At 65.1% G+C, this 56,662-nt stretch carries 51 protein-coding genes, 1 tRNA gene and 1 pseudogene (1 of these 53 cut by a window edge); 18 read left to right on the top strand and 35 right to left on the bottom strand.

Going from position 1 to position 56,662, the window contains the following annotated elements:
- The 4 genes in view from JWQ90_RS19450 to JWQ90_RS19435 are tightly spaced (at most 52 nt apart) and all read left to right on the top strand, a layout consistent with a single transcriptional unit that may run on beyond the window.
- Positions 1–644, top strand: the 3' portion of a protein-coding gene (locus JWQ90_RS19450) for an SDR family oxidoreductase (protein ID WP_299696677.1). Its footprint begins 124 nt before the window's first position; 644 of the gene's 768 nt are visible here — the last part of the coding sequence; its start codon lies off the left edge, out of view; it ends in the stop codon at positions 642–644.
- Positions 645–672: 28 nt separating this feature from the next.
- Positions 673–1,815, top strand: coding sequence for a sulfotransferase (locus tag JWQ90_RS19445; protein WP_299696676.1), 1,143 nt, complete (start codon positions 673–675; stop codon positions 1,813–1,815).
- Between the two features lie 32 nt (positions 1,816–1,847).
- Positions 1,848–2,711, top strand: coding sequence for an SDR family oxidoreductase (locus JWQ90_RS19440; RefSeq protein ID WP_299696675.1), 864 nt, complete (start codon positions 1,848–1,850; stop codon positions 2,709–2,711).
- A 52-nt stretch (positions 2,712–2,763) separates the two neighbouring features.
- Positions 2,764–3,969, top strand: a complete 1,206-nt coding sequence (locus JWQ90_RS19435) for a hypothetical protein (protein ID WP_299696674.1) — start codon at positions 2,764–2,766, stop codon at positions 3,967–3,969.
- Positions 3,970–4,016: 47 nt separating this feature from the next.
- Here JWQ90_RS19435 and JWQ90_RS19430 read toward each other — a convergent pair whose 3' ends face one another.
- From JWQ90_RS19430 to JWQ90_RS19410, 5 genes are all read right to left on the bottom strand, one after another.
- Positions 4,017–4,190 carry a hypothetical protein gene (locus JWQ90_RS19430; RefSeq protein ID WP_299696673.1) on the bottom strand — a complete coding sequence of 58 codons (174 nt, stop codon included), beginning with the start codon at positions 4,188–4,190 and terminating at the stop codon, positions 4,017–4,019.
- Positions 4,191–4,323: 133 nt separating this feature from the next.
- Positions 4,324–5,220, bottom strand: a complete 897-nt coding sequence (locus tag JWQ90_RS19425; protein ID WP_299696672.1) for an SDR family oxidoreductase — start codon at positions 5,218–5,220, stop codon at positions 4,324–4,326.
- Between the two features lie 130 nt (positions 5,221–5,350).
- Complete coding sequence (locus tag JWQ90_RS19420; protein WP_299696671.1) at positions 5,351–6,988, bottom strand: GMC family oxidoreductase N-terminal domain-containing protein; 1,638 nt, start codon at positions 6,986–6,988, stop codon at positions 5,351–5,353.
- Positions 6,989–7,035: 47 nt separating this feature from the next.
- Positions 7,036–7,842 (bottom strand): SDR family oxidoreductase, encoded by an 807-nt coding sequence (locus JWQ90_RS19415; protein WP_299696670.1) that lies wholly within the window; start codon positions 7,840–7,842, stop codon positions 7,036–7,038.
- A gap of 43 nt (positions 7,843–7,885) precedes the next feature.
- Positions 7,886–8,494: a glutathione S-transferase N-terminal domain-containing protein gene (locus JWQ90_RS19410; RefSeq protein ID WP_299696669.1), complete on the bottom strand. Its 609-nt coding sequence runs from the start codon at positions 8,492–8,494 to the stop codon at positions 7,886–7,888.
- Positions 8,495–8,859: 365 nt separating this feature from the next.
- On the opposite strand from JWQ90_RS19410, the gene JWQ90_RS19405 reads away from it, so the two are divergent.
- Complete coding sequence (locus JWQ90_RS19405; RefSeq protein ID WP_299696668.1) at positions 8,860–11,091, top strand: molybdopterin-dependent oxidoreductase; 2,232 nt, start codon at positions 8,860–8,862, stop codon at positions 11,089–11,091.
- Positions 11,092–11,412: 321 nt separating this feature from the next.
- Positions 11,413–12,792 (top strand): phosphotransferase, encoded by a 1,380-nt coding sequence (locus tag JWQ90_RS19400; RefSeq protein ID WP_299696667.1) that lies wholly within the window; start codon positions 11,413–11,415, stop codon positions 12,790–12,792.
- 32 nt (positions 12,793–12,824) lie between these two features.
- Here JWQ90_RS19400 and JWQ90_RS19395 read toward each other — a convergent pair whose 3' ends face one another.
- From JWQ90_RS19395 to JWQ90_RS19350, 10 genes are all read right to left on the bottom strand, one after another.
- Complete coding sequence (locus JWQ90_RS19395) at positions 12,825–13,640, bottom strand: SDR family NAD(P)-dependent oxidoreductase (RefSeq protein WP_299696666.1); 816 nt, start codon at positions 13,638–13,640, stop codon at positions 12,825–12,827.
- A gap of 25 nt (positions 13,641–13,665) precedes the next feature.
- Positions 13,666–14,373 carry a hypothetical protein gene (locus JWQ90_RS19390; protein WP_299696665.1) on the bottom strand — a complete coding sequence of 236 codons (708 nt, stop codon included), beginning with the start codon at positions 14,371–14,373 and terminating at the stop codon, positions 13,666–13,668.
- 75 nt (positions 14,374–14,448) lie between these two features.
- On the bottom strand, positions 14,449–15,609 hold the full coding sequence (locus tag JWQ90_RS19385) for a 12-oxophytodienoate reductase (protein WP_299696664.1): 1,161 nt from the start codon (positions 15,607–15,609) through the stop codon (positions 14,449–14,451).
- A 12-nt stretch (positions 15,610–15,621) separates the two neighbouring features.
- Positions 15,622–16,824 (bottom strand): DUF1214 domain-containing protein, encoded by a 1,203-nt coding sequence (locus tag JWQ90_RS19380; protein WP_299696663.1) that lies wholly within the window; start codon positions 16,822–16,824, stop codon positions 15,622–15,624.
- Positions 16,825–16,837: 13 nt separating this feature from the next.
- Positions 16,838–18,085 carry a sulfotransferase gene (locus tag JWQ90_RS19375; RefSeq protein WP_299696662.1) on the bottom strand — a complete coding sequence of 416 codons (1,248 nt, stop codon included), beginning with the start codon at positions 18,083–18,085 and terminating at the stop codon, positions 16,838–16,840.
- Positions 18,086–18,093: 8 nt separating this feature from the next.
- Positions 18,094–18,897 (bottom strand): SDR family oxidoreductase, encoded by an 804-nt coding sequence (locus tag JWQ90_RS19370; protein WP_299696661.1) that lies wholly within the window; start codon positions 18,895–18,897, stop codon positions 18,094–18,096.
- A gap of 19 nt (positions 18,898–18,916) precedes the next feature.
- A complete protein-coding gene (locus tag JWQ90_RS19365) occupies positions 18,917–21,334 on the bottom strand; it encodes an MMPL family transporter (RefSeq protein ID WP_299696660.1) in 2,418 nt (805 codons plus the stop codon).
- Between the two features lie 13 nt (positions 21,335–21,347).
- Entirely contained in the window at positions 21,348–22,424 is a 1,077-nt protein-coding gene (locus JWQ90_RS19360; RefSeq protein ID WP_299696659.1) for a YCF48-related protein, read from the bottom strand.
- A 116-nt stretch (positions 22,425–22,540) separates the two neighbouring features.
- On the bottom strand, positions 22,541–23,899 hold the full coding sequence (locus tag JWQ90_RS19355; protein ID WP_299696658.1) for a DUF1329 domain-containing protein: 1,359 nt from the start codon (positions 23,897–23,899) through the stop codon (positions 22,541–22,543).
- A gap of 27 nt (positions 23,900–23,926) precedes the next feature.
- Entirely contained in the window at positions 23,927–25,702 is a 1,776-nt protein-coding gene (locus tag JWQ90_RS19350; RefSeq protein ID WP_299696657.1) for a DUF1302 family protein, read from the bottom strand.
- A gap of 589 nt (positions 25,703–26,291) precedes the next feature.
- Between JWQ90_RS19350 and JWQ90_RS19345 the strand changes: the two genes are divergently transcribed.
- Positions 26,292–27,041, top strand: coding sequence for a TetR/AcrR family transcriptional regulator (locus tag JWQ90_RS19345; RefSeq protein WP_299696656.1), 750 nt, complete (start codon positions 26,292–26,294; stop codon positions 27,039–27,041).
- Positions 27,042–27,160: 119 nt separating this feature from the next.
- The gene (locus tag JWQ90_RS19340; protein WP_299696655.1) at positions 27,161–27,376 is read left to right on the top strand and encodes a hypothetical protein; all 216 of its coding nucleotides are present in this window, start codon (positions 27,161–27,163) and stop codon (positions 27,374–27,376) included.
- A gap of 124 nt (positions 27,377–27,500) precedes the next feature.
- Here JWQ90_RS19340 and JWQ90_RS19335 read toward each other — a convergent pair.
- Positions 27,501–27,588: transfer RNA gene (locus JWQ90_RS19335), tRNA-Ser, on the bottom strand.
- Between the two features lie 347 nt (positions 27,589–27,935).
- Between JWQ90_RS19335 and JWQ90_RS19330 the strand changes: the two genes are divergently transcribed.
- On the top strand, positions 27,936–29,201 hold the full coding sequence (locus tag JWQ90_RS19330; protein ID WP_299696654.1) for an efflux RND transporter periplasmic adaptor subunit: 1,266 nt from the start codon (positions 27,936–27,938) through the stop codon (positions 29,199–29,201).
- Positions 29,202–29,481: 280 nt separating this feature from the next.
- Positions 29,482–32,589, top strand: coding sequence for an efflux RND transporter permease subunit (locus JWQ90_RS19325; RefSeq protein ID WP_299696653.1), 3,108 nt, complete (start codon positions 29,482–29,484; stop codon positions 32,587–32,589).
- Between the two features lie 478 nt (positions 32,590–33,067).
- Here JWQ90_RS19325 and JWQ90_RS29250 read toward each other — a convergent pair whose 3' ends face one another.
- The 17 genes from JWQ90_RS29250 to ccoN all read right to left on the bottom strand — a co-directional run bounded on the left by JWQ90_RS29250 (position 33,068) and on the right by ccoN (position 45,749).
- Positions 33,068–33,442 (bottom strand): GFA family protein, encoded by a 375-nt coding sequence (locus tag JWQ90_RS29250; RefSeq protein ID WP_366919550.1) that lies wholly within the window; start codon positions 33,440–33,442, stop codon positions 33,068–33,070.
- Between the two features lie 308 nt (positions 33,443–33,750).
- A complete protein-coding gene (locus tag JWQ90_RS19320; RefSeq protein ID WP_366919548.1) occupies positions 33,751–34,221 on the bottom strand; it encodes a group II truncated hemoglobin in 471 nt (156 codons plus the stop codon).
- Between the two features lie 8 nt (positions 34,222–34,229).
- Positions 34,230–34,562 (bottom strand): antibiotic biosynthesis monooxygenase, encoded by a 333-nt coding sequence (locus JWQ90_RS19315; RefSeq protein WP_299696651.1) that lies wholly within the window; start codon positions 34,560–34,562, stop codon positions 34,230–34,232.
- Positions 34,563–34,674: 112 nt separating this feature from the next.
- Positions 34,675–35,031, bottom strand: coding sequence for a DUF2513 domain-containing protein (locus JWQ90_RS19310; RefSeq protein WP_299696650.1), 357 nt, complete (start codon positions 35,029–35,031; stop codon positions 34,675–34,677).
- A gap of 140 nt (positions 35,032–35,171) precedes the next feature.
- Positions 35,172–35,930 (bottom strand): hypothetical protein, encoded by a 759-nt coding sequence (locus JWQ90_RS19305; protein ID WP_299696649.1) that lies wholly within the window; start codon positions 35,928–35,930, stop codon positions 35,172–35,174.
- Between the two features lie 846 nt (positions 35,931–36,776).
- Complete coding sequence (locus JWQ90_RS29245; RefSeq protein WP_366919547.1) at positions 36,777–36,962, bottom strand: type II toxin-antitoxin system HicA family toxin; 186 nt, start codon at positions 36,960–36,962, stop codon at positions 36,777–36,779.
- A complete protein-coding gene (locus tag JWQ90_RS19300; RefSeq protein WP_299696648.1) occupies positions 36,959–37,171 on the bottom strand; it encodes a hypothetical protein in 213 nt (70 codons plus the stop codon). Before JWQ90_RS19300 ends, JWQ90_RS29245 begins: the two co-directional genes overlap by 4 nt.
- 278 nt (positions 37,172–37,449) lie before the next feature.
- Entirely contained in the window at positions 37,450–38,124 is a 675-nt protein-coding gene (locus JWQ90_RS19295) for a sulfite exporter TauE/SafE family protein (RefSeq protein WP_299696647.1), read from the bottom strand.
- Positions 38,121–38,261 (bottom strand): cbb3-type cytochrome oxidase assembly protein CcoS, encoded by a 141-nt coding sequence (ccoS, locus tag JWQ90_RS19290; protein ID WP_299696646.1) that lies wholly within the window; start codon positions 38,259–38,261, stop codon positions 38,121–38,123. Before ccoS ends, JWQ90_RS19295 begins: the two co-directional genes overlap by 4 nt.
- Entirely contained in the window at positions 38,258–40,483 is a 2,226-nt protein-coding gene (locus JWQ90_RS19285; RefSeq protein WP_299696645.1) for a heavy metal translocating P-type ATPase, read from the bottom strand. The genes ccoS and JWQ90_RS19285 overlap by 4 nt, the downstream gene beginning before the upstream one ends.
- Before the next feature lie 6 nt (positions 40,484–40,489).
- A complete protein-coding gene (locus JWQ90_RS19280; protein ID WP_299696644.1) occupies positions 40,490–40,675 on the bottom strand; it encodes a hypothetical protein in 186 nt (61 codons plus the stop codon).
- 63 nt (positions 40,676–40,738) lie between these two features.
- Positions 40,739–42,337 (bottom strand): 4Fe-4S dicluster domain-containing protein, encoded by a 1,599-nt coding sequence (locus JWQ90_RS19275; protein ID WP_299696643.1) that lies wholly within the window; start codon positions 42,335–42,337, stop codon positions 40,739–40,741.
- Positions 42,334–42,585, bottom strand: coding sequence for a hypothetical protein (locus JWQ90_RS19270; protein ID WP_299696642.1), 252 nt, complete (start codon positions 42,583–42,585; stop codon positions 42,334–42,336). The genes JWQ90_RS19275 and JWQ90_RS19270 overlap by 4 nt, the downstream gene beginning before the upstream one ends.
- The gene (ccoP, locus tag JWQ90_RS19265; protein WP_299696640.1) at positions 42,582–43,478 is read right to left on the bottom strand and encodes a cytochrome-c oxidase, cbb3-type subunit III; all 897 of its coding nucleotides are present in this window, start codon (positions 43,476–43,478) and stop codon (positions 42,582–42,584) included. Before ccoP ends, JWQ90_RS19270 begins: the two co-directional genes overlap by 4 nt.
- Complete coding sequence (locus JWQ90_RS19260) at positions 43,475–43,654, bottom strand: cbb3-type cytochrome c oxidase subunit 3 (protein WP_299696638.1); 180 nt, start codon at positions 43,652–43,654, stop codon at positions 43,475–43,477. Before JWQ90_RS19260 ends, ccoP begins: the two co-directional genes overlap by 4 nt.
- The gene (gene ccoO, locus JWQ90_RS19255; protein ID WP_299696637.1) at positions 43,651–44,304 is read right to left on the bottom strand and encodes a cytochrome-c oxidase, cbb3-type subunit II; all 654 of its coding nucleotides are present in this window, start codon (positions 44,302–44,304) and stop codon (positions 43,651–43,653) included. Before ccoO ends, JWQ90_RS19260 begins: the two co-directional genes overlap by 4 nt.
- The gene (gene ccoN / locus JWQ90_RS19250) at positions 44,301–45,749 is read right to left on the bottom strand and encodes a cytochrome-c oxidase, cbb3-type subunit I (protein ID WP_299696636.1); all 1,449 of its coding nucleotides are present in this window, start codon (positions 45,747–45,749) and stop codon (positions 44,301–44,303) included. Before ccoN ends, ccoO begins: the two co-directional genes overlap by 4 nt.
- Positions 45,750–46,081: 332 nt before the next feature.
- Here ccoN and hemN point away from each other — a divergent pair, with 332 nt between their 5' ends.
- The 6 genes from hemN (at position 46,082) to JWQ90_RS19220 (ending at position 52,047) form a co-directional block, all read left to right on the top strand.
- Entirely contained in the window at positions 46,082–47,467 is a 1,386-nt protein-coding gene (hemN, locus tag JWQ90_RS19245) for an oxygen-independent coproporphyrinogen III oxidase (protein WP_299696635.1), read from the top strand.
- Between the two features lie 418 nt (positions 47,468–47,885).
- Complete coding sequence (locus JWQ90_RS19240) at positions 47,886–49,088, top strand: nitrogen regulation protein NR(II) (protein WP_299696634.1); 1,203 nt, start codon at positions 47,886–47,888, stop codon at positions 49,086–49,088.
- Positions 49,085–49,705, top strand: coding sequence for a response regulator (locus JWQ90_RS19235; protein ID WP_299696633.1), 621 nt, complete (start codon positions 49,085–49,087; stop codon positions 49,703–49,705). The genes JWQ90_RS19240 and JWQ90_RS19235 overlap by 4 nt, the downstream gene beginning before the upstream one ends.
- Positions 49,706–49,748: 43 nt before the next feature.
- Positions 49,749–50,186 carry a response regulator gene (locus tag JWQ90_RS19230; RefSeq protein WP_299696632.1) on the top strand — a complete coding sequence of 146 codons (438 nt, stop codon included), beginning with the start codon at positions 49,749–49,751 and terminating at the stop codon, positions 50,184–50,186.
- Between the two features lie 198 nt (positions 50,187–50,384).
- A complete protein-coding gene (locus JWQ90_RS19225; protein WP_299696631.1) occupies positions 50,385–51,086 on the top strand; it encodes a Crp/Fnr family transcriptional regulator in 702 nt (233 codons plus the stop codon).
- Between the two features lie 55 nt (positions 51,087–51,141).
- Positions 51,142–52,047, top strand: a complete 906-nt coding sequence (locus tag JWQ90_RS19220) for a universal stress protein (protein ID WP_299696630.1) — start codon at positions 51,142–51,144, stop codon at positions 52,045–52,047.
- A gap of 32 nt (positions 52,048–52,079) precedes the next feature.
- On the opposite strand, the gene JWQ90_RS19215 is transcribed toward JWQ90_RS19220, so the two are convergent.
- Together JWQ90_RS19215 and JWQ90_RS19210 are read right to left on the bottom strand one after the other, a co-directional pair.
- Positions 52,080–52,349: a hypothetical protein gene (locus tag JWQ90_RS19215; RefSeq protein WP_299696629.1), complete on the bottom strand. Its 270-nt coding sequence runs from the start codon at positions 52,347–52,349 to the stop codon at positions 52,080–52,082.
- Positions 52,350–52,454: 105 nt separating this feature from the next.
- Positions 52,455–53,519, bottom strand: coding sequence for a fatty acid desaturase (locus JWQ90_RS19210; protein ID WP_299696628.1), 1,065 nt, complete (start codon positions 53,517–53,519; stop codon positions 52,455–52,457).
- 228 nt (positions 53,520–53,747) lie between these two features.
- Here JWQ90_RS19210 and JWQ90_RS29240 point away from each other — a divergent pair.
- Positions 53,748–54,374: pseudogene (locus JWQ90_RS29240) on the top strand (adenylate kinase); the annotation flags it as partial.
- A gap of 39 nt (positions 54,375–54,413) precedes the next feature.
- Positions 54,414–56,339 carry an acetate--CoA ligase gene (gene acs, locus JWQ90_RS19205; RefSeq protein ID WP_366919549.1) on the top strand — a complete coding sequence of 642 codons (1,926 nt, stop codon included), beginning with the start codon at positions 54,414–54,416 and terminating at the stop codon, positions 56,337–56,339.
- Positions 56,340–56,662: the final 323 nt, after the last annotated feature.

Here is a 56,662-nt window from a genome sequence, read left to right as displayed (position 1 = left end):
CCGGCCTCGCCGACACTGCGAACCGCATCGAACACGCAGGTGGACGCTGCCTGCCGCAGCGCTGCGACATCACGCGGCGAGACCAGGTCGATGCCGCCATCGCGCTTGCGGCCGGCACGTTCGGCAGCGTCGACATCCTGTTCAACAGCGCGATGCTGATCCGCGCCAAGCCGCTGGAGGAGCAGACCGAGGCCGACCTGCTCGACGTGCTCAAGGTGAACCTGTTCGGGCCCTTCAACGCCATGCAGGCCTGCTTTCCTTACCTGAAGCAGCGCGGCGGCAAGATCATCAACTGCGGCTCGGCCTCCGGCACCATGGGCGTGGTCCTGCATTCCACTTACGCCGCCGCCAAGGAAGGCGTACGCGGGCTGACCAAGTCCGCCGCCAACGAATGGGGCCAGTACGGCATCAACGTCAACGCCATCATGCCGCTGGCGCTGACGCCCTCGGCGCGCGCCGATCTCGGCCGCGCCGGCGATCTCGACGCGCAGGTGCGCCAGATTGCTTCGCACATCCCGATGCGCCGCTTCGGCGATCCGGCGCGCGACATCGCGCCTGTGGTGGTGTTCCTGGCGAGCCCCGCATCCGACTACATCTCCGGCCGCTCGCTGTTCGTCGACGGCGGCGGCGGCAGCTTTCTCTGATCCGGACCACGTAGAAGGAGGATTCGACATGATTGAAGCAGTTGCATTGCTGGACCAAGCGCGCATCCGCACCGGACTGAAGGATTTCGGCGAGGAGAGCTTCCTCGTTCCCTTGCATCGCCTGGTCGATTCGATCAACCGCGATACCCTCCTCACCGAATTCGGCCGCCTGTCGGTGCCGGAGATGCTGATCGGCTATCTGAGCAACCGGCTCGAGGTCGAGAGCTGGTACGCGAAGCATCCCGAGATCGACGACGAGCAGATCGTGGCGCCGGTCTTCGGCATCGGCCTGCCACGCACCGGCAGCACCGCGCTGGGCTTCATCATGGCGCTGGATCGCGACACCCGCGTGCTGCGCGACTGGGAGAGCCGTCACCCGTGTCCGCCGCCGGAGAAAGCCACCGAGTTCAGCGATCCGCGCATCGCCCAGGCCGAAGCGGAGTCCGACGTTTTCGAAACCATGGTGCCGGAACTGCGCAACATGGTGCCGCGCGACGTTCGCGGCCCGCAGGAGTGCGCGCTGCTGCTGTGCATGTCTTTCCTGCCGCATACGGCGTTCGAGACCTACTACAACACCACCTCGTACTCGCAATGGGTGATGTCGGCCCAGCCCGACATGGTGCAGGCCTACCGCTATCACCGCCGCGTGATCAAGCTGCTGCAGTGGCGCTGCCCGCCGAAGCGCTGGTTTCTGCGCACGCCGATGCACATGTTCGCGATGGACGCCATCGATACGGTCTACCCGGATGCGCGCTACGTGATGACGCATCGCGATGCGGTGAAAACCCTGCCGTCGGTGTGCTCGATCATGCATCACTGCCGCGTGGCCTGGGACGATCGTTCCGACCCGGTGAACCTGGGGCCCGCACAGGAAGAGTATTGGCTCACTGCGCTGAAGCGCACCATGGCGTTCCGCCGGCGCATCGGCGAACACCGCTTCTTCGACGTCTCCCACAAGCGCCAAGCGGCCGATCCCGCCGCGCAGATTCCGGCGCTATACGACTTTCTCGGCTGGCCCTACGACCCCGGTCTCGCCGCCGTCATCCGCCGCTGGCAGAGCATTCATCCCAAGGGCGAGCACAAGGTGGAGCCGGCATTTTTCGGGCTCGATCCGGCACGGCTCGCCGAGCGCTACCGGTTCTATTCGGACGCCTACGCGGCGTGGCTGTAGGCCGCCACTTCCTTATCGAAAGCGAGAGAACAATGACGGCCCAATCCCATGCGCTGCCGCTGGCTGGCAAGTCCGCCCTGGTCACCGGCGGCGCCGGCGGCATCGGCTCCGCGAGCGCCGAGGCGCTGCTGCGCGACGGCTGTTCGGTGGTGCTCATGGGCCGCCGCCGCGACACACTGGAGCAGGCGCGCAGCCGCCTGCTGCCCGCGGCGAACGGCGGCGCGCGCATCGCGCTGAGCGTCGGCGACGCGATGCAATCCGATGACGTGAGGCACGCGGTCGCGCTGGCCGCGGAGTTCAACGGCCGGTTCGACATCTGCGTCTCGACGGTCGGCATCGGCAGCCTCACGCCGCTGATCATGCATGACGAGCACAGCGTGATGCAGCAGATCGCCAACAACGTTCAACCGACGTTTCTTGCGATCCGCCACAGCATTCCGCTGATGGCCGCCAACGGCGGCGGCAGCATCGTCTGCATTTCGTCGGAAGCCGCGTCACGGCCATCGGCATGGCTCTCGATCTACACCACGGCCAAGGCCGCGGTCGAAGGCCTGGTGAAAGCAGCCGCCAACGAATTGGGGCGCCACAAAATCCGCGTCAACGCCGTGCGTCCGGGGCCCACCCGCACCGACGCCACCACCGACATGTTCCTGCAGCAGAACATTCTCGATCACTACTTTTCACGCGCGCTGGGCCGGCTCGGCGAACCCGCGGACATCGGCGCCGCCGTGCGCTACCTGGCCGGCCCGGAATCGTCGTGGGTCACCGGCGAGAGCCTCGCGGTCAACGGTGGCGGCGATCTGCACTTTCCGGTCGACGCCACACTCTGGGTCACCGGCTATCTGGGGCAAGAGGTCATGGACAAGGTGCTGGCCGGAATCGACCCGGCGGCATGAACCCAACAGTCGCCTGAGGGCGGCAACCGTCAACGCTTCAAGGAGATCAAACGTGAACGACAGCGAACTTCAGAACACCAAGGCCCGGATGCTGGCCAGCTTCGACGAATTTCTGGCGGCGATGCGCCGCTCCGCGGTGGCGGCGATGGACCGCACGTCCGGACGCAGCGCGCTGGATCTGGCGGCGGGTCTGCGGCATGTGATGAGCGGCACCTCGATGTCGCTGTCCATGCGCCTGCACGACAACGATCCCCTGCATCCCGAGATCGTCCACATCATGGACCCGCACCGCAAGTTCGGCGGCGACAACATGGACGCGCTCTACACCACCGCAGCGGTCAGCGCCCGGCAGCGCTATCGCCTGCACGGCCATCGCGGCAGCGCCAGGTACATCTCGTTCGTGATCCAGGACAAGAGCGTGCACTTCAGCGGCAACATCTCCAGCATGCTGCTGGGACGCGATCTGAAGACCGACGCCAACGGTGACTTCGAACTGTTCATCGGCGGCCCCGAGCGGTCCGGCAACTGGATCGAACTCAAGCCCAATGCCGATCGCGTGATCATCCGCCAGTTCTTCGCCGACTGGGCCAGCGAGCGGCCGATGCGCGTGACCATCGAGCGCCTGGGTGCGGCGGTCGAACCGCCGCGCCCGACGGCGGAGTCGATCCTCACCGGCCTGAGCGAGTCCGCCGCGATGCTCGAAGGGCTGGTGGTGTTCTGGCAGGACATGATGGACATCTATCGGCAGCGGCCGAACGAGTTCCTGAACTTCCGCAAGGCAGCCGCTCAAGTCGACATGAAGGACATCAACGCCACGCCCGGCGGAACGCCCTACGTCTGCTATTGGTCGGTGCCGGAGGACTCGGCGCTGATCATCCGTGTCAGGCCGCCGCAGTCCGAATTCTGGAATCTGGAATTCTGCAATCCCTGGTGGGAGACCAACGACTACCGCTATCGCCTGAGCGGCACCAACATGCATCACGCCGTGCTCGAAGACGACGGCGAACTGATCGCGGTGGTGTCGCACGACGACCCGGGCCTGCCCAACTGGTTCGACACCAGCGGTTTCGACGAAGGCCTGATGGACCTGCGCTGGATCGGCGGCGACGAGTCGGTGGTCCCGAAGTGCACGCTGATCAGGCGCTCGGAACTGGCCGCTCACCTGCCGGCAAAGGTCAAGACGATCACCGCCGAGAAACGCCGCGCGCAGCTGGCCGACCGCCATCAGGGCATCTACAACCGGTTCAACTGGATGTGAGCTACGCGGCATCGCACCGGGATCGGCCGCGATGTCACCCGAGACGTTCATCCAGCGGTCGAAGGCCTGCGCCACGTTCTCGATGCCGCGGTGGCCAGCGGCATCGCCCGCTTCGTCTTCACCATCACCATCACCATCACCATCACCATCACCATCACCATCACCATCGGCACCATAGCGCGCAAACCCGGCGGCGTGGTGACGGAAGAAGATCCTTTCAACTGGACGGAACTCGGCGGCGACTACGTCCGCTCGCGCAGGGAAGCCGGGCAGCTGGTGCTGCGCTACGGCCGCGAAAAGAATTTGCCTGCGGTGGCGATGTGCGTGGCCAATACCGACGGCGGGCGCCGCCGACTACTTGGCGGCTGCCGCCACGAGCTGCTCGCTGATGTCCCACAAACGCCGCGCACCCTCGTCGCTGCGCGCGGCGGCAGTGGGCTGCAGCAGCTTGCGGCGGGCATAGTAGCCGCCGCTGCGACCGCTCATCGCCGCATCAGTGGCAAGCCAGACGATGGTGTCGGCACCACGTTCCGGAGTCAGCATGAAGTGCCGGGTGACGTGGTCGACCGCGCGCATCCAGGCGCTGCCATGCGTACCGAAGCGCGAATGCACTGCGCCCGGATGTGCCGCATTGGCGGTGACGCGATCCGGCGGCAGGCGCCGCGCCAGTTCGCGCACATGCAGGATGTTGGCGAGCTTGGCCTGGCCATAAGCGCGCAGCACCATGAAGTGCCGGCGCATCTGCAGATCGTCCCAGCTGATGTCCTTGACGAAGCTGTGCGCCACCGACGAGACATTGACGATGCGCGCCGGCGCGGCGCGCTCCAGCAGCGGCATCAGCCGCTGCGTCAGCAGGAAGTGGCCCAGATGATTCGCGGCAAACGTCGACTCGAAACCCTCGTCCGTCAGGTGATAGCCGTCGGCAAGCCCGCCGGCATTGTTCACCAGCACATCGACGCGATCGGTCAGCGCTGCGACCGCATCCGTCGCACGGCGCACCTGCACCAGCGAACTCAGGTCGCACAGCACCAGGTCGAGCGCGGCCTGGCCGCCGGCAGCGGCGCGGATCTCGGCCAGCGCCGCCTCGCCGCGAGCGCGGTCGCGCACGATCACGATGACGCGATAAGCCTGTTTCGCCAGCGCCGTCGCCGTCACCTGGCCAAGCCCGGAACTGCCGCCGGTGACCACCGCAACGCGCGACGCTCCGCCCTCGATTCCGGGACTTGCTTCGGCTCTCGATTGCACTGACATCGTTGACTCCTATCGTGCCGCTACCACTACGCCAAGTCTTCGTAGGGCGGGAGCATCCCGCCTTTCGCGTGCCGGATATACGCGGAAGGCGGGATGCTCCCGCCCTACGGTTTGCAGACACACGGGCCGCTTATCCACGCGCATCCGCCAGGATCAGATCGGCGGCGCGCCAGGCCAGCGCCATCACCGGGCCGCAGGGATTGGCCGACAGCTGCTCGGGCAATACCGACACGTCCATTACGCGCAGGCCATCGACGCCGCGCACGCGCAGGCGCTCGTCGAGCACCGCCATCGGGTCGTCGGCCGCACCCATCCTGCAGGTGCCGCAGGCGTGGAAGCTGGTGGAACCGAAGCGGCGGCCGTAGTCGATGATCTCGTCGTCGGTGTGCACGCCGACGGTCGCGCCCACCTCGCCTGCGACGTACGGCGCCAGCACCGGCTGCGACATCAGCCTGCGGATGAAATGCACCAGGCCGATGGTCACCTGGCGGTCGTAGTCGGTGAGCAGATAGCCCGGCGAAATCTTCGGCATCCGTGCGATGTCGGCAGACTGCGCCATGACGCTGCCCTGGCTGGTACCGCGCAGCGGGTAGCCGAACATGTGCATGCCGGGCGGCTTCTCCATCGCCGCGCCGCCCTTGGCCATGGCCGCGAAATCCAGGCTGTAGGGCGCGAACATCAGCTGCGCGTCGGGGCGATCCAGTTCGGCGCGCGTGCGGATGAAGGCCGACATCTGCGTCGAACCCCAGGACATCAGGCCGCGATGCGATACCAGGTAATGCAGCACGTGCCTGAGCAGACGCAGGCCGGAGTAGTCGCGATTTTCGCTGTCCTGCGCATGGCGCAATCGGAACTGGAACCAGAAGTTCCAGTGCTCGCGCAGGTTGGCGCCCACGCCGGGCAAATCCTGCAGCAGCGGAATGCCCAGCGACTGCAGCAGCGGCGCGGGACCGATGCCGGAAACCTGCAGCAGCTGCGGCGAATGGATGGCTCCGGCGCTGAGGATCACTTCGCGCTGCGCGTGGTACTGCTCGATGCTGCCGTCGCCGAGCGTACAGGCGACACCGACGGCGCGACGGCCTTCGAACAGGATGCGATCCACGCGCGTGCCCGTCCGGATCTTCAGATTCGGCCTTGCGCGCACCGCAGGTGTAAGAAAAGCCTTGCCAGCACTGACACGCTCGCGCGTCTTCGGATTGATGTTGTAGGCGATGTAGCTGATGCCTTCCTGGTTGGGAAGATTGGGCTCCTCCTTGATCGGCAGGCCCATCGCCTTGCCGGCCTGCAGGATCGCTTCCGAGAGCCGCGGCTTCTCAGGATGCAGCATCAAGTCCAGCGGACCGCCGCGACCGCGGAAATCCGTCGCCGGCAACTCGTGATTTTCCAGTTTGATGAAATACGGCAGCACTTCGCGCCAGTTCCAGCCCTTGAGGCCGAGTTCGGCGAGGCGGTCATAGTCCTGCGGCTGGCCGCGGTGATAGACCATGCCGTTGACTGCGCTCGATCCGCCGATGAGCTTGCCGCGCCACCATTTCTCCGGCCGCGCACCGGGCACACGCTCGTGGTTGTCGGTGTCGTAGAACCAGGCGTGCCGGGGATCGGTCATCAGCTTGCCGAAGCCCTTGGGCATTTTGACCATGAAGCTGCCGTCCGAAGGGCCGGCTTCGATCAGCAGCACGCGGTGCGCGGGGTTTTCCGACAGCTGACGCGCCAGCACGCAGCCGGCCGTGCCACCACCGGCGATCACGTAATCGTAGATATCGGCCACGCCATTCTCCTTCGCGATTCTGAGGAATGCTTCGTTGGAGCAGCGCGTTACAAGGTGGCGCCGCCGTCGAGCAGGATGGTCTGGCCAGTGATGTACGTGGCCTGATCGGATGCGAGGTACGAGAACAGGTTGCCGGCCTCGGTCGGCGTGGCCGGTCTCGGCACCATGGTCATGAGCTGGTTGAGCAGCACGGTCATGCGCTCTTCCTGGGTCTGCGGGTCCGGCGGGTTCTCACGCGGAATCCAGTCTCGGAACTGCTCGGCGCTGAAGGCATGCACCCAGCCGATGCCGACCGCATTGCAGCGGATGCCGTGCTCGCGCTCCTCCGCGGCGATCTGCCGCACCAGCGCTTCCACCGAGCCTTTCGACAAGGGCGAAATGCCATCGAACGCGATGTGGCGTCGCAGCGCGATGGTGCTGCAGGTGGTGATCGATCCACCGCCGCCGGCTTTCAGCGCCGGAATCGCGGTGTGGAACACGCGGTAGTAGCCCAGCGCATCACCCCACATGAACTTCTCCACCTCTTCGATGGTGAAATCCGAAAGGCGGTTGAAGATTACCGGCACGCCCGCGCCGCAGGCCACGGTGTGCAGGCGCCCGTATTCACTGATGACCTTTTCGACGGCGGCCTGGATCGAGGCGGCGTCGGTCATGTCCATGGTCTGCGCAGTCACGGCGTGGCCGGCATCGCGCAACTCGCTTTCCAGCGCCAGCGCGCGTTCCTTGCCGCCGCGATAGGTGAACACCAGCGGCACGCCGGCAGCGGCCAGCCGGCGTACCACGCCTTCACCGACATTGCCGGTACCGCCGGTGACCAGTGCTCCGCCCTTGGGATACGTCAGGGAAATCGTCATCGCTTGCCCCTCGTTTGCTGTGGTCGGTCTTTCGGCATGGCGTTCAGCTGCCCAGTCCTTCGGCGGCCAGCGCACGCAGCACGCCGGGACGTGCCGCGATGCTCGCGGCATGGCGCACGAGGCCGGGCCATTGCGCAATGTCGATCCCCACCGGCTTGCACCAGCGCGTGGTCACGTACAGAAACGTGTCGGCCACGCTGTAATCCCTGCCCAGCAGATAGGGCTGCGCATCCAGCGCTTTCGCGGCATAGGCATAGCGGCCGGCCAGCTTCTGCGTGGTGGCGGCGAACACAGCGGCCGGCGCGTCGGCGATGGTGAAGCGCATGAACACCTGATGCAGTTCCGATGAAACGAAGTTGAGCCACTCGGCCAGGCGATAGCGCTGAAAACTGCCGGCCGCCGGCGCCAGTCCTGCTGCGGGCGTAAGGTCGGCGATGTATTGCAGGATGGCCGCGCTTTCGGTGAGCACCTGTCCACCGTCCAGTTCCAGTGCCGGGACGCAGCCTTTCGGATTGACGCTGGTGAAGTCGACGCCGTCGTCGGCCATCTTGGTGGCGTGATCGACTCGGACCAGCACATGCGGCAGGCCTGCTTCGACCAGTGCGATATGCGCGGCCAGCGCGCATGAATCCGGGGCGTAGTAAAGCTTCATTGGCAGCGTCTCCTCGAGCTTTTTGAACTGACGTATTGTAAGTTTTATGGCGGCGAACTGCGAGGAGCAGGAAGGCCAAGCAATTCACGCTCAGTGAACCGATGTGCGATACCACCGAGTATCTGCCGCTGGCCGAGGCCGGCCGAGTCGCGGGCCGTGGTGATGGAGCGGCCGCGCGGACGCATCAACCCGGCTCTGGCCGCCGCCAAACTGAAGGGAATTGCGTTGCTCGTAAAGATGATGGATAGTTAGTTATCAAAAAATAAGTGGGGTGTCGGTGCGCCGTTCAGGCGCTCTGCAACATCCCGGAATATCCCGTTTCGGCTGCCCGCGGATGCCGGAGAGCGGGAGAGCCGGAGGAGAGAATGAGCACCGACGTAGTCAATTTTGTCTGCCGCATCTGTTCGGCCTCGTGCAATCTGGTGGCTGAGCGCCAGGACGGAGTCATCCAGACCATACGCGGCGACAAGCACGATCCGGTCTACTACGGCTATTCCTGCATCAAGGGTCGCGAGGCTGCACATGTGCACCAGCTGCCATCGCGCCTGCTGCACTCGATGAAGCGGCAGGCGGACGGCAGCCACGAAGCGATCGCCGCCCCGCAAGCCACTACAGAGATCGCGGCGCGTTTGAAAGCCATTGTCGCAGAACACGGACCGCGCTCAGTGGCGCTGTACATCGGCACGCACGGCTACATCAACTTCACCGCACATGCCATGGCTTACGCATTGATGAAGGCCATCGGCAGCCCGATGGTGTTCAACACCGGCAGTATCGACCAGCCCGGCAAGGGCATCGCCATGGCTCTGCATGGCATCTGGCTCGCGGGCACACCGCCGACCGAGACTTGGGACGTACTGCTGCTGGTCGGCTCGAATCCGCTGGTGTCGCTGACCGGCGGGCTCGGGGTGAATCCTGCGCGCACGCTCAAGCAGAGCCACTATCGCGGCATGAAGTTGATCGTGGTCGATCCGCGCGTGAGCGAATCGGCGCGCCGTGCCGACCTGCACTTGCAGTGCAAGCCCGGTGAGGATGCCGCGGTAATGGCCGGTATCGTCCGCGAACTGCTGCGCAGCGAGCTCATCGACCGTGAGTTCGTTGACGCCGAAACCCAGGGACTCGATGCACTCAGGATGGCGGTGGAGCCCTACACGGCGGACGCCGTGGCCGCCCGCGCCGGCATCCGCGCCCAGGACCTGATCGCTGCCGCGAACATGATCGGCGCAGCCCGACGCGGCGCGGTGTTTTCGGGCACCGGCGCCAACATGTCTGGCCAAGCCAACCTCGTCGAGTACCTGGGGCGCGCGCTGACCAGCCTGCGCGGCTGGTGGCTGCGCGCCGGAGAGGTCAAAGGCAATCCGGGCGTGCTGATCGAACCGTTTCCTGCAATTGCGGCCTCGCCTGGACCGTTCCCCCCGGCGGGATTTGGCGAAAAGCTGCGCGTACGCGGGCTCACCGACACCGCCACCGGCATGCCGACGGCCGCACTGTCCGACGAAATCCTGCTATCCGGCGAAGGCCAGGTGAAAGCACTGATCGTACTCGGCGGCAACCCGATGCTGGCTTGGCCGGATCAGCTCAAGACCCAGGCCGCGATGCGCTCGCTGGACCTGCTGGTGAGCATCGACCCTCGCGTCGCAGGCACCGGCCGCTACGCCCACTACGTGCTTGCGCCCAAGTTGCCACTGGAAGTGGACAACGCCACGGGCGTTTATGAAATGCTGGCCAGCTTCGCCCCCGGCTGGGGCTACGAAGTGCCCTACGGCCACGTATCGCCGCCGCTGCAGGCGCCACCCGCTGGCGCTGATGTGCACGACGAGTGGGAGTTGCTCTACGACATCGGCCGTCACATGGGATTGGCGCTGTCGGTCAAGAGCATGGCGGTACTCGATCCGGCGCGCGCCTGGGCGCTGGCCACGCCGCTCGACATGCAGGTGAAGCCCAGCCCGCTCGAGGTCTGGCGCATGGTGTTCAGGGGCTCGCCCGTGGACTACGACACCGTGCGAGCCGCGGGGCGCGGCGGCCGCGTGTTCGAGCGGCCGCGGACCATCGTGCAGCCCCGGCCCCAAGGCTGGACCGGTCGGATCCAATTGGGTTCCGAACCGATGATGCAGGACCTGGCCGAGATCGCAGCCGAACGGGATCCGGCCTCCGAGAGTTCCGGGTTCCCGCTGCGGCTGATCTGTCGCCGCATGCACGACGTGATGAACTCAAGCTGGGTCGAAAATCCGCGCCAGCATCGACCCTGGGCCTACAACCCGGCGTTCATGAATCCAGAGGATTTGGCGCAGATCGGCGCCGCCGCCGGGGACGTGGTCGAGATCCGCTCCGCCCGCGACGCCATCCTCGGCATCGCGCAGCCGGCCCCGGAGATACGCCGCGGATGCGTGTCGATGTCGCACTGCTGGGGCGGCAATCCGGACGAGCCGGAACAGCCCGAACACGGCAGCAATACCGCGCGGCTGCTGTTTACCGACCGCGGTTTCGACCGGTATTCCGGAATCCCGCTGATGAGCGCGGTGCCGGTGCGCGTATCGCTGGCACCGGCGAACACACGGGCGCTACCTACCGCCGCGGTGCACGCGGCCGCCATTTAGACGATTCGAACCGCTGCATATCGCAGCATGGGACTCACGCGTGGATCTGGAAATCATCGGCTTGCAAAGGACGCTGGCCTCCGAGCTGGCGCCCTTCGGCATCACCATCAACACCGTCGGCACCGGCGCGGTCCGGTGACGGCGATGCCGCCGATCCATGCCATTCCCTAGCTCTGCGCGGCAGCGCCAGGGCTCAAAGGCATGCTCGAAATCCCCCGGTGCCGGAGCCGCAATGTCATCGGACGGACCTGAAGGTCGCTCGCCTTAGCGGCAACATTCGCATTCTCCGCAACAATCAAACATCAAACACAGGGGATCAGCATGGGCACTATCGACTCTTCCGCCTTCGATGCGCACGATCAGCGCGTCTACGCGTGGCTGCAAGCCAATCTGGGCACGGTGCAGGGCTTCCAGCGCCAGGCCCGATGGCGGCCAGCCTGGGAAGTGGATATACAAACGCAAAGCGGCCTCGAATCCATGATCATCAAGGGTCAGCGCAGCGCCAGCTATGTGGGGCCGATGACGCTGCGGCAAGAGATCGAGGTGCATCGCATCCTCGAGCGCCACGGCGTGCCGGCGCCCAGGATTCGCGGTGTCATCGAGGAGCCTCTGGCGATGGTCATGGAACGCCTGCCCGGGCAGATCAGCCTGCGCACCGCCGTCAGCGACGAAGCGCGCGCCGCGATTCGCGAGGACTACGTGCAGGCCCTGGTGAAACTGCATTCGATCGACATCGAGGAGTTCCGTGCCGTCGGCCTGACCATTCCTGAAACACCCCGCGACACCACGCTGAATCTCTACAGCCTCTGCGAGAGCCTGTACCGAAAGAAGAAACGTAAACCTTTCGCCGTAGTGGAATTCGTATGCGAGTGGGTGCGCCGCAACGTGCCGGCGCATCACCAGCGCCGCGCTTTAGTGACCGGCGATTCGGGGCAGTTCCTGTTCGACGGCAACCGCCTGAGCGGCCTGATCGATTTCGAGCTCGCATACATTGGCAACCCGATCACCGAATTCGCCGGCATGCGCATCCGCGATCCATCGGAGCCGATCGACAACATCGATGGCCTGATCGAGCGTTACGCGGAACTCACCGGCGATCGCGCCGACAAGTTCTCGCTGGAATACCACACGGCCGCCTTCGCCAACTGCACGCCGCTGCTGATGGCATCGTTCGCGCAGGATCCCGGTCCGGAAGATGATTACCTCACCTACCTGAGTTTCTGTCTCGGCACCTCGCGCTGGACCATGACCTCGATCGCCTCGGCCATCGGCATCGAACTGCCGGCGGTCGCCGACCCGCTGGATCGCCCTCTGAACTATGGCGGCGGCTACGCACGCCTGTTCCAGGGCATCGCCACGATGTCGGAGGCCGGGCCCGAGGATGCGCCGGGATTCAGCCGCCAGCGCATGGAGTGCCTGGGGCTGTATCTGGATCGCTGGAACCGTTACGGGCCGGACATCGTCGCCGCCGATCTCGACGGCGCCTCCGATCTGCTCGGCAAGCGCCAGACCGACAGCGAATCCGCCGAGTGGGCGCTGGAGGCCTTCATTCCGCAAGCGAGTCCGGACCACGACGAGCGCTTCGTGCGTTATTTCCACGGCTGGCTCGAACGGCGCAATTTCCTGCTGCGCGGCTGCGGGCCGTCGGCCATGCTGGTCGACCAGAAGATGCAGCCGGTGAAGGGCCTGTCGAGAGCCTGAGCCGTCCAGCGTGCGGGGCCGCCCAATGCGGATCAGTTGATGGCCGGCGAAATGCCGCCGTCGACGCGCAGGTTGGTGCCGTTGATGTAGCCCGACAGCGGGCTGGCGACGTAAGCGACGAGATTGGCGATGTCGTCGACCTCGCCCACCCGATCGACCGTCTGCGTCCAGAAGTTGTCGAGCACGTAGCGCTCGGTGCGCCTGATGTCGTCGCCGAAGCCCAGGCCGGCGCCGACGCCGAGCATCCAGTCGTCGAATGTCGGGGTGCGCACGATGCCCGGCGACACGGTGTTGACCGTCACGCCGGTTTTCGCCAGCGCCTTCGACAGGCTCAAAGTCAGCCCGACCAGCGCAAGCTTGGCCGAGTTGTATTCGGCCACCATCGCCGGCGGCGTGGTCGCGGCGGAGCTGGCGATCTGGATTACGCGGCCCCAGCCGCGCTCGCGCATCGCCGGCACCAGCAGATGGATCAGGCGCACGGTGGAGACGACGTTCTTGTCATACATCGGCGCCCAATGTTCCACCGGCACCTCGAAGAACGGAATGTTGCCGTTCTCCGGACTGGCGCCACCGGCGTTGTTGACCAGAATGTCGATGCCGCCGAATGCCGCCACCGCCTCGACCGCGACGCGCTCCGACTGCGCGGCATCGGTCAGATCGCCGACAACGACGGCGCTACGACCGCCGCGCGCAACGATGTCGTCTGCGACCCCGCGTGCCCGCGCTTGTGCGCGACCGTGCACGACCACCCAAGCGCCTTCCTCCGCCAGCACGCGCGCGATTTCGGCGCCGATACCGGCGCTGCTGCCGGTGACCAGGGCGCGCCGTCCTTCCAGTTGCAGTTTCATGTTCTATCTCCTGTGTTGCTGTCACTCAGGCGCTGGTACGGCCCGGCAGTTGCAACGCCGGGTGCTCGGCGGCGCGCCATACTGCCCAGGTCATCAGAGCTGCCCACACGCCGAACAGCACGGCCGGAATCCAAAACGCGATGAGGCCGTTCCAGGCGAACGGCCCCTGCTTGAAGAACGGGATGATCGCGCCACCGAGTGACAGGACCGCGACCCATAGATTGGTGAAGCCCAGCCACCGCGGAAAAATCGGCGTGGCATTGCGGTCGGTCAGCGTCGCATAGCCGATGGCGCCATACATCAGCAAGGCCGGCATGGCCGGAAACACCAGCATCCACATGGCCAGGTCGAACAGCAGGCGCATCGTGTCGTCCGACAGTTCCGGCCGGTACACCGCCTCGATCAGGAACGCGGCCAGCATGAACAGCGGGAAGAAGCCGAACCCTGTCACCATGATGGCGCCGTTGGTCAGCGGAGCCCCCGGGCCTTCCATGCGCTTGGTGCAGGCGTAGATGCCGCCCAGGAACATGAAGAACAGCGAGCCGGACAGGGTGATCAGCACGCCGCCGATCAGAATGCCGCTACGGTGATCGCGCAGGTGCTGCGCGACCTCGGCCGGCGACAGCATCGGCGAAAGCGGCGGCAGCATCTGCCAGCAAGGCCATATCGCAGTAAACATCACCATGGTGGCGATCAGCCCCATGCTGGCGCAGACACGAATATTCTGATTCATCTTTCTCCCCCTCCTTGTGGCGATGCGATGGCTTCGCCTTTTAAATTTGGTCCGCGCCGAACCGCGTGACTGCGCTCAGGTCAGCCGCAAGAGATTCGCCGGATCGAATGCCAACGGCGGCTCGCCCGCGGCGATGCGCTCGATCCAGCGCGGATCGTTGAGCGCGGCGCGGCCGACGCCGATCAGGTCGAACTCGCCGGCCGCGAAGCGCTCGCGCACGCGGTCGAGATTGTCCACCCCCTCCACCAGCGCGCCGCCGCCTTCGGAGGGCCGGAACGGCTTGCCCAGGCCGACGCCGCCCACCGCCATGACCGGCCGCCCGGTGAGCCGGCGCGCCCAGCCGGCGAGCGACATCGGCGAGCCTTCGAAGGCCGGCAGATCGAAGGAGCGGCTGCTGGCGTCGAACACGTCGACGCCCGCCTCGACCAGCGGCTCCAGCGTTGCGCCCAGTTCGTCCGGCGTCTGCGCCAGCCGCGCCTTGTAGTCCTGCTGCTTGTGCTGCGAGAAGCGGTACATCAGCGGCCGCAGGCCGATCGCGCCGCGCACCAGGTGCACGACTTCGGCGGCGAAGCTCGACCGCGCTCGCGCATCGCCGCCCCAGCGATCGACGCGGCGGTTGGTCTGGGCCCACATGAAGCTGTCGAGCAGATAGCCGTGCCCGCCGTGCAGTTCGACGCCGTCGAAGCCCGCCGCCACCGCCGCCGCCGCCGCGCGCCCATAGGCGAGGATCACCTCGCCGATCTCGGACTCGCTCATCGGCCGCGTCTCGGGCAGAAAATAGGCCCGCTCTTCGGCGCTGATCGACACCAGGCCCTGGGCCGGACCCCAGATGCCGGACGGCCGCAGCGCTTCGATCTGCGGATGGCGGCTGCCGCGCGGATCGCGCAGCGGGCCCTGATGCCAGAGCTGAGCGACGATCACGCCGCCGGCTGCGTGCACGCGATCGGTGACCCGTTTCCAGCCGGCGATCGAGGCTGCGCCGGCCAGCAGCGGAACACCCGGCTTGTCGACCGCCGCGGCGTCGTCGACGCCGATGCCCTCGGTCACGATCAGGCCGAAGCCGTGCCGGGCGCGGCGCTCGTAGTAGCCGGCCACGCCGTCGCCGGGCACGCCGTCGGACGAGAACTCGCGCGTCATCGGCGACATCACGTAGCGGTTGCGCAAGCTGACGCCGGCGAGCGAAAACGGAGTCAGCAGTGAATCGTTCACGGCATCGGTCACGGCGGCGCCATCCATCTCGATAAGATCTCAGTAGCCGGCGAAGCGGCGCCGGATGCCGCGATTGCGCGCGGTGAGCTGGGCGCTGCGGCCTGCGGCGTCGATGCGGCGCACGCCCGCTGGCAGTTCGGCCATCAGCTGCGAGCGCTTGACGCGGCGCATGACCGGCTGCGGCGCGGAATCGGCGCCCATCCAGCGGCAGACCAGATAGCCGCAGGAGTAGCCGGAAGCGTCGAGCCAGTTGGGCAGGCCCGGGTCGTCCTGCGAAACCACCAGAACGACCTCGCCGTCGTCTTCGACCACGGCATGGTGATGATTGGTGCCACTGAGGCGATGGCGATAGTCCATCGTCTCCATCCACCAGTTGCCGAACTCGAAGTTCCAGAAACTGGACTGCCCGGGCGGGCGTACGCGGATGATGAGCGCCTCGTCGGACTGCAGATCCCAGTACGCGAGATAGGGCTCGCCGCCCGGCGTGGCATCGATACCCTTGCCCATGACTTGACGAAGCGACAGGAACTCCAGCGGTCGCTTTTGCCATAGGCCCAGTGTGTTGTGCCAGAAGCCGGTCACATCGGCGAGCCAGGCCGCCGCATCGCGCAGACCGCGCATCACGCCGTCGACACTGAACTCAGGCGGCGGCAAGGCCTCGCCGGCCCGCTCGATCTCCACCGCCATCGGCGTCTCGTTGTCCCAGTCGCCGAAGAACTGGCGGATGGTGAGGCGGATGGTCCTGGCGCCGGTCTTGAGCCAGTTGCCGGGTTGCGGCTCCGGGCTCAGCAGCAATTCGAAACGGCCCTGCGCATCGGTCTGCAGATCCTTGGCCAGCAGGGTGCCGGCCGCGGCGCCGCCCCAGGGCGTGGCACCGTCGTCGATCACGGTGAAGGCGGCGAAAGCCGCGCTGCCGAGCCGGCCGCTGAGACGATAGGTCTGCGAACCATCGATGGCGGCGCCCAGGTAGAGCGCATCGGCGTTGTCGCCACCCTGCTTGCGGCGCCAGTCGAAGTAGTGCGTCAGCTGGGGACGCAGTGGATCGGCATTCTCCAGGCGCATGTCCAGCGCCAGCGCGATGTTGCGCGCCAGCATGCGCAGGCCAGCCGCGCGGTCGTGGGCGGCTTTCGGCGCATTGTCCAGAAACAGCGTGGACTTGGCCGACTTGAGCGTCTCGCAGAAATCGTCCCAGGCCTGCGCCAGTTCGGTGTCGTCCGCGATGCCGGTCCCAGGCGTACTCATGCTCGATCTCGCTTCAGCGCTCTTCGGGAACGTCGTAGTACTGCTGGTAGCGCGCGTAGCAGGCACGGGCATGACGTTCCGCCTCGCCTTCGACGGTCGCGTAGCGATGCGCACCGAACTTGCCCTTGGGCTTGGATTCGACGTACGCGCGCATGCGCTGCCCCGCTTCCGGGGTCAGCGGCAATCCCATGCTGGCGTACAGCGATTTCATCGCCTCGATCGGACGATCGACGAGGTCGGCGTAAAGCACGTCGAACACCTGCTTGCGCGGTACCGCACCGCTTTCCAGCTGGTCGATCACCATGTTCAGGCCGGCAGCGGTTGCTTCCGGAGCCAGCACTTTCTCGAAGCTCGACGGATCGAAGGGCTGGTCGCTGCGCATCCAGCGCAAGGTTCCCAGCAGGCTGTTGTTGGAAGCATTGCAGCGCACCGGGTCGCGATGCGTGTGCACCACGCGCGCATCCGGAAAGACCGCGAACAGATCGGGCAGATGCCAGAGGTGCGGTGGCGCCTTCAGCAGCCAGTGCCGACGCGGATTCTTCCACTGCAGCAGCTTCAGCAGGCGCTTGTGATAACGATACATGTAGCCCCAGTCGGACCGGGTGTAGAGCCAGTCGACATAGCTCGGCACGTCCAGCCGCGCGACCAGGTTGTCCGACATGAACGAATAGATGAAGGCTTCGCCGCACTCGTTGGGCAGCCGCGCCCCCATCTCGTGCATGGCCTTGAACTGCGGCGCGATGCGATTGAGCATCGTCAGGTAGCGCTCGGCCTGCTCGATGCGCGGATCGCTGCGATAGGTCGCGGCCTCCGGCGGCGGGCAAGGCAGCACGATCTCCCAGCTCAGCAGCGAGCCGAACTGGGGATCTTCGGCCAGAATTTCGAACAGGATCGAGGTGCCCGATCGCGGCAGGCCGGTGACCAGCACCGGCGCAGCGATGACCTCGTCCTCGATCTCGGGATGGCGGTTGTACTGATCCTGGATCAGCAGCCGCATCTTGAGCGCGTGCAGCATCTCGTCGCGCGTATAGATGCGGCCGAACAGGTTCAGGCCGGCTTCCTCGTTGAGCGCCTTGATGAGGACCGAAAACGGCTGGCGCCACTGCTCGTCGCCGAAGTCGGTAAGCCCGAGGCTCCTGGTCGCAGTCTCGACCAGCTCGTCGGCGTCGAGCCTCACCAGATCGGGCAGGCTGCCGAACACCAGGCCTTCGTCATTGACCTGCTGCAGCCAGTCCGGACGCGGCGGGGCCTGCCAGCTCATGCAAGGATCTACCAGGCCGAACGGTGGAAACCGCCGTCGACCGGAATCCAGCAGCCGGTGATGTAACCGGCGTACTGCGAGGCCAGGAACACGATCAGCGCGCCTTCCTCCTCGGGCAGACCGAAGCGGTTCGCCGGGATATGGAAGTTCTTGCGGATGTAGTCGTCCATGTTCTCCTTGCCGATCTTCAGCTCGTCGGCAAAGCGCTGCACCGAAGGCGTGAGGATCCAGCCGGTACCGACGGTGTTGACCGTGATGCCGAAGGGCCCGAGATCATTGGCCAGGGTCTTGTTCAGCACCACCACCGGCGCGCGCGCCACGTTGTGCAGCAGGTGCTCCATCTCGGGCGGCGGCTCCTTGGCCGCAGCGGAGCCGACGTTGATCAGGCGGCCCCAGCGCTGCTGCTTCATGTGCGGGATCACGGCACGCGTGAGATGCACGACGCTCATGGCCAGGTCGTTGAAGGCCCGGGTGTAGTCCTCGTCCTTGAGCGTGTCGAAGTTGCCTTCGCCATCGGCACCGCCGGCGCCCAGATGCACGTTGGTCACCGCGATATCTGGCGGCCCGAAGGTGTCGCGTGCGAACTCGACCGCGCGCTTGACCTCCGATGCCTTCGTCAGGTCAACGGCAATACCCGCAACGGTTCCCCCCGCGGCCTTCATGCTATCGACTGCCTCATCGACGCCCTCTTGGCCGCGGCCGGTGACGATGACCTTGCAGCCTTCCTTCGCAAATAGCTCTGCGGTAGCGCGGCCGATACCTTTGGTGCCACCGGAAACGAATGCGACCTTGCCTGCAATTCCTAAATCCATGTGAAATCTCCTGTAAGTCTCAGCTGACTGCGGCCTGTTTGCGCGGGCGCACGTTGCGCAGCAGAAAGTGGGAAAGAGCGGGAATCAAAACCAGGGCGCCGGCGATATTCCACAGGAACATGAAGGTCAGCAGCACGCCCATGTTGGCCTGGAACTTGATCGGCGACCATGCCCAGGTGATGACACCCGCGGCCATGGTGAAACCGATCAGCAGCACCACGCGACCGGTGAAGCCCAGGGCCTTGCTGTAGGCTTCGCGCAGGCTGCCACCGGAGCGCTGGACCTGCAGCTGGATGCTCAGCAGGTAGAGCGCATAGTCGACGCCGACACCGACGCCCAGCGCGATCACCGGCAGCGTGGCGACCTTCATGCCGATGTTGAGCTGCACCATCAGTGCTTCGCAGATCACCGATGTGATCATCAACGGGATGATGGCCACGATCACCGCTCGCCAGCTGCCAAACGCGATCAGGCAGAGCAAGGCCGTGGCACCGTAGAGATAGAACAGCATCGTGCGATTGGAATCACGCACGACGATGTTGGTCACGGCCTGAATGCCGGCAGACCCCGCCGCCGGGAGGAACTGCAGCTTGTCGGTATCGTGTTCCCTGGCGAAATCGTTGACCGTTTTGAGTACACGATCCAGGGTGTCGGCCTTGTGATCCGCCAGGTAGGCGATCAGCGGCACGGCGGCGCAGTCGCGATTGGTCAGGTCGGGATTGTTCGCCACCATGTAGTCACGCGCGTTGAGCAGCACGCTCGGGCGCCGGTTGATCGTCATCCACTTCGGCGTTCCTTCGTAGAGTGCGGTCGTGGTCATGCGGATCACGTCGGCCGCCGACTGCACCACCTGCACACCTTTCACGCTGCGCAAAGTCTGCGAAAGCCGGTCCATCTCGATCAGCGTGGAGAACTCTTCGCACCCGCCCGGCGGCGTCTTGACGATCAGCGCGAACTGGTCGGAAGACAGTCCGTAATGCTCGTTGACGTAGGAGATGTCCTGGTTGTAGCGCGAATCCGGCCACAGTTCGGGAGCACCGGGATCGAGATCGCCGACCTTCAGTCCGAGGCTGATCTTGAACGCCACCACGAACACCACGGCGGACACGGTCAGCGCGACGACGGCCCATTTGCGTTCGGTGAACGGCAGCAGCAGACGCTGCCCAAGCGGCGTACCTTCCGGCGTCGCTTCGCGCTTCTGGATTGCAAGCCGACGCGCCGACGCGCGCGGGCTGACGCCGACGTAAGAGAGCAGCACCGGCAGCAGCAGCAGCACCACGAACACCAGGATGGTGACACCGATCGAGGTCATCATCGCCAGATCGCGGATGACCGGGATGTCGATGACCATCAGCACGGCGAAACCGACGACATTGCAGAGAATCGCCGACAGCCCGGCGACGAACAGCCGGCGGAAGGTGTAGCGCGCCGCGACATAGCGATGCGTGCCACGCGCCACGTCCTGCATGATGCCGTTCATTTTCTGCGTGCCGTGGCTGGCTCCGATCGCGAAGACCAGGAATGGCACCAGCACCGAATAGGGATCGAGCGCGTAGCCGAGAAGCTGAATGATGCCCAGCAGCCAGAGCACGGCCACCAGCGACGCCGCTACCACCAGCAAGGTCGATCTTACGCAGCGCGTGTAGTAGTACAGCACCAGAATGACAATCAGCACGGATGCGGCGAAGAACTGCATCACCCGGTATAGGCCGTCGATCAGATCGCCGGCCAGCTGGGCGAAGCCGATCACATGGATCGCGATTTTGCCCGAGGCGTGCTGGTCGCGGAGCTTTTGCAACTCCTGTGAGAAGAACCGATAGTCGAAGGGCTTGCCCGTGTCGGGGTACTTCTCCAGCAGGGGCACGAAGATGGTGCTCGATTTCAGGTCGTTGGCAACCAGGTCGCCGATCAGACCGGCCCGGTAGACGTTGGCCTTGAGCTGCTCGATCGACTGGGCAGAACCGGTGTAATCCTCGGGCATCACGGCGCCCGCCGAAAGACCTTCTTCCGTGATTTCGGTCCAACGCACCAGCGGTGTCCACAGCGACTTCATCCAGGGCCGATCGATGCCGGGAACCAGGAAGACCGTGTCGTTGATCTTCTGCAGCACCTGCAGGTAGTCGGCGTTGAAGATGTCGCCGTCCTTCTGCTCCACCACGATGCGCACCGAGTTGCCCAGGCCGGCCAGCTCCTCCCGGTGTTCGAAGTAATTGCGAATGTAGGGGTGGGACTGAGGGATCATCTTGTCGAAGCTGGCGTTGACTTCGAGCATCGTCACGCGCCAGCCGAGCACGAGCGTGATCAGGGCGCAGATCACGATCAGCACGCCGCGATAGTTGAATACCAGGCGCTCGACGAAGCCGCCGGAATTGCAATCGAAATCCTCGACGCGGCCGATCACCGGCATATCGTCGATGGAAGCTTTTCCTGCTGCCATCATGTTTTCCTTATCAATTGCCGGCAGCAGCGGATTCGATGACCACGCCGGCGGTGCCGATGACCGCGAAGGCGCTGGGCCCGACCGGAACGATGTCGGCGAACAGCATCGGACGCGCCAGCTGCAGCGGCTTGTAGTGCTCGGCCTGCGCGTCGGTGCTCACCAGCACGCGTGCGTTCTGCGTGACCATGGCGATGCGGCCGTCGGCCAGCGTCGCGGCGGCGTTTACGGCCGCTCCGGCCTCGGTCTGGACGGCTGTCCAGGTCTCGCCGCCGTCCAGGCTGCGGTAGGCGGTGCCGCGCAAGCCGTAAACGACCAGCTTGGCCGCGTCGCCGGTGATGCCGAAGAACGTCCCGTTGTATCCGGTCCGGTGCGGCTTGAATTTCTGCTCGCCTTCGTCGTACTTGAACACGGTGCCGCGCTCCGCGGCGATGTAGAGCGCGCCATTGATCACGGTGATCTGGTTCAGATGCAGTCCCGCCTCGTTGTCGATGCGGTGCATCCACGGCTCCCAGGTCTTGCCGCCATCGGCAGACGCGATGATGTTGCCGAAGGGACCGACGGCATAGCCGTTCGACTCGTCCGTGAAGTAGACGTCCAGCCACGGCAGATCGCCGCCGCCGTCGCTGCAATTGCCCTGGATCATCGCGATATAGGGTGCCACTGAGGCGTCGCCGGCATCGGCCTTCTTCTGGTAGTAGTCGGCCATGATCTTGCAGGCCGCCTGACCGTCGAGCTGCCGGGTCCAGCTGTTGCCGCCGTCGTCCGTATGCAGGATCACGCCGTCATGGCCGGCGGCCCAGCCCTTGCCGTTGCCGACGAAAGAAAGCGCGACCAGATCGGAGGAAAGCGGTGAAGGCCGCTGCTGCCAGCTCTTGCCCTGATCGTCGGAGGAGATGATCAGGCCGCGCAGGCCCACCGCGACGATGCGGCCGCCCGAGAGCGCACCGGCCAGCAGCGGGGCTGTGGAAACATCGCCGGGCGCTGCAGGTGCCGGTGTCACCACGGGGTCCTTGAACGCCGCGGCCGAGACCGCCGCCGTCCACAGCCCCAGACAGGCTGCAAAGAACCACAGACATCTGGACCGCATAATCGCTCCTCACCGTTGCGGCACGTCCGGAGACGCCAACCGGCAGACCTTTAAACGGATCGATCCGGCAGCCGCCGCTGCCGGATCGACCCAGTGAACATCAAGCGGACTTCGGATCAGCGAATACCCTGCTGCAACAGGTTATCCGGCGTCGTCGTGTTCTCCGGAAGCGCAGTATCACGCGTGCGCAGCATGCACTCGTCGCAGCCCATGTGGCTCAGGAAGGCCACTGTGTTGCGCGAATGGTCGAAGACGATGGCCGCGGGCGTATACGAATTGGGATGTTGGTAACCCTGGGTCTGTGGGCTGATCATGCTGCGGTAGAACTTGCCGCTGGCGTCATAGCCGTCCCACATGACCTGGTTCCAGGTGTCCTCGTCGGTATACCAGCGCTTGCGCGCCACCACATGCCGCTTGCCCGGCGCCAGCGTCGCTTCGAGTACCCAGACGCGGCGCAGTTCCCAGCGGAACTTGTCGGTCTTGAAATGCCCCGGCATGGCCACCTCCGCGACGGTGGTGTGGAACTGGAAGTCGTAGTCGTTGGCCGGAACGTACATCTCCTTCTTGCCCAGAATCTTGAAGTCGTAGCGATCCATGCGGCCGTAGATGGTGTCGCTCTCGTCACCGAGGTCGGAACCGCCGTAGGTGGCGTTGGGCGTGTCGTAGCTGACTTCCGGGGCGAGGCGGACGCGGCGCTGGCCAGGATTGTAGATCCAGACTTTCGGATCTCCGGATTTCGCATAGTTGATGTAATTCCAGGTCACCACGGCGATGCCGTTCTGACGCGCCGGAGCGACCAGGCGCAGGAACTGCCGGGCCGTGAACGGCGTATCGGGCTGATCCGGCGCGCTGAAGGGATGGTAGAAGTAGCTGTCCGAGCGGTTGATCAGATTGACGCGGCCGGAGGTGTCGATCAGCTCGGCCGTGAAGCTGGTATCCACGTACGGATAGCGGAAGCGCATCAGCGTGTTCCAGCCCAGTTCGGGACCCGTCTTCGGAATCGGGAACGGAATGCCCGAATGTGCGCCCTCGACGCCCTCCTTCTCCTGCACCATCTTGGCGTGCGTAGCGTTGTAGATGGATCCGTCCTGCCAGTATTTCGGAAACGCCGCCGTGCGCCGCGTCGTATAGACGTCGATGAAGAAAGTGTCGGGATACTTCTCCATCAGGTACATCTGGGACTCGGACAGTTTGTCCTTGTACTTGTCCTTGTTGGCGTTGGTGATGCGAAACAGCGGCTTGTCGTCGGGGAACGGATTGACCAGCTTGCGATCCGACTTGCTGGTACCCGGCGGCGGCGTAACAGGGCTGCCGGTGTACGCCGGAATGCTGCCGTCGGCGTTGCCGGCCTTCTCGGCGCCCCAGGGAGTGAGCGTGGTGCCGAGCTGCTTGGCCTCTTCTTCCGATACCGCGGCGGCTGCGTTGAAACTGACGGCGGCCATGACGGCCGCGGTCAGAATGGACTTCATTTTCATTTTCAATATTCCTCCAGGCGAATCAGATCAGAACGAGGTCTTCAAGGTGAGCACGATGCGGCCGCGATCGTTATACATCCAGGCCCCCGAGCCACCCGCGTAATAGCCGTCCGCGGTTTCAGGGAGATGGCGCGAGTAGGAATCCTGGTAGGACAACGTGACTTCGTGCTGCTGATAAAACAGCGCCTTGAGACCAACGGAGTAGCTCAGTGAACCCTCGTTACCACCGCCGATTCCCGCATAGTTGCCGCTGATGCCGTACTGAACACTGGTCGGCGCGGAAAGATCGATGCCAGAGAAGGCCTGCGGCCATTGCGGCTCGAAATTGACCTGAGCGGCAACATAGTTGTCCGTCGAGCAGCCGGTATCCTTATTGGAGCAACCGACACCGCCGTCGCCGTTATACAGCTCTTTGTGATCGCTGATCCTGGCGAGGTGGGTATAGGCAATTTCGGCGATTACCTGGCCGGTCGTATAGAACATCGACGAAGGCAATACCAGGATGGCATCGAGGTTCGCGTTGAAAAGATCGCCTGTCGGCCCGCGATGATCCGTCGGGTCGATACCGGTGTTGTTCAGGGCCGTGTCGAAACGATACGAAGCTTCGCCGGCGAAACTGATGCCGCCCAAAGTTTGGCTGTAACTCAGCCCCACCAGCGAAGCGTCACGGTTGTACGCCAAACGATACGTGCCGCCGACGACCCCTCCTTCCGGACTCTGCAGCGGCAAGCCAAACGCATTGACCGGAGCAGGACCGACCTCGAATACGTTGTACGGCGTCGTCTCGTCGAACTTGCGGTAATAGACACCGAGCTGGCCCTCGCCCAAGCCATAACGCATCATCACGCCGTAATTGCCACCCGGGCCCGGTTCATCAGCCTTCCGGTTCTCGAGAAAGACGGCTTGATCGTTGGCTGTCCCGTAAAATGCGCCCGGGATCACAACGCCGGTAAAGAACCGATCCGGCCCCTCATACAGCATATCGGCTGGGCCGAGGAAGGTCCCGCCTTCGGGCAGACGGTTTGCCGACCAATCCAGAAAATACTCGAAGCCCAATGACAAATTCGAAGTGAGCTGCCAATTGGCGGAAAGCTGCGCGACGGGCAAAAATACTTCCTTGGTCTCGATACCGGGGCTGGTCACCGCCTTGAGGCCGTCGACCGGCGCCTGCGAATACGAGATCGCCTGGTTGCCGAAGAACAGGCCTTCACCCCAGTAGAGCGTGTGCTTGCCGGCCTTGACGCTCAGCGAGGTGTCGCCAAGCGAGAAAATGCCGAAGGCGAAAGCGTCGAGCAACTCGCCATAAGGTCCGCGATAAAAGTGTTTCGTATGCGACGAATACTCGTTGCCGAAGTAGCTGGAGGTCTCGGAGTACGGAACGCTGACCGGAATCGGTCCTGTACCCGGATCGAAGCTGCTGTTGTAGGTGCCCGGACGAGTGGCCACTTCAGTGTCATGGTAGATGGCGTCATACCACCCGGCGCCTGTCGCTCGAATACCGTACCGCCCCTGATACGAAAGATCGATCTCTTCGAGCACGTCGAGCCGTGCATTGACGAAATCGCCCTGATCGAACTTGTATTCCGCTTCGCTATTGGTCGGGCCGTTAGCAATGGCGTCCTTGCGATCCTCCACCCTGATACCGGTGTTGAACCTCAGCGTCGTGTCTGCATTGAGACGCCAATCCGGAACGCCGAGGTTGATCGGCGCCGCCTGCGCCGCGCCCATTGCAGTAAGCCCCGCCGCGACGGCAAACGGCTGCTTCAGGAACTTCACGTACTGCCAGCTCTTTCTCTTGTTCACTCGCTCTCCTCCTCCACTCACGTTATAGAACTCCGCCGCTCGCCTGAACTGACTTTCAGGAACGCGGAGCACGGCTTGTGTTTCGCCGGCCGAGGCCACGCCATCCGCTCTTTCAGTTAACGATTAGGGACAAGAAGCGAAAAAAGCACGCCACGAAACGCGGTCAGTCATTAGCGAGGAACGGGCAGCCCACAATCTATCGTCGGCCGGGTTCACGTCGCCGATCGGCCTCGCCAACCTCACTCACCACTGCTGCTCCTCCTGTTGACGCGCCCTCTGTCATGACGAGGGCTTGTATAACTGAAATATACTCAGTTATTACCCGATAAGCAATATACCGTCAGTTTTCTGAGGCCGCAGGTATCGTCTGAGACGGCGATGGACTGCTTTAGTGCGCGTTCGGGCCTCACGCGCGGCGCTTCGCTTTACCCCCGGCGCCTTAGCTGATATATCGTTATCTTCACTCCACCGTGCGTTCCCGCGCTTCAGGCCCGTTCGGACCGCAGTAAAAATCCCCCTGAACTAAAACGGACGACTTATCTATAAACTCCGCATCGCGGTTGAGGGAACGAACAACAAAGCCGAGTCCATGAGCCAGACAATTACCACCAACAAGCAGGGGCAGGAACTGGGGCGCAAGGGGCACAGCTCCAGGCTCAGGCTCATGGAAGCGACCGAACGCCTGCTGCGAACCAACTCGCCGGTCACGCTGACCGCGGTGTCGATCGCCAAGGAGGCCAAGATGTCGTCGGCCGCCTTCTACCTGTACTTCGAAGACGTGCGTAACGTGCTGCTGGCGCTCAGCGAGGCCGCTGCCACCGAGATGGTCGACGCTCACCAGATCCTTCTGCAGCCTTGGGATGCAAAGGAACCGGATTTCAAGCACGCGATGGGACTGGTGTTGGCGTTCTACAGGGTCTACGACCGCCACCGGTCGGTTCTGCGCTACTGCAGCCTGGAAGCCGATCGAGGTGACGTGCGCTTCGAGCAGGTGCGGCTCGCGATCGTGATCCCGTTCTTCGAGCAGTTCGCGGAGCGCATCTACGCGGCTTCGGTGAACGATGCGCGCCGCTCGCGCGGTGATGCCTATGCCGAGGCGATCGTGCTGGTCTCGGCCATGGAACGCAACGCCACGAGCGACCCCAAGCAGGTGCAGAACACCATTGGCACCAAGCGCCTGCAGGAAGCGACCGCCCGCCTGATCGCCTGGCGCTTCAGCTCCTCGATCTCGCGGACTATCTCAGTCGATGCTCCGGAACCGCCGGTCAAGGCGGCCACGACCAAGGCCAAATCGGTCGCCGCGATCAAGAAGAAGGTAAAGCGTGTAGCGGTAAAGTGAACCTCTGACACTGGACCAGCAGCTGGGTCCAAGCTCGATACGCTAGTCGGGCCGACACTGGAAGAAAGTCTATTTCACGCTGAGGCTCGTACCGCCGCCACAGTGAAAAGTTCTCGTGCATGTCTCGCCGCACTGCAAACGTCGGGCTGCTGGGTTTAGCCTTGTGCACGAATCAGTCGCAGGCCAACGCATGGGCCATGCTGCGCAGCTTCAAGCTTGACGGCTCTTCCCGCGAGGTGATCGGCGCCGATACGCTGCGATCATTTATCAGAATCGTTGGCGCAGCCCGCGAGCGAGTCCCAGGCGTGCGTTCTGACACAAGGAAGATCAGCTGAGCGTGCCCGGCGAGTTGCAGTGCGAGCGGGCCGGCGTCACGAACATCTTGAGTGCGAAGGGTCTGTGTTAGCTCGCGGGAGCCGACCCGTCACGAAACGCATGCGGAACCGCTATGCAGAAAAATGGCGGAGAGGGAGGGATTCGAACCCCCGGAACCTTGCGGTTCAGCGGTTTTCAAGACCGCCGCAATAGACCACTCTGCCACCTCTCCGCGGACCCGCCACGATCAACGCAGACCGCTATTGTGCCCGGGGCGTATGCAAATTTCCTGCACAGTTGTCGCCTACCATGCGGGCCGGGCCGGGGTTTGCCCCCGCCTGCCCATACCCTGCAATTGCTTTGCGTAACGAAACTTTACTGTGAACGGGGCGTCGATGACGGCAGCCGCACGGTAACTTGCGGGGCGGTCGCGGTGTACATCGCGCGGCGACAGAACAACCAACGATACGGACCAGTAGAGGTTTTCCGGTGGGGAACGCAACAAGGCCGACCAGGCCGATCAGGCAATTACCGTCGCGCCAGTACGGCCGGACGAAAATCTTCGGCACGATCGTCGTTTTGCTGCTGATCGCCGGCATGGCCGGGCTCGGCTACTACTTCAAGCACCGCGAGCCGGCCGCCCAGGCCGGAGGCTTCGGCGCCGGCGCCGGTGGACCGCCCGGCGCGCCCGGTGGTGGCGGCGGGCGACGCGGCGCGACTACGGTCGGCACCACGGTCGCCGAGAGCACCGATATGCCGGTGATCCTGGAAGCGCTCGGCACGGTCACGCCGGCGGCGACGGTCACGGTGCGGCCCCAGGTATCGGGCGTGATCACCGAGGTCCGCTTCCGCGAGGGCCAGCTGGTCAACAAGGGCGAGGTGCTGGCGGTGATCGACCGCCGCCCGTTCCAGATGAGCCTGATGCAGGCCCAGGCGCAGCAGCAGCGCGACCAGGCCGAACTGGAGAACGCGAAGCTGACCCTGGAGCGCTACCGGATGCTGCAGACGCAGGACTCGATCGCGCAGCAGGACGTCGACACCCAGGCCGCGACGGTCAAGCAGCTCGAAGGTACTGTCGCCTCCGATCGCGCGGCGGTCGGCACCGCCCAACTCGATTTGGACTACAGCGAGATCCGCTCGCCGATCGCCGGCCGCACCGGTCTGCGCGTGATCGACGCCGGCAACTACATTGCTGCCGGCGATACCAACGGCATCGTCGTAGTGACCCAGATTTCGCCGACCGATGTCGAGTTCACCGTTCCGCAGGACCGCGTCAGCGAGATCATCGAGCCGGTTTCCAAGGGGCAGGCGCTGGCCATCACCGCGCTCGACCGCACGCGTACCCATACGCTGTCGAGCGGCGTGTTCTCGACGCTCGACAACCAGGTGAACATCGACACCGGCACGGTGCGCGCCAAGGCGCGCTTCGAGAACAAGGACGGCGCGCTGTTCCCGAGCCAATTCGTCAACGTGAGGCTGACGCTGCGCCTGATCGACAATGCGGTGACGCTGCCGGTGTCGGCGGTGCGCAATGGCGCCGACGGCGATTTCGTCTGGCTGCTCAAGGACGACCAGACCGCGACGATGCGCAAGGTCACGCGCGGCCAGGCCACCAACGACAGGGTGCAGGTCACCGACGGCGTCAAAGTTGGCGAGGTGGTGATCACCGAAGGCGGCGATCGGCTACAGGAAGGCGGACACGTGATCCTGCCGGCCGACGCGGCGAAAGCGCCGGCGGCGGGTGCCGCCGATGCGACGAATGCGGACGGCCAGAAAAAGCGCGAGCATCGGCGCAGGAAGGACGGAGCGCCTGGCGACAAGCCGGCTGCGCCGGGCACGCCCTGATGACACGGCTCTGGTTTTCCCCTCTCCATCAACCTTGCGCAGACCGTAGGGCGGGTCGTGACCCGCCGCTTTTGCTCGGACTTGACGACGGCGGGTCACGACCCGCCCTACACCGGGTCATGGCCCGTGAGCAGGTTCGCAAAGAACACGGGGCTACCCAGGAACCGGCGGTCGCAGCTCAAGCGATCGGGGCGCACACGTCGGCAAGGGATTGCCGACCTACGTCGCTGGCGGGGCAGAGCCGGTTCATGGAGAGGGGAACAGCACAGGGCACTGCACGATGAACCCCTCGCGTCCCTTCATCGAACGTCCCGTCGCCACCGCGCTGCTGATGACGGCGATCGTGCTGGCCGGCCTGGTCGGCTTCAAGCTCATGCCGCTGTCGGCGCTGCCGGAAGTCGACTATCCGACGATCCAGGTGCAGACGCTGTATCCGGGCGCGAGTCCCGAGGTCATGAGCCAGACCGTCACCGCGCCGCTGGAACGCCAGCTCGGCCAGATGCCGGGACTGCAGCGTATGAGTTCGGTCAGCACTGCCGGCGCGTCGATCGTGACGCTGCAGTTCACGCTCGCCGAGGCGATCGACGTCGCGGAACAGGAAGTGCAAGCCGCGATCAACGGTGCCAGCTCCCTGCTGCCGGCAGATCTGCCGGCACCGCCGGTTTACGCGAAAGTGAATCCGGCCGATGCGCCGGTGCTGACGCTGGCCTTGACCTCCGACACGCTGCCGCTGACCGAGGTACGCAATCTCGCCGACACCCGTCTTACGCTGAAAATCAGCCAGGTTTCCGGCGTCGGCCTGGTGACGCTGTCGGGCGGCCAGCGGCCGGCCGTGCGCATCCAGGCCGACACCCAGGCACTGGCCTCGTACGGCATCGCACTGTCGACGCTGGAATCCGCGATCACCGCGGCCAACGCCAACAGCGCCAAGGGCAGCTTCGACGGCCCTAGCCGTGCGTACTCGATCAATGCCAACGATCAGCTGCTGACGGTCGAGGACTATCAAAGCCTGATCGTCAGCTATAGCAACGGCGCGCCGGTGCGCGTCAGCGACGTGGCGAGCGCGGTCAACGCGGCCGAGAACATCAAACTCGGCGCCTGGGCCGGCACACAAAATGGACAGAAACCAGCGATCATTCTGGACGTGCAGCGCCAGCCCGGCGCCAACGTGATCGAGACCGTCGACGCGATCAAGACTCGCCTGGCCGACCTGCAGGGCACGATGCCCGACAGCGTCCAGATCGAAGTGCTGGCCGACCGCACCACCGGCATCCGCGCGTCGGTGCACCACGTGCAGATCGAGCTGATCCTCGCCGTGGTTATGGTCGTGCTGGTGATCTTCTTCTTCCTGCACAGCCCGCAGGCAACGCTGATCGCGAGCCTGTCGGTGCCAATCTCGCTGATCGGCACCTGCGGCCTGATGTACCTGATGGGCTACAGCCTCAATAATCTTTCATTGATGGCGCTGACCATCGCCACCGGCTTCGTCGTCGACGACGCGATCGTCGTCATCGAGAACATTTCGCGCCATCTGGAGGAAGGCGATCCGCCTTTCACCGCTGCATTGAAAGGCGCCAGCGAAATCGGCTTCACCATCATCTCGCTGACGATCTCGCTGGTCGCGGTGCTGATCCCGCTGCTGTTCATGGGCGACGTCGTCGGCCGCTTGTTCCGCGAGTTCGCGGTAACGCTGGCGATCACGATCCTGATTTCGGCGATCGTGGCGCTGACCCTGGTGCCGATGCTGTCGGCGCGCTGGCTGAAGAATCATTCGATGACCGCGAGCCAGGGACTCGGCGCAACAATACAGCGCGGTTTCGACCGCGTGGTAGCGCGCTACGACCGCATGCTGACCTGGGTGCTCGCACGTCAGGCAGCGACGCTGCTGATCGCGCTGGCGACGTTCGCATTGACCGCGCTGCTGTACGTCGTGATCCCGAAAGGCCTGTTCCCGACGCAGGACACCGGTCAATTGCAGGCACGCGTGCAGGCGTCCGAATCGGTGTCGTTCGCGCGCATGAAAGCGCTGCAGCAGGCGGCGGCGGCCGAGATCCTGAAGGACCCGGCAGTCGAAAACCTCAGTTCCTTCGTTGGTGTCGACGCCGCGAACAGCACGCTGCTCAGTACCGGCCGCATGTTCATCAACCTGAAGGAAAACCGCAGTGGCTCGCAGGACGCGATCATGCAGCGGCTGAAGGATCGCGTCGCTGGCGTGGCCGGCGTGAGCTTGTACCTGCAACCGACCCAGGATCTGACCATCGATGCCGAAACCGGGCCGACGCAGTACCGCGTGTCAATGGAGGGCGCGGATACGCCGACCGTCACCGAATGGGCGAACAAGCTCACCGCGCAGCTGCAAAAAGTCGACTCGCTGCGCAATGTCACCTCCGACGCCGGCGCCAGCGGCTACTCGGCGCTGGTCGACGTCGATCGCGATACCGCATCGCGCCTGGGCATCACCGCAGCGGCCGTCGACGACGCGCTGTACAGTGCCTTCGGCCAGCGCATCATCTCGACGATCTTCACCGAGACCAACCAATACCGGGTGATCCTGGAAGCGCGGCCGGATCTGCTCACCGATCCGCAGTCGCTGGGACTGCTGCACCTGAAATCCAGCTCCGGCGCATCGACGCCGCTGTCGGCGTTCGCGACGATCCGCGAACAGCAGTCGCCGCTGCAGATCACCCACGTCGCGCAATACCCGGCGACGACCATCGGCTTCGATACCGCCAGCGGCGTATCGCTCGGCCATGCCGTGGACGCGATCCGCCAGGCGGCGGTCGATATCAACATGCCGGCCGCGGTGAGCCTGACGTTCCTTGGTGCCGCCAGCGCCTACGAAAACTCGCTGAGCAACCAGCTGTGGCTGATTCTGGCTGCGGTCATCTGCGTCTACATCGTGCTCGGCGTGCTCTACGAGAGCTACGTGCATCCGCTGACGATCCTGTCGACGCTGCCTTCGGCCGGCGTCGGCGCGCTGCTGATGCTGATGCTCACCGGCAACGACCTCGGCGTGATCGGAATCATCGGCATCATCCTGCTGATCGGCATCGTCAAGAAGAACGCGATCATGATGATCGACTTCGCGATCGACGCCGAACGCATACAGGGGCTTTCCGCCCGCGACGCGATCCACCAGGCCGCGCTGCTGCGCTTCCGCCCGATCATCATGACCACCCTGGCCGCGCTGTTCGCCGCCGTGCCGCTGATGCTCGGCTTTGGCGACGGCGCGGAACTGCGCCGCCCGCTCGGCATCAGCATCTTCGGTGGCCTGATCGTCAGCCAGGCGCTGACGCTGTTTACGACGCCGGTGATTTACCTGATGTTCGATCGGCTGGGGCAGCGGCTGCGGCGAGAAAAACCGGCGGCGCTCGAGACGCCGGTCTGATGACGATGTCGCTGACCTCGCCCATCTCCGCGCTGTTCCCCTCTCCCTCCGCGAGAGGGTGGCGCTCGGTGGCCACCCTCACCCACCCCTTCGGGGCACCCTACCCAGGAACCTCTCCCTCCCCCGCTTGCGGGGGAGGGCTGGGGTGGGGGCGAGCAGGCGCGGCGCTATCGTCTCGCCCCCATCCCAACCTTCCCCCGCAGGCGGGGGAAGGGGCGGGTCGGTTCCGGGGCTCAAGCCGGCAGCGCCAAGCTGCGGGACCCTCTCCCGCTTGCGGGAGAGGGGATATGCGGGGTGACGTTCGCGCGGATTCCAAGTCGCTCATCCGCCCCTACGGGGCAGCATCGAACGCAGAGAGAAGGATCGCAAGCCTTAAATTAGCGCCATTCGCCTTTGGGACTTTACCTCGATGGAAGGGTTGGGCCTCATGTAGCGCGGCGCCTGCCGGCACGACGCGAATTTCCGCTTGGGCTTGCGATCACTCTCGGTCCTGGTCGTACTGCTCGGCTCCCTCGATCGGTCGCAGCCACGGCTCGCGGCGTTTGACCCAGAGCTCGTAGCTCGGCACGAGTGGCGTGGGAGCTTCTGCAAGGGCGCCGAGCTTGATTTCCGCCTCACGATCGTCGAGTGAAAACAGGCGCGACCCACAGCGAGGACAGAAGTATTGGCCGTGGAACTCGGATGTCTCGCCAGTGCTTTCGAACTGGTGGGCAGGCCAAATCCCGTAAAAAGTAAACGCCGAGCCGCTCTCTTGTCGGCAGTCGGTGCAGTGGCAGATGCCGGTACGAAGGGGCTCTCCGCGCGCGGAGATCTGCACCTGTCCGCAAAGGCATTTGCCCGAGTACAACTTCATGCCTGACGAGAAAGCAGCTCGCATGGGGCTTAACGAGGCTGGAGAAAAACCGCGACGCGAACGCCGACCCTGCGTCCGAGCGAGCAGGGGAGTCGATCGTTTGTCCGTAAGCGGTCCTGGGTCATGATCGGCTGCCTGTGCGAGGGTGCTTCGCCCTGACGATCTACTGGAGCGCTTTGCGTTAGGCGCGGGCATTTTGCGGCGGGTTTTTGGAGAACCACTCGACAAAGCTGGGCATATGCGGCTCTAAGGCCCCTGGAAACGACAAGTTCAGGACCCCCGCTCGAGCTGAGCTCCGATTCTCAAAATCATGCGGTGTACGGGCCTTTGACTTCACCCCAGCCCCACTTCGGCATGGGAGCATGTTCATCCACTGTGGCACCCGACTGCGAATTGATTACCGCCAATCGCGAACCCCACTCCAGATAACCAACCAGAGCAGACCGGAACTCAGGATCTTCGGGCATGCTCAACTCGTCCGCAGTATCGAGCAGCAGGCCTACCCAGCGTCGTCGTTGTTCTTGTGTAAGGTGGCGATCGAGATGCTGTTTGATCATGTGCGGATGGCCGCCGTGCTGCTCGGAGTACGCGGCCGGGCCGCCGAGTACTTCACCAAGAAATGCCGCAACGTGGGCTGGATGGCCTGCATCCATGTGAGCGAAGACCGACGCGAGCAACGGATCGACCTGGACGTGCTCATAGAAGCGCGTGGTCAGTCGGTTCAGCGCGTCAAAGCCGCCGATCCAGTTGAACAAGGTAGGAATGTCCTGAGTTGTCATGCGGTGCCTTATTTGCGTTTTGATGCAACGACTGAGGTCGGCGTGTAGTGGCGCATTTCCTCGATTTGACCAATGTAGGGCCTGATGGCCGCAAGGAATGGTGCGAATTCTGGTGAACGCCGAAAGCCCGCCAGATGACCGTCAACGGAATCCCACTCGATTCGCAGGATGTACCGGTCTTGCTCTTCGGCGCAACGAGATAACTCATAGCCAAGGCAGTGCAGCGAAGCATCAAGGGAGGGAGCAGCGGCACGATATGCTGCCTCGAAGGCATCGGCGATGCTTCCTCCAGATTCCGCGGGTTGCTCGTTGAGCTTGTAGCGAATGTATTCGACGATCATGACTGCTCCAAAGGCGAGTAGTGCGGATTCTGTGCGGCCCAACGCACCGGCTCACCCGCGGATTTGCCGTAGCGAAGCGCAGGCAAATACGTTGGCTGGAGCGCGTTGGGGCTCACATGACCGCTTTCACGCCCTCTATGAGAGCGATCTTCAGGGCCTCGAACCCCAGGCTGCCGGTCTTACTTATTACTAGGGCCTTTGCCTTGTTCCATAGGGTCTCGTCTCGAGCGGCGTCCAGGAACTCATGCCCTGCCCATGTGAGGCTTTTTGGGCGCCATTCCGGGCCAGCCATCGTTGAGAGATCAATTGCGTCAAGGAGGCCGGCCTCGTGTAGAAGTCGAATATGATGAGAGACCGATTTGTCCGAAACGCCCTCGAATTCCAGTGCGAACCAACTTGAACCATCGGCGTCCTCCTGGCCCTCGATAGCAAGGAGGATTTGCCGCGCAAGATCCATATCGCGTTTCATTGTGGCTCCTGAATAACTAAACTGTGGTGCACCCGTTGCCTGAACCGCCCGGTGCGGACCCGCATGCCGGGTGGTGTGGGGGAGGGCTGACTAGCAGTCAGCCCTTACCCGATTCGGCGGCAGCGTCGCGAGACCCGAGTTCATACGCCGCCGATCCCAAACCAACTCGAGATCTCGCCATCGATTTTGCCCCAAGTCGTCGGCTGCACAGTGCACCTGGTTGTCGAGCGTCGATAGTCTGTGGACTGTCCTGCAAGGCATAGACGCTTGAGCGCGCCTTTGTACTCTCGTAGCGACGCCGAGAAAACGATGAACTTGAGCGGATGAAAGCGTGACGCGCGCATTATCCCCAAGTGGTCGAAGTCTACGGGCTCCGGTACCGCCCAGCCCTCCCATTGAAGCAACTCAACGACCGGAGGTTCGCTGCCCTGAAACTCTGCAATCTCTAGGCTCCGTAGGAGACAGAGAGACTCATCCCGTAGACGGTACGTATAGATGGCGCCCGGCTTCCATTGGAGCGGCGGTATCTCGAGCCGACGACGCGGAAGTGACGGTGCTTTTTGCAGCCCTGAGAGCTTGCGAGCGAGGGAAGCAAGTACCAGTTCGCGCTTCCGCGCCATTGCAGGGGGCGCCCACCGATGTAGATCCTCTCCTGATTCGATGATTCGCAATACTCGATCTTTGATCTCGACTTGCAATTGACCGAGTTCAACCTGAGAAGCCGCCAAGGCGATCCAGAAGTCGGTTCGATCATTCGGATCGTTCGCAGGCGCCCATTCGGCCGCCATAATCATCGACGCCTCGCCAGCAGATTGCCCTTTGCTCAGGCGCTCACGAAACTCGGAGCGCACATCATGGGCAGTGTCGGACTGGAAAATGCCTGGTCCATCAACGCTCACGTCCTATCCCCTAGAGCGAAACTTTCTCTGCCGCCGAACGCCGGAGCTCAGCCGCGGATTTGCCGTAGCGAAGCGGAGGCAAATACGTCGGCTGGAGCGCCTGGTGTACGCCCGACATGGGCCTGAACTGATGGGGTGCGAGTCCCCTGTGGGAGTTTCGGACCTGTCGATGTTGACGGGAATCACCACTAGCCGAAGGCAACTGCGGAACCGCGAGGGACCGTGGGAAGGAAGCCGGAGCGCAAACGTGCGAGCTGACGAACAGAAACTGCATAGAAGGCCTAGCCCGTGGGTGAGTCGGCACATGACGACGAAGCCTACCCGAGACAGTGGACAGGGTAAATGCGGCGGTTGTGCACGGAGAGTACGGGTTCTTATTCGGGGAGAGCTGCTGGCATGGCGACGTTGAAATACTCGTGCAATCCCGGAAGGTTCACCGGGTGATCAAAGAACCCGGCGTGTTGGCAGACGGGCTGCCGACGACGAGCGAAGAACCCGCACACGGGCATCGAGACGGAGCGCGGCGAGTAGCAATGCGCGGCGTGAGCCAGCAGCGGTCAGCAGAGGCCGTAGTAGTCGCCGAGGTCGAAAGGCTGAGGAGACGAAGGGCCGAACGTGAAGAGATAAGGAGGAGCCGTCGGCGGCTCGTGCTGGTGTTGAACCCGACCGGGTGAGCCATGCACGGCGCTGACTGACGTAGCCGGCCCTGCACGAGTGGAAGCTGCGATTTCAGTCCTTCGGGACGTGTGCTTCCTCTTCACGAACCGCCGGATGCGGACCCGCATGTCCGGTGGTGTGGGGAGGGCCGGCTAGCAGCCGGCCCTTACCCGATTGGACCGCGGCGCGCTACGGCTCAGGAACGCCAAGATCCTTGCAGATCTTCTTGGCCAAATGGTCATTAACTTCGGTGTGACGGGGAACCGCGCTGCGACGATTGAGCGCAGTGTTCTGCCACCAAGAATGACTGCCTCCCTCGCGGAGTAGGGAGCAGCCGTTTGTTGTGAGATGCCGCAGAAGATCGCGGCGTTTCATACCGCGATGCTGAACTCTTCGTAGTCCTCACCTGCTGCGTGCCGTGCATCATCTCGATTCATCTCCAGAGCCTCAAGGAGCGTGATCCGAAGCGACTTCAACAGCCCGTCCCGAGAATTCTCCTGGCAATTGACTCCAGGAACCTCCTCGATCCAGCCGATCCACCAGGGTCCATCTTGCTTCACAACTGCCGTGTAGGATTGATTCATGTTCATCACCTCGAACCTCATTCTACCTTGCCCGGCATTGCTCCACCTATAGGGGCCATGTGACTTCCATTCACTGCCACAACAACAGGCGGCTTAATCGCAGAGGCACCACTTACTTTCTTCATTCCGCTGTTTGAACAAGTCGGGCCAGCACTATAGATGTAGGGACTAGCTGACGATCTGGTCTTCAAGTCCGAGGGCTCTGGCCGAAGCGTAGCTCATCTGCCAGAGCTTTTGCTGTCGCCGCCACTGGACAGCCGAACGATGTTATTCCCGCCCTACAACCCAGCGAAGCAGAAGCCCGCAATCGTCCCCGCGACTAGGGGTGTGGTCGCCGCAATCCAGATTCCGCCGAGCGCCAGCATCACCGCCGCGCTACGGCGGCCGTAGCGGTCCGGGATCTTGCCGGCGATGCGGTTGCCGATGCCGGTCATGGTGAGCAGCAGCGGCGAGGTGCCCAGGCCAAAGGACAGTATCAGCATCGCTGCTTGGACTGCATCGCCGCTAAGCGTGACCAGGGCCAGCACCGCCCACAGCAGCGGGCAGGGCAGCAAGCCCCATAGCAGGCCGCGGACGAATGCTGGCTGGCGTGCCAGGCCGGCTGCCGGTTTGCTGCCGCAGCACGTTGGTAGTGGTTTGGGTTTGCGCCACTGGACGATGCCGAGGCCGAGCAGTGCGGCGGCCGCGAGCCAGCGCAGCAGGCCGTCTACGTGGTAGCGCTGCAGCAGCATCAGCAGTGCGGCGCCGATGCCGCCGGCGGCTGCGCCGAGTATCGCGTAGGCGCTGAGCCGGCCCAGGTGCAGCATCAGCAGGGGCTTCGCGCCGCGGCCGGCTAGCTGGGTCATCGGTGCGCACATCAGTGCGCAGTGCGGGCTGGACGACAGGCCCAGCAGCAGCATGGCCGGCATGCCCAGCACCATGCCGGCGACCGGCAGCAGCACGACGCTGTTCACGCCTCGTCGTCGGGCAGGCGCCGGCCCAGTTCGTCCAGCTGTTCGAACTGGCGGCTGTTGACTGCGGCGATGAAGAACCAGACGCCGATCGCGGAGAACAGCGCGCCCAGCGGGATCAGTACGAACAGGCTGCTCATGATGCGATCACCGCTGGCAGGTTATTGGCGGCGGGCTTGGATACGGGCTTCGATACGGCGCCCGCATCCACTCGCGACAGGCGCAGCGCGTTGCTCACTACGGCGACTGAACTCGCGCCCATGCCGAGCGCGGCGATCCACGGTGTGACGTTGCCGGTCAGCGCCAGCGGGATTGCGGCGAGGTTGTAGCAGGCGGCCCAGGCGAGGTTCTGGCGGATGACGCGGCGCGTGCGCCGCGCGAGCAGCAGCGCGGCGTGCAGGCCGCCGAGCCCTTTGCCGGTCAGCAGCAGTGCGGCCTGGGTTTGCGCCAGCGCGCTGCCGGAGACCAGCGAGGTCGAGACGTCGGCAGCGGCGAGCGTGGGTGCGTCGTTGACGCCGTCACCGACCATCCATACGCGCGATCCCTCGGCCTGCAGTTGCTGGATCAGCTGCAGCTTGTCGGCTGGTGACTGCCGCGAGCGGTACTCGGTGATGCCGAGCGCGTCGGCGACCGCGGCCACGGCGCTGGTGCCGTCGCCGCTGAGCATGATCAGGCGCAGGTTCTCGGCGCGCAGTGCCGCGACTGTGGCTGCTGCGTCGGGGCGCAACTCGTAGGCGAGGCCGAAGCGTGCGATTTCCTGCTCTTGCCGTTGCAGCGATAGCCAGGTCAGCGCGCCTTCGCCGCTGCTACCCGCCAATTGATATTCGTGTCCGTCGATGCGGCCGCGTACGCCGTGACCGGGCCGGGCCTCGATCTGCTCGGCGTGCAGCAGCGGCTGGCGCGTGTGGAACGCGCTGGCGATCGGGTGCTGGATGCCATGCTCCAGCGCGGCTGCCAGGTCCAGGCAGTGCGCGGCGTCGAATCCGGCCTGCGGCAGCACTTGCACGCAGCGCATTGCGCCGGTGGTCAGCGTGCCGGTCTTGTCGAAGCAGACGGTGTCGATGCGCGGCAGCTCCAGCAGTGTGTCGACGCGCGTCAGCAGCACGCCGCGGCTCGCCAGCGCCGAGCTGGCTGCGGCCAGCGCCGCCGGTGTCGCCAGGGACAACGCGCAGGGGCAGGTGATCACCAGCACGGCGAGCGCCACTTCGAAAGCGGTCTGCGGGCTCTGCGGCCACCAGGCGAGCGCGCCGAAGCTCGCTGCCAGCAGCACCAGCAGGCTGATCCAGCCGGCGACGCGGTCGGCGAGCAGCTCGATGCGCGGCCGGCGCGACTGCGCGTGGTGGACCATGTGGTTGATGTACGACAGCTGCGTGCCGAAGCCGGTCGCGGTTACCTGCACGCGCAAGGGCGCGGTGCCCAGGTTCACGGTGCCGGCGAACACTGCGTGCTCGGCGGCGCGGACGACGGCGGCGGCCTCGCCGGTCAACAGCGATTCGTCGAGCTCGGCCCAGTCGCTGAGCAGCAGGCCGTCGGCTGCGATCGCCGCTGCCGGCGGCACCACCAGCACGTCGCCGGTGCGCAGCGCCAGGCTCGCGACTTCCTCGATACCGCTGCCGGATTCGCGCAGCGCGGTCAGCGGCTGCGCAGCGGCCAGCTCGCGCAACCGCCGCGAGGCTTCGGCGCGGCCGCGGCCTTCAAACCAGCGCGCCAGCAACAGCAGGAACACGAACATCGTCACCGAATCGAAATACACATGGCCTTGCCGCAACAGCACGTTGCTGCAGCTCGCCAGGTAGGCGAGCAGCAGTGCCAGGCTGATCGGCACGTCCATGCCGATGCGCAGATCGCGCAGGCTCAGCCAGGCGCCGCGCAGGAACGGCCAGCCGGAATACAGCAGCACCGGCGTGGCCATCGCCCATTGCGCGTAGCGCATGATCAGCTCGATCACCGGATCGATCGCCTGATGCTCGGTGTAGCGTGTCGCGGCCAGCATCATCACCTGCATGCCGAGCACGCCGGAGCTGCCGATGCGCAGCAGCAGCGCGCGGCGCTCGCGCTGTTCGGCGCGCAGGTCCGGGCGATCGTCGATCGGCTCCGGCCTGAAGCCGGCGCTGTCGATGGCGGCCAGCAGGATCGACGGCTTGGCCTGCGCGTCTTCCCAGATCAGTTCAACGGTGTTGGTGGCGAGGCTGACGCGCACTCCGCTGCACAGCGGTGACAGCGCGCGTTCCAGCGCGCGCACGCAGCTCGCGCAGTGCATGCCGTGCACGCGCAGCAGCATCTCGCGGCGTTGGCCGTCCAGGCGATGGCTGACGCTGTCCTGCAGCAGCGGCGCATCGTAGGCGGCCCAGGCGGCGCTCATCGCCAATCAGCGGGGGGCTTCGACGACGTGACCGAAGCGGTCGACGTTGACGCTCTCGTGCGCCGGATAGCGCAGCGCCAGGAACAGCGTCACGGCGCAGGCCAGCACCGCGATCAGCGGCAAGGCGATCACCAGCACGAGCTCCAGCGACCAGGTGCGGTTTACGCGGTTTTGAGATGGGCTAGTCTTCATTTCTTGTGTCCGTCAAACACTCGTAGGTTGGGGTTCGCTGCGCTCACCCCAACCTACTCAACTTCATGGCCTGGCTCCGATGAATCGGGCGTCGTGGCCCTGGTGGATTTCGGGGCTGTCGACGTCGCTGACGTCAAAGTGCACGCTCTGCACGCCGCGCGCCTGCTCGGGCGGCAGCAGCGCCGCGACCACCAGGCTCTCGGTGCTCGAAGCGTCGACATGAATCCCGCTTTCGGACAGGTTCAGCGCGCTGCCGTCGGCGCGCGTCGCGACGATCCGCAGATCCATCGGCGTCTCGCCCTTGTTGGCGATCTTCAGTGTGTACAGGTTGGCGATGCGGCCGTCGGCCATTTCGCGGAACAGCTGGCGCCGATCGCGCAGCACGTCGAGCCCGATCGGCGAGCGCGACATCAGCAGCGCGCCGAAGCCGGCGATCACCGCGACCCAGACCAGGCCGTAGCCGAGCAGCCGCGGCCGCAGTATCTGGAAGGCACCGCTGTGGTCGCGGCGCTCGCTGGTGTAGCGGATCAGGCCGCGCGGTTTGCCGACGTGGTCCATCACGCCGTTGCAGGCATCGACGCAGGCAGCGCAGGCGATGCACTCGTATTGCAGGCCATCGCGGATGTCGATGCCGACCGGGCAGACCTGCACGCAGAGTGTGCAGTCGATGCAGTCGCCGCCGAAGTTCTCCCTCCCCTGCTTGCGGGGGAGGGCCGGGGTGGGGGCGTTCAGGCGCGGCGCTATCGTCGCGCCCCCATCCCGCCGTTGGCTTAACTCGAATCGACTTAAGTCGATTCTCGCCGAGGCCAACGGCTCCCCCGCAAGCGGGGGAAGGAGCTGAGCAGTTGTGTTCTTCAGCAACGGTGATGTACTTGGGCAGCCGATGCTGCCCGGCGCAGCCGGCAACTCCGCCAGCTTCATCACCTTGCCAGCGCCCTTGCGCGGCTCGCCGCGCTGGGCGTCGTAGCCGATGATCAGCGTGTCGCGGTCGAACATCGCCGACTGGAAGCGTGCATACGGGCACATGTACTTGCAGACCTGCTCGCGCATGAAGCCGGCGTTGCCCCAGGTGGCGAAGCCGTAGAACAGCGACCAGAACAGCGGCCAGCCGGCCAGCGACAGCGTCAAGGCCTCGCCGAACAGCTGCCGGGCCGGCATGAAGTAGGCGACGAAGCTCAGGCCGGTGTACAGGCCGAGCGTGGCCCACAGCGCGTGCTTGAGCGTCCTGCGCGCGATCTTGTTCGCGGTCCAGCGCGAGCGCTCGAGTTTCTGCCGCTGGTGGCGCTCGCCTTCGACACGCCGCTCGATCCACATGAACAGCTCGGTCCACGCGGTCTGCGGGCAGGCATAGCCGCACCACAGCCGCCCGGCCAGCGTCGTGAACAGGAACAGCGTCAGCGCGGCGACCACCAGCAGCGCGGCGAGCAGGAACAGGTCCTGCGGGAACAGCGTCAGCCCGAGCAGGTGGAAGCGCCGTGCCGGCAGGTCGAACAGCACCAGCGGCCGCCCCTGCCACTGCAGCCAGGGCAGCAGGTAGTAGCTGCCGAGCAGCGCCAGCATCGTCGCAGTGCGCAGCCGCGCGTAGCGGCCCTTCGCGGTGCGCGCGTAGATCTTCGGGTCCGATGCGTACAGCGATGCGGCGGTGGCTGGGGGATTCTTCACTTGGCGGAATCGCGCGGCGGTGATATCAGCACCAGCGTGCAGATCACCGGCACCAGGCAGGTGATCCAGCACAGCAGGAACCAGCGGCCCAGCAGCGCCCAGCTGAAGCCCTCGCTGTTCAGGCGCGGCCCCAGTACCAGCAACAGCATCGTGACCACCGCGGCGCCGATGAAGCTGCTCCAGGCGACGATTGCGCCCAGCCACACCGGCGACGGACGCTCGAAGGCAGGCCTGGGCGCGGATGTCATGGCTGCGGCTCCGACAGGCTCAGCACGTAGCTGCTCAGCAGACGCCGCTCGGTTTCGCCGAGCACCGCGCCGAAGCTCGGCATCTGGCTCTTGCGGCCATACAGGATGGTCTCGCGGATTGTCGCCGCGCTGCCGCCGTGCAGCCAGGTGTCGTCGCTGAGATTGGGCGCCCCGAGCATGGTATTGCCGTGACCCTCGGCGCCGTGGCAGGCGGCGCAGGTGCCGGAGAATTTTTTCGCGCCGGCCGCGTATTCCATCGCCTCGTGCTGGCCCTGGTGCAAGTCGCGTACATAGGCCACCAGCGATTGCAGCGTGGGCTCGTCGATGGTGCCGAAGAAGCTCGGCATCTGGCCGCCGCGGCCCTGAGTGATCGAGGCGTAGACCTGCTCGGCGCTACCGCCGTAAAGCCAGTCGCGATCGCCCAGGTTCGGGAAGCCCTTGGCACCGCGGGCGTCGACACCGTGGCAGCCGGCGCAGTTGGTCTGGAACAGCTTGCCGCCGAGTGCGACGGCCTTGGGATCGGCGCGCAGTTCGGCGATGTCGCGGCCGTCGAATGCCTGGTAGAGCGCGTGGCGCTGCGCCAGGGTGACGGCGGCGCGCTGGTCGTGCTCGCCGGCCGAGGTCCAGCCGAGCCGGCCGGGCTGGTTGCCCAGGCCCGGATATAGCGCGAGATAAACTGCGGCAAACACGATGGTGATGACGAACAGGTTGCGCCACCAGCGCGGCAGCGGGTTGTTGTACTCGCGCAGATCGTCGTCCCAGACGTGGCCGGTTTCGGCGCCTTCGGTGACTTCACCCGGCGTCGGGCGCGCGGTCCAGATCAGCAGCCACAGACAGCCGGCGATGTTGGCGACGATCAGCGTGATGACGACGACATTCCAGAACGGCGTCATTTGCGCATCTCCTCGGGCGGGACGGCGTCGTCCGCCATCGGCAGGCGGGCGGCCTGCTCGAAGGTTTTGCGGCGCGAAGGCGAGTAGGCGTAGAAGCAGATGCCGATGAAGCTGCTGAAAGCGATCAGCGTCACCAGGCCCTGCACCAGGCCGTCGTGTAGCAGTTGGCTATTCATGGGGCGGACTTCGTCTGTGTCGGATTCATCGCAGCGGCGATGGGCTCGCGTGGCGAGGCCTTGAGGCTCTGCAGGTAGGCGATCAGCGCGTCAAGCTTGCTCTTGCCGTCGACCGCGGCCTTGGCGCCGGCGATCTCGCTGTCGGAGTAGGGCACGCCGACGCGGCGCAGCGCGGTCATCATCGCGGTGACCTCGTCGCCGTCGAGCCGGTCTTCGGCCAGCCAGGGATAGCCGGGCATATTCGACTCGGGCACCACGTCGCGGGCGTTCATCAGGTGCACGCGGTGCCAGTCGTCGCTGTAGCGTCCGCCGACCCGAGACAGATCCGGCCCGGTGCGCTTGGAGCCCCACTGGAACGGGTGGTCGTAGACCGATTCGCCGGCGATCGCATACGGGCCGTAACGCAGGGTTTCGTCGTCGAGCGAGCGCACCTGCTGCGAATGGCAGTTGTAGCAGCCTTCGCGCAGATACACGTCGCGGCCCGCCGTCTGGATCGCCGACAGCGGCACCACGCCCGGCGCCGGCTGCTCCATGTGGCTGCCGACGATCAGCGGCACGATCTCGACGAAGCCGCCGACGCTGATCACCGCCGCGATCAACACCGCCATCAGGCCGATGTTGCGTTCGAGTCTCTCGTGACCGCCGCTCATTTGACTGCTCCTGCCAGTTGCTGAAGATCACCGACGGTTTTTGCGACAGCCTGCGGCTGCACCGTCTTCCAGACGTTCCAGGCCATCACGACCATGCCGGACAGATACAGCGCACCGCCGGCGAGACGCACCGCGTAGAACGGATGGGTCGCGACCAGGGATTCGACGAAGCTGTAGGTCAGCGTTCCGTCGGCGTTGGTGGCGCGCCACATCAGGCCCTGCATGACGCCGGCGATCCACATCGCGACGATGTAGAGCACGATGCCGATCGTCGCCAGCCAGAAGTGCAGGTTGATTGCCGGGATGCTGTGCATCTGCTGCCGGCCCCAGAGCTTGGGGATCAGCGCGTACAGCGAGCCCATCGTGATCAGGCCGACCCAGCCGAGCGCGCCGGAGTGCACGTGGCCGATGGTCCAGTCGGTGTAATGCGACAGCGAGTTGATCGTCTTGATCGACATCATCGGCCCCTCGAAGGTCGACATGCCGTAGAACGACAGCGACACGATCAGGAACTTCAGGATCGGATCTTCGCGCAGCTTGTGCCAGGCGCCGCTGAGCGTCATCACGCCGTTGATCATGCCGCCCCAGCTCGGCGCCAGCAGGATCAGCGAGAACACCATGCCCACCGACTGCACCCAGTCCGGCAGCGAGGTGTACAGCAGATGATGCGGGCCGGCCCACATGTAGGTGCTGATCAGCGCCCAGAAATGCACGATCGACAGCCGGTAGCTGTAGATCGGCTTGCCGACCTGCTTGGGGATGAAGTAGTACATCATCCCGAGAAAACCGGCGGTCAGGAAGAAGCCCACCGCGTTGTGCCCGTACCACCATTGCACCATCGCATCGACGGTGCCGCCGTAGATCGAGTACGACTTGGTCAGCGAGAACGGGATGGCCAGGTTGTTGATGATGTGCAGCACCGCGATCGTCAGGATGTAGGCGCCGAAGAACCAGTTGGCGACGTAGATGTGATCGACCTTGCGCTTGACGATGGTGCCGAAGAACACCACGCCGTAGCAGACCCAGACCACGGCGATCAGCACATCGATCGGCCATTCCAGCTCGGCGTATTCCTTGCCCTGGGTCATGCCCAGCGGCAAGGTGATCGCGGCGGCGACGATCACCGCCTGCCAGCCCCAGAACGTGAACATCGCCAGGCGCGGCAGAAACAGCGCGGTGCGGCAGGTGCGCTGCACGATGTAGTAGCTGGTGGCGAACAGCCCCGAGCCGCCGAACGCGAAGATCACCGCATTGGTATGCAGCGGCCGCAGCCGCGAATACGTCAGCCAGGGGATATCGAAGTTCAGCGCCGGCCACAGCAGCTGCGCGGCGATCAGCACGCCGACACTCATGCCGACCAGCCCCCACAGGATCGTGGTCAGCGCAAAGCGGCGCACGACCTCGTCGTCGTACTCGAGTGTTGCGGATACCGGTTGCGCGGACATGGGCGTTCTGGGTTGGCTGACGGGCTTGTCGTGGCCGGCAGTGTCATCGCGGCCCGGTCGCCCGGCATTGATCTGCGTCAAGGCCCCGCCGCGGCGGCGGGTTCTCGCGGGGATGACGAATCACACTCCCCCCGTCATTCCCGCGAAGGCGGGAATCCAGGGCAGTGCGGAGCCGAGGCTGCAGTTCATGCGTCACTGGATCCCCGCCTGCGCGGGGATGACGAATCACGCTCCCCGTCATTTGACCTGGATCAAAGCTCCGCCGCGGCGGCCTCACTACCATCCACCCGTCACTTGAAACGTCACCGCCGCAGCCCGGCCGGAGCCCTTTGATGCTGCCCATGACCGCCTTGCCCGCCGACCTGCTTGCGCGTGAACTGCGCGGGCCGCGCTACACCTCGTACCCGACCGCGCTCGCGTTCGGGCCGCAGTTCGGCGTCGCGGATTACATCGGCGCCGCCCGCGAACTGGCGCGGCACGCCGATCCGCTGTCGCTGTATTTCCATGTGCCGTTCTGCGCGTCCAACTGCTACTACTGCGGCTGCAATCGCGTGGTCACGCGCAATCGCGAGCGCATCGAGCGTTACTTCGTTGCGCTGCTGGCCGAGCTGAAGATGCACAGCGCGCTGCTCAGCCGCGGGCCGGAAGTGGTGCAGATCCATTTCGGCGGCGGCACGCCGAACATGTTCTCGGTGGGGCAGTTCGCGCGCCTGCTGGCCGCAATCCACCAACGCCTGCGGGTCGCCGAATCGGGCCGCCTGGAGCTGTCGATGGAAGTCGATCCGCGGCTGGCCGAGGCCAGCGACATCTATTCCTGGCGCGCACTCGGCTTCAATCGCCTGTCGTTCGGCGTGCAGGACGTCAACGACAGCGTGCAGCTGGCGATCAATCGCGTGCAGAGCCGCGAGCGCATCGCCGAGTTGACCGCGTGCGCGCGGCGCGCCGGCTTTTCCAGCATCAATTACGACCTGGTCTACGGCCTGCCGCTGCAGACACCGGCGCGGCTTGCCGGCAGCTTGGACTTTGTCATCGAGCAGCGGCCCGAGCGGATCGCGGCCTATCACTACGCGCATCTGCCGCAGCGCTTCCCGGCGCAGAAGGCCATAGACGAGGCGCAGCTGCCGACGCCGGAAGTGCGGCAGCAATTGCGCGCGATGATCCACGGCCGGCTGCTGCTCGCGGGCTATCGCGCGATCGGGCTGGATCACTACGCGCTGCCCGATGACGCGCTCGCCCGAGCCCAGCAGGACGGCACGATGCGGCGCAACTTCCAGGGCTATTCGACGCTGCAGGGCTGCGAGCTGGTGGGTCTGGGGGTGAGTGCAATCTCGCAGCTGCGCGGCTGCTTCGCGCAGAACGACACCGACGTCGACCGTTATCTCGCCGCCGTGGAAACCGGCCGCCTGGCCTGCGTGCGCGGCTACCGCCAGACCGACGACGACCGGCTGCGCGCCGAGATCATCGAGGCGATCATGTGCCAGGGCGAGGTCGATTTCGCGAAGCTCGGCCTGCGCTACGGCGATGACCTGGCCGAGCGCTTCGAGCCCGAGCTGCAGCGTCTGCGGCAACTCGCCGGCGCCGGAGACTGGCTCACGGTTGGGCCCTGGGGCCTGCGGGTTTCGGAGTCGGGCCGCGCGCTGCTGCGCGTGGTGGCAATGGTCTTCGACCGTCAGCTGCAGGCCGGCGACGATGCACGGCGCTATTCCAGCATCGCTTAGTGGTGCTGTTCACCCATGCCGCCCCGTATACGAATCCCCCTCCATGAACCCCCGCTGCGCCTGGCAAACGGCGTAGGTCGGCAATCCTTTGCCGCCGTGTGCGCCCTGATCGCTTGAGCATGTCGGCAAAGGATTGCCGACCTACGTCGCTGGCGGGGCAGAGCCGGTTCATGGAGAGCCCCGTGTTCCTTGCGGACCTGCTCATGGGCCATGAACCCCTGCGTAGGCTGGGTTGCAGCGGAGCGGAAACCCAGCACGGCGGCCCGAATCCAGCGCTGGGTTTCCGCTTCGCTGCAACCCAGCCTACGGGTGGGTCGGGCTCTCGGTTCCTGGAGAGGGGATTGCTCGTTAAGTTAGTTAGTGCCACTCGCCCCAAGGCCGCATCGGCTCCAGCATTTCGCTGTGGCATGCTGAGGCCATGAACCCGGGCCCTTCCACAGCGGCGCAGACAGCGGCGGACCCCGGCCTGGCCGGCCGCCTTGCCGAGTCGCTGGAACATTACCGCGCGATCCTCGACACCGCGGTCGACGGCATCATCACGATCGACGAGCACGGCCTGATCCAGTCCTTCAACGGCGCCGCCGAGCGCATCTTCGGCTACCGCGCCGACGAGGTGCTGGGGCTCAACATCAGCCTGCTGATGCCCGAGCCCTACCGGCATCAGCACGACGGCTACATCGAGGCTTATCGCAGCAGCGGCCAGGCGCGGATCATCGGTATCGGCCGCGAGGTCGAAGGCCGGCGCCGCGATGGCTCGGTGTTCCCGATGGATCTGTCGGTCGGCGAAATCCACTTGCCCGGGCGGCGCCTGTTCACCGGCATCACCCGCGATATCACCGACCGCAAGGCAGCCGAGGCCGACGCGCAGCGGCGGCTCAACGACCTGGCGCATGTGTCGAGGGTCGCGACGATGGGCACGATGGCCACCGCGCTGGCGCACGAGGTCAACCAGCCATTGACCGCGATCATCAGCCACGCCGGTGCCTGCCTGCGGCTGCTCGCGACGCGCCGGCCGGCGGAGATCGCCGACGCACCGGATTCGCTCGAGGCCCTGCTACACGAGTCGCTGACGCAGATCGCGCGCCAGGGTGAACGCGCCGGCGAAGTGATCCGCCAGCTGCGCCGTTTCGTGCGCAAGAGCGAGATGGAGTTTCACGCCTGCCAGCTCAACAGGCTGGTCAGCGAAGTAATGTTCCTGCTGGCGCACGAGATCCGCGCGACCAAGGTGCAGCTGGAGTTTCGGCTTGCCGATAATCTGCCGGAGGTGGCGATGGACCGCGTGCAGATCGAGCAGGTGATCTTCAACCTGGTGCGCAACGCGCTCGAGGCGATGGCGAGCGTCGCGCAAGATCAGCGCCTGCTCTGGCTGAGCACCTCGCTGGTCGAGCAGGACGCAGCGCCGGCGATCCGCTTCTGTGCCGAGGATCGCGGGCCCGGCTTTGCCGGGATCGAGCCGGCGCGCTTGTTCGAGCCTTATTTCACGACCAAGGCCGGCGGCATGGGGCAGGGGCTGGCGATCTGCCACTCGATCCTCGAATCCCACGAAGGCGGCATCAGCGCGGAGCCGGCCGCGCCGCGCGGCGCGCGCTTCTGTTTCTGGCTGCCGGTGACGCGCAAATGAGTGCGCAGAGCGAGTTCGGCTGCGTCTATGTGGTCGACGACGACGACGCGGTGCGCGCCGGCCTGCGCCTGCTGCTGGGGTCCTGCGGCCTGCGCTCGCAAGGCTATACCAGCGCCCAGGCCTTTCTTGACGCTGTCCCGCCCGGAGTTGATGGCTGCCTGTTGCTGGACGTGCGCATGCCGGGCATGAGCGGGCTCGATCTGCAGGAGCGGATGCAGGCAGCCGGTATCGAGCTGCCGGTGATTCTGCTGACCGGGCACGGCGACGTGCCGATGGCCGTGCGCGCGATGAAGCGCGGCGCCCACGACTTCATCCAGAAGCCGTTCAACGACCAGTATCTGCTGGACCGCGTGCAGGAAGCGCTGCAGCTGTCGCGCAGGCAGATCGAGCGCCGGCAGCTGCTGCAGGGCCTGCGCGAGCGGCTGGGCCGGCTGACCGCCCGCGAGCAGGCAGTGCTCGATCGCCTGGTGCTAGGCCAGGCGAACAAGCTGATCGCCGCCGAGCTGGGCATCAGCGAGCGCACCGTCGAAGTCCATCGCGCCCACGTGATGGAGAAGATGGAAGCGCGCACGCTCGCGCAGCTGATCCAGTTGATGGGCGAGCTGCAGCGGGACTGATCCAGATCAATGTCGCCGCGCCGGTCTGGCCTTAACTTGGAGTATGTCTTCGATCAGTCCACCGGTTTCCGTCACGACGCTCACGCGTTCCGCAGCCGACGCGCGGACGCTGCCGGCCGCGGTGACGGTCTACATCGTCGAGGATGATCCGGCGGTGCGTTCGGCGCTGCAGCTGCTGGTGCGATCCCATGGATGGAAACCCGCGGCCTTCGCGAGCGGGCTGCAGTTCCTGGCGCGCGCTCCTATCGAGGAGAGGGCCTGCCTGGTGCTCGATCTGAACATGCCGGAGATCGACGGCGAAGAAGTGCTGCGCCGGCTGCGCGCCGGCGGCTCGCGCCTGCCGGTGCTGGTGATCACCGGCGACCGCGAAGGCCCACGCCTGGAACGGCTGATGCGCGGCGGCGCGCACAGCGTGCTGCTGAAACCTTTCGGTGACGCGGCTTTTCAGGCGGCGGTCGAGGACTGTTTGCAGATCACGTGACCGTAGGTCGGCAATCCCTTGCCGACGTGAGGCCTCGGTAGCACATCGACCGTACACGTCGGCAAAGGATTGCCGACCTACGAGCTGCGCAGGCCTTCCCTACGTACTTCCCACATCCGGGGTTCGGAAACCTCCAATAGTCCTTAGTCCGGCGCAATTGCACACTGGCTCCGTCATCAACGCCTACCGGAGTCCGCCATGTCCTTCCCGCCCAGCAGCAGCCAGCCCGCGTCGCCTTGCACCGACTGCTCGCGCCGCGACAAGTGCCTGGGCGCTGCGCTGAACGCCGTGCCGGGCAGCAGCGGCGGCGTGACCCGCTCCGCGGTCGACCGCGGAGCGCACCTGTGGCGGGTCGGCGACACCGTCGACTCGATCTACGTGATCCGCGGCGGCGCCAGCAAGACCTATGTCGTCAGCGAAGCCGGCAACGAGGAGATCCGCGGCTTCCAGCTCGCCAACGACGTCGCCGGCCTGGATGCGCTTTGCGGATCGACCCACCGCACCAATGCCCGTGCGATATCGCGGACCTGGGTGTGCCGCCTGCCGATCGCCGCCGTCAGGGCGCGGATGTCGGAATCCGCCGAGTTCCGCGACGGCCTGCTGAGCAAGCTCGGCCGCGAGTTCGACCGGCTCCACGACATGCTGCACCGCGAGCGCTGCACGGCCGACCAGCGCGTGGCCGCGTTCCTGGTGCGCCAGATCGAGAACGAGAACCCGCCGGAGACCGGAACCGTCGATCTCGAGCTGCCGATGACGCGCACCGACCTGGCACGCTACCTCGACCTGGCCAACGAAACCGTATCGCGCGTTTTCACCCGCTTCCAGAATCTGAACATCATGCGCAGCACCGGCGCACGCTGCGAAATCCTCGATCGATCCGCGCTCGGCGCGCTGTGCTGAAATCGCGGCATGCAACAAGACGACATGGCGGGTGTTTGAACCGGGAGTGGCCGCGATGAACTCGTATACCCGCATCTTCCTGATCGCCGACGCCTCGATGCGTCGCACGCCGGCCTTGGATTGCGCGGCGCGGTTGGCAAAAGAGGGCGGCGCCGCGCTGCATATCGCGATCTTCGATCGCGATCCGCTGATCACGGCGGCGGCGCTGTTCGACAAGGAGCGTTCGGACCGGGCCAGGCAGAGCTGGATGGACGAACGGCGCAACTGGCTGCTGGCTCAAGCCGAGCGGCTAAGCCTCGACGGCATCCAGGTCAGCTCGGAGATCGTCTGGGCGCGTCCGGTGCAGGACGAGATCCTGCTGAACATCGACGACCACTCGCCGGATCTGGTGATCAAGGACGTCCATTACGAAAGTCATTTGCGGCGAGTGCTGTTCACGCCGCTGGACTGGCAGCTGCTGCGTTGCTGTCCGCTGCCGCTGCTGCTGGTCAACGGGCTTGCCAATGCGGCTCCGCGCCGGATCATCGCCGCCGTCGATGCCGGTTTCGATGCCAGCCAGCAGAGCGAGTTGAATCATCGCGTCATCCGCGAGGCGCAAGCCCTGGCCATCCGCAGTGGTGCCGAGCTGCATCTGGTGTACGCGTTCGTCGGCCCGCTGGTGATGATCGATCCGATGGGTGTGGGCGCCACGTCGGTCGCCGAGATCTACAACGCGCTGCTGCCGATCCATCGCGACAACTTCGATGCACTGGCCGAGGCGCACTCAGTGCCGGCACAGCGGCGCCATTTCCTGAGCGGGGCCGCGGCGCAGACCATCGCCGAGTTCACGCAGGCCGATCACAGCGACGTGCTGGTCATCGGCTCGGTCCGCCACGGCCTGATCGACCGCATGCTGATGGGCACCACCGCCGAGGCGATTCTGGACAAGGCGTCCTGCAACGTGCTCGCGGTCAAGCCCTGAGAAATGCGTGTGCTGTTCTGGCGCGGGCTGGATCAGAACAGGGCGGCAAAGCTCAGGCCCAGTGCCAGGCCGGCGGCAAAACCCAGCGCGCCGTAGACGTAGCGCTTCTTGAACCGCAGGTCACCCGTGACCGGATCGCTGTAGCGCAGCCGCATGGAGCCTCCGTCGATATTCGACGAAGCAGGCGTTGCAAGAATCGCGCAGATCGTCGCTATCGCCGGGTGAGTGGTGCTGGATAAAAAGTACCAAGGCCCCAACAAACTGCCCGATACACCATTGCCGCCTCTGTAGGAGCGGGTCATACCCGCGACTCAGGCCCTGAAGTGCGCAGTCGCGGGTATGACCCGCTCCTACAGGTGCAATTAGGTCGGCTGGCCTTTGAAGTGCACGGGATGCGCCATCGCCGCCTAGCTCGGCCGGCCCTCGAAGTCCAGCCAGCGGCGCCGCTCGTAGTCGTAGAGCTTGCAGCGCCGGGCCGTGTCGAAATACCAGCGCCAGGAGAATGTCTGGACGACGATGCCGGGTATGCGCTGCTCCAGCAGGCTCTGTGCTGCACGCAAACGGTACAGCGGGATCGTCATGTCGACGTGATGCGCGGTGTGTTCGTTGATGTGGTGGATCAGACTGCCCCAGTCCAGACCGAGGAATTTGCGGAAGCGCACGTGCACCGTGGTGGACACGAACGGCTGCGACTGGCCCCAGGCCTGCTTGTCCGAATACCAGGCGATCGCCGGATGCGTGTGATGGATGTACACGACGAAGCCGATCATCGCGTTCCACACCAGCTGCGGCAGCACGAAACCGGCGAGTAGTAGCCGTAACGGGGATTGACCCGTTGACACTGCGACCGCGATCAGCGCCGCGATCCAGGCACCGGCGACCAGAGCCGCGGTCATCGAGTCGATCCAGAAAATCCGGCGCCGCGTCGGTAGCAGGCTGCGGCTGGGAAAGAACAGACGGCGCCACCAGATCTCGACCAGGTAGTACATCCACGGCGCCCAGCCGCTGCGGTAGATGCGCTCCAGCGATCGGCCCGTGGGGGACAGCGCCTGAAATTCGGCCAGGCTCTTGGGTTGCCAGACGAAATCGAAGTCGCGCAGATTGGTATAGCCGTGATGCACGACGTTGTGACCCTTGTCCCACAGGCTGTAGGGCGTCAGCGAAGGCAGCATCAGCAGTCGTCCGAGCGCGCGGTTCAGGCCGCGGTGTGCTGTCAGGCTGTGATGGCAGGCGTCGTGGGCGAGGATGAACATGCGGCCGATCACGAAGCCCGCCGCGGCGCCGCACAGCAGTTGCCCCGGCAGCGTCGGAGCCGACACCACGCCGGTCATGAGCAGCGCCAGCAGCACGCAATCGACGGCCGCCAGTGCGATTGCCAATGCCGTGTTGCGACGGCACAGCGGAATCAGCCAGCTGCGAATCAGCTTGCGATGCGGAACGGTGGTCGGGAGCATCGCGGTGGGGGCAGTCATACAGGCTCGGCAGAAAAACCAGGGTCTCCGATTAGAGACGCACGCGTGCCGATTCCGATTGATCTGGGTCAATGCGCTGCCGAACTAGCGTGTGTTTTTTTACCGCGACACGAGCCGAGTCATCGATGTCGCCGCTGCCGGTACAGGCTGTCGCGCATCTGACACGCAGGCGAGCGCGAAATCGCGTTCTTGCGGCGAAATCCTGGGGAATCCCCGGGAAAACGGGATATGGCACCGCCCTTGCTCCCGGGTCGCCGTCCGCGAAAGCGTGGACGTCATTCGCAGCGAATCGAAGAGGATCAACAGATGAGAATCGTACTGCTGGGCGCGCCCGGTTCGGGCAAGGGCACGCAGGGAGAAAAGCTGGCCGCGCATTACGGCATTCCCAAGCTGTCTACCGGCGATGTGCTGCGAGACGCGGTGCGCAATGGCAGCGAGCTGGGCCGTGAAGCCAAGGCGGCGATGGATGCCGGCAAGCTGGTGGCGGACCGCATTGTCATCGGCATCGTCGAGGCGCGCCTGGCGCAGCCCGACATGGCCGCCGGCTTCATCCTCGACGGTTTTCCGCGCAATGCCGCGCAGGCCGAGATTCTCGACCGCCTGCTGATCGACAAGCAGCTGCCACCGATCGACAAGGTGCTGCATCTGGACGTCGCCGTCGCCGAGCTGCGGCGCCGCCTGATCGCGCGTGGCCTCGCCGAAGGCCGCAGCGACGACACCGAGGCAACCGTGATGCGCCGCATCGACGTCTACCAGGCCGAGACGCGGCCGCTGCTCGATTACTACCGCGCCCAGCACAAGCTGTTCACGCTCAACGGCGTCGGCCACGTGCTGACGCTGTTCAACCAGCTGTGTGCCGAGATCGACAGCCGCAGCCACAACATCCAGTCGGTGATGCACGAGACGCGCAGCTTCGCGCCGCCGCCGGCATTCGCGGCGGCAGCGAATCTCAACGCCGCAAAGCTGGAACAGTTGCATGCGCACGCGGCGTGTGATCACGAAGGTTTCTGGGCGGATCAGGCGCGTACCCAGCTGAGCTGGCGGCAGAGGTTCGAGCAGACGCTGGACAGCAGTCTGGCGCCGCGATATCGCTGGTTCACTGGCGGGTTGCTGAATGCCTCGTACAACTGCCTGGATCGGCATCTGGCGGCGCGCGGCGACAAGACCGCGATCGTGTTCGAAGCCGACGACGGCGCGATCACCCGCTACAGCTACGCCGCGCTGCACGCTGAGGTCTGCCGTCTCGCCAATGCGCTGCGCGGACTCGGCATCGGCAAGAGCGATCGCGTGGTGCTGTATCTGCCGATGGGCGCGCAGGCGGTGATCGCGATGCAGGCCTGCGCGCGCATCGGCGCGATTCACTCGGCGGTGTTCGGCGGCTTTTCCGCCGAGTCGCTGAAGGATCGCATCGAGGACGCCGGTGCGCGCCTGGTGATCACCGCCGACGCGGCGCCGCGCGGCGGCAAGCGCGTCGATCTGAAGACGGCGGTGGACAAGGCGCTGGCTGGCGGCTGCGCCAGCGTCGAGCGGGTGCTGGTGTATCGGCGCATGGATGGCTGCGCAATGCAGCCGCAGCGCGATCTGTGGTGGCAGGATCGGGTGCCGACGCAGTGCGCCGAATGCGAGCCGGAATGGGTCGAGTCGAATCATCCGCTGTTCCTGCTCTACACCTCCGGCTCCACCGGCAAGCCCAAGGGCGTGCAGCATTCCACTGCGGGTTATCTGCTCGGCGCGACCGTGACGATGCAGTGGGTGTTCGATCTGAAACAGAGCGACGTGTTCTGGTGTACCGCCGATATCGGCTGGATTACCGGACATTCCTACGTGGCTTACGGGCCGCTGTCGAACGGCGTCACGCAGCTGATTTTCGAAGGCATCCCGACGTATCCCGACGGCGAGCGTTTCTGGCGGATGATCGCGGCGCACCAGGTCAGCGTGTTCTACACCGCACCGACCGCGATCCGCGCGTTGATGCGCCTCGGCGATCATCTGCCGGCGCGTCACGATCTGTCGTCGCTGCGCCTGCTCGGCACGGTCGGCGAGCCGATCAATCCCGAGGCCTGGATGTGGTATCACCGCGTGATCGGCGGCGGGCGTTGCCCGATCGTCGATACCTGGTGGCAGACCGAAACCGGCTCGATGATGATCGCGCCGGTGCCGGGTGCGGTCGCGACCAAGCCGGGCTCCTGCACGCGGCCCTTGCCGGGCATTTGCGTGGATATCGTCGACGAGGACGGCAAGCCGGTCACGCAGATCGGCCGCGGCGGCTTCCTGGTGATCACCCGGCCCTGGCCGTCGATGCTGAGCACGATCTGGGGCAACGACGAGCGCTATGCCGAGACTTATTTCGGCCGTTTCGGCGATCAGGTCTATGTTGCCGGTGACGGCGCGCAGCGCGACGAAGACGGTTATATCTGGATACTTGGACGGATCGACGACGTGCTGAATGTCTCCGGCCATCGGCTCGGCACGATGGAAGTGGAGTCGGCGCTGGCGGCGCATCCGCGGGTTGCCGAAGCGGCGGTGGTCGGGCGCCCGCACGACATCAAGGGTGAGGCGATCCTGGCTTTCGTGGTAGTGCGCGGTGAGCGCGCCGATGCGATCGCCGAAGGCCTGCCGCGCGAATTGTGTGTCTGGGTCGCCGAGCAGCTGGGCGCAATCGCCAGGCCCGACGAAGTGCGCCTGGTCGACGGCCTGCCCAAGACCCGCTCCGGCAAAATCATGCGCCGCCTGCTGCGCTCGATCGGCGCTGGCGAGACGGTGACGCAGGACACCAGCACGCTGGAGAACCCGGCCATCCTCGAACAGCTGCGCGGCTGAGTAGGTTGGGGTGAGCGCAGCGAACCCCAACAGGTGTCCGCGCCGATGTTGGGGTTCGCCGCGCTCACCCCAACCTACGGTGTCATGCCTGTCTCATGGCCCCGCCAGCGACGTCGGCAATCCCTTGCCGACGTGTGCGCCCTGATCGCTTGAGCACGTCGGCAAAGGATTGCCGACCTACCTTCGCCGGGTTCAGGGTCCGTGAGCAGGTCCGCAAGGAACACGGGGCTACCCAGGAACCTCCCCCTCCCCCGCGTGCGGGGGAGGGCCGGGGTGGGGGCGGAAGGCGCGGCGCTGTCGTCTCGCCCCATCCGCGTTTGGCC

This window comes from Hydrocarboniphaga sp. (assembly GCF_028291725.1).
Classification (GTDB): Bacteria; Pseudomonadota; Gammaproteobacteria; order Nevskiales; family Nevskiaceae; genus Hydrocarboniphaga.
Note: the sequence above shows the minus strand (reverse complement) of the source record. Positions and strands in the feature narration are given on the sequence as shown.

What these genes read in the sequence shown, in the direction of transcription:
- JWQ90_RS19415 (WP_299696670.1), bottom strand. Translation starts at nt 7,842, where the DNA reads ATGACGATTTCCCTGACGTATCCCAAGGGCGGAGCACTGGTCACCGGC.
- JWQ90_RS19300 (WP_299696648.1), bottom strand. Translation starts at nt 37,171, where the DNA reads ATGAATCAATCCTACACGGCAGTTGTGAAGCAAGATGGACCCTGGTGG.
- JWQ90_RS19370 (WP_299696661.1), bottom strand. Translation starts at nt 18,897, where the DNA reads ATGGATTTAGGAATTGCAGGCAAGGTCGCATTCGTTTCCGGTGGCACC.
- ccoO (WP_299696637.1), bottom strand. Translation starts at nt 44,304, where the DNA reads ATGAGCGGCGGTCACGAGAGACTCGAACGCAACATCGGCCTGATGGCG.
- JWQ90_RS19390 (WP_299696665.1), bottom strand. Translation starts at nt 14,373, where the DNA reads ATGAATCAGAATATTCGTGTCTGCGCCAGCATGGGGCTGATCGCCACC.
- JWQ90_RS19215 (WP_299696629.1), bottom strand. Translation starts at nt 52,349, where the DNA reads ATGACCCGCTCCTACAGAGGCGGCAATGGTGTATCGGGCAGTTTGTTG.
- JWQ90_RS19315 (WP_299696651.1), bottom strand. Translation starts at nt 34,562, where the DNA reads ATGATCGTCGAATACATTCGCTACAAGCTCAACGAGCAACCCGCGGAA.
- JWQ90_RS19440 (WP_299696675.1), top strand. Translation starts at nt 1,848, where the DNA reads ATGACGGCCCAATCCCATGCGCTGCCGCTGGCTGGCAAGTCCGCCCTG.
- JWQ90_RS19365 (WP_299696660.1), bottom strand. Translation starts at nt 21,334, where the DNA reads ATGGCAGCAGGAAAAGCTTCCATCGACGATATGCCGGTGATCGGCCGC.
- JWQ90_RS19325 (WP_299696653.1), top strand. Translation starts at nt 29,482, where the DNA reads ATGAACCCCTCGCGTCCCTTCATCGAACGTCCCGTCGCCACCGCGCTG.
- JWQ90_RS19260 (WP_299696638.1), bottom strand. Translation starts at nt 43,654, where the DNA reads ATGAATAGCCAACTGCTACACGACGGCCTGGTGCAGGGCCTGGTGACG.
- JWQ90_RS19445 (WP_299696676.1), top strand. Translation starts at nt 673, where the DNA reads ATGATTGAAGCAGTTGCATTGCTGGACCAAGCGCGCATCCGCACCGGA.
- JWQ90_RS19235 (WP_299696633.1), top strand. Translation starts at nt 49,085, where the DNA reads ATGAGTGCGCAGAGCGAGTTCGGCTGCGTCTATGTGGTCGACGACGAC.
- JWQ90_RS19220 (WP_299696630.1), top strand. Translation starts at nt 51,142, where the DNA reads ATGAACTCGTATACCCGCATCTTCCTGATCGCCGACGCCTCGATGCGT.
- JWQ90_RS19375 (WP_299696662.1), bottom strand. Translation starts at nt 18,085, where the DNA reads ATGAGCTGGCAGGCCCCGCCGCGTCCGGACTGGCTGCAGCAGGTCAAT.
- JWQ90_RS19360 (WP_299696659.1), bottom strand. Translation starts at nt 22,424, where the DNA reads ATGCGGTCCAGATGTCTGTGGTTCTTTGCAGCCTGTCTGGGGCTGTGG.
- JWQ90_RS19270 (WP_299696642.1), bottom strand. Translation starts at nt 42,585, where the DNA reads ATGACATCCGCGCCCAGGCCTGCCTTCGAGCGTCCGTCGCCGGTGTGG.
- acs (WP_366919549.1), top strand. Translation starts at nt 54,414, where the DNA reads ATGCACGAGACGCGCAGCTTCGCGCCGCCGCCGGCATTCGCGGCGGCA.
- ccoN (WP_299696636.1), bottom strand. Translation starts at nt 45,749, where the DNA reads ATGTCCGCGCAACCGGTATCCGCAACACTCGAGTACGACGACGAGGTC.
- JWQ90_RS19230 (WP_299696632.1), top strand. Translation starts at nt 49,749, where the DNA reads ATGTCTTCGATCAGTCCACCGGTTTCCGTCACGACGCTCACGCGTTCC.
- JWQ90_RS19410 (WP_299696669.1), bottom strand. Translation starts at nt 8,494, where the DNA reads ATGAAGCTTTACTACGCCCCGGATTCATGCGCGCTGGCCGCGCATATC.
- JWQ90_RS19310 (WP_299696650.1), bottom strand. Translation starts at nt 35,031, where the DNA reads ATGAAACGCGATATGGATCTTGCGCGGCAAATCCTCCTTGCTATCGAG.
- JWQ90_RS29250 (WP_366919550.1), bottom strand. Translation starts at nt 33,442, where the DNA reads ATGAAGTTGTACTCGGGCAAATGCCTTTGCGGACAGGTGCAGATCTCC.
- JWQ90_RS19355 (WP_299696658.1), bottom strand. Translation starts at nt 23,899, where the DNA reads ATGAAAATGAAGTCCATTCTGACCGCGGCCGTCATGGCCGCCGTCAGT.
- JWQ90_RS19280 (WP_299696644.1), bottom strand. Translation starts at nt 40,675, where the DNA reads ATGAAGACTAGCCCATCTCAAAACCGCGTAAACCGCACCTGGTCGCTG.
- JWQ90_RS19210 (WP_299696628.1), bottom strand. Translation starts at nt 53,519, where the DNA reads ATGACTGCCCCCACCGCGATGCTCCCGACCACCGTTCCGCATCGCAAG.
- JWQ90_RS19400 (WP_299696667.1), top strand. Translation starts at nt 11,413, where the DNA reads ATGGGCACTATCGACTCTTCCGCCTTCGATGCGCACGATCAGCGCGTC.
- JWQ90_RS19285 (WP_299696645.1), bottom strand. Translation starts at nt 40,483, where the DNA reads ATGAGCGCCGCCTGGGCCGCCTACGATGCGCCGCTGCTGCAGGACAGC.
- JWQ90_RS19380 (WP_299696663.1), bottom strand. Translation starts at nt 16,824, where the DNA reads ATGAGTACGCCTGGGACCGGCATCGCGGACGACACCGAACTGGCGCAG.
- JWQ90_RS19240 (WP_299696634.1), top strand. Translation starts at nt 47,886, where the DNA reads ATGAACCCGGGCCCTTCCACAGCGGCGCAGACAGCGGCGGACCCCGGC.
- JWQ90_RS19385 (WP_299696664.1), bottom strand. Translation starts at nt 15,609, where the DNA reads ATGGATGGCGCCGCCGTGACCGATGCCGTGAACGATTCACTGCTGACT.
- JWQ90_RS19340 (WP_299696655.1), top strand. Translation starts at nt 27,161, where the DNA reads ATGTCTCGCCGCACTGCAAACGTCGGGCTGCTGGGTTTAGCCTTGTGC.
- JWQ90_RS29245 (WP_366919547.1), bottom strand. Translation starts at nt 36,962, where the DNA reads ATGAAACGCCGCGATCTTCTGCGGCATCTCACAACAAACGGCTGCTCC.
- JWQ90_RS19225 (WP_299696631.1), top strand. Translation starts at nt 50,385, where the DNA reads ATGTCCTTCCCGCCCAGCAGCAGCCAGCCCGCGTCGCCTTGCACCGAC.
- hemN (WP_299696635.1), top strand. Translation starts at nt 46,082, where the DNA reads ATGCTGCCCATGACCGCCTTGCCCGCCGACCTGCTTGCGCGTGAACTG.
- JWQ90_RS19425 (WP_299696672.1), bottom strand. Translation starts at nt 5,220, where the DNA reads ATGTCAGTGCAATCGAGAGCCGAAGCAAGTCCCGGAATCGAGGGCGGA.
- JWQ90_RS19405 (WP_299696668.1), top strand. Translation starts at nt 8,860, where the DNA reads ATGAGCACCGACGTAGTCAATTTTGTCTGCCGCATCTGTTCGGCCTCG.
- JWQ90_RS19345 (WP_299696656.1), top strand. Translation starts at nt 26,292, where the DNA reads ATGAGCCAGACAATTACCACCAACAAGCAGGGGCAGGAACTGGGGCGC.
- JWQ90_RS19320 (WP_366919548.1), bottom strand. Translation starts at nt 34,221, where the DNA reads ATGACAACTCAGGACATTCCTACCTTGTTCAACTGGATCGGCGGCTTT.
- ccoS (WP_299696646.1), bottom strand. Translation starts at nt 38,261, where the DNA reads ATGAGCAGCCTGTTCGTACTGATCCCGCTGGGCGCGCTGTTCTCCGCG.
- JWQ90_RS19395 (WP_299696666.1), bottom strand. Translation starts at nt 13,640, where the DNA reads ATGAAACTGCAACTGGAAGGACGGCGCGCCCTGGTCACCGGCAGCAGC.
- ccoP (WP_299696640.1), bottom strand. Translation starts at nt 43,478, where the DNA reads ATGACGCCGTTCTGGAATGTCGTCGTCATCACGCTGATCGTCGCCAAC.